This is a genomic window from Arthrobacter sp. Leaf141, assembly GCF_001424565.1.
Lineage (GTDB): Bacteria > Actinomycetota > Actinomycetes > Actinomycetales > Micrococcaceae > Arthrobacter.
Genome location: NZ_LMOL01000010.1, coordinates 57,899 through 101,851, shown reverse-complemented (window position 1 = coordinate 101,851; position 43,953 = coordinate 57,899). Strand labels below are relative to the sequence as shown.

39 protein-coding genes (1 of these 39 running past the window's edge) are annotated in these 43,953 nt (G+C 66.6%); 12 read left to right on the top strand and 27 right to left on the bottom strand.

Annotation, left to right across the window (positions count from 1 at the left end):
- Nucleotides 1-48: 48 nt before the first annotated feature.
- From ASF72_RS09410 to ASF72_RS09390, 5 genes are all read right to left on the bottom strand, one after another.
- A complete protein-coding gene (locus ASF72_RS09410) occupies nt 49-450 on the bottom strand; it encodes a cytochrome c oxidase subunit 4 (RefSeq protein ID WP_050684712.1) in 402 nt (133 codons plus the stop codon).
- A complete protein-coding gene (gene ctaD / locus ASF72_RS09405; protein WP_050684711.1) occupies nt 447-2,174 on the bottom strand; it encodes an aa3-type cytochrome oxidase subunit I in 1,728 nt (575 codons plus the stop codon). Before ctaD ends, ASF72_RS09410 begins: the two co-directional genes overlap by 4 nt.
- A 10-nt stretch (nt 2,175-2,184) precedes the next feature.
- The gene (gene ctaC, locus ASF72_RS09400; protein WP_050684710.1) at nt 2,185-3,057 is read right to left on the bottom strand and encodes an aa3-type cytochrome oxidase subunit II; all 873 of its coding nucleotides are present in this window, start codon (nt 3,055-3,057) and stop codon (nt 2,185-2,187) included.
- Nucleotides 3,058-3,243: 186 nt separating this feature from the next.
- Nucleotides 3,244-3,633, bottom strand: a complete 390-nt coding sequence (locus ASF72_RS09395; RefSeq protein WP_050684709.1) for a HesB/IscA family protein — start codon at nt 3,631-3,633, stop codon at nt 3,244-3,246.
- A 171-nt stretch (nt 3,634-3,804) separates the two neighbouring features.
- The gene (locus ASF72_RS09390) at nt 3,805-5,250 is read right to left on the bottom strand and encodes a dipeptidase (RefSeq protein ID WP_056598250.1); all 1,446 of its coding nucleotides are present in this window, start codon (nt 5,248-5,250) and stop codon (nt 3,805-3,807) included.
- Nucleotides 5,251-5,338: 88 nt separating this feature from the next.
- On the opposite strand from ASF72_RS09390, the gene ASF72_RS09385 reads away from it, so the two are divergent.
- Nucleotides 5,339-5,941, top strand: a complete 603-nt coding sequence (locus tag ASF72_RS09385; RefSeq protein ID WP_050684717.1) for a DUF3043 domain-containing protein — start codon at nt 5,339-5,341, stop codon at nt 5,939-5,941.
- Between the two features lie 105 nt (nt 5,942-6,046).
- Here ASF72_RS09385 and ASF72_RS09380 read toward each other — a convergent pair whose 3' ends face one another.
- Nucleotides 6,047-7,117 carry a quinone-dependent dihydroorotate dehydrogenase gene (locus ASF72_RS09380; RefSeq protein WP_050684707.1) on the bottom strand — a complete coding sequence of 357 codons (1,071 nt, stop codon included), beginning with the start codon at nt 7,115-7,117 and terminating at the stop codon, nt 6,047-6,049.
- A 60-nt stretch (nt 7,118-7,177) separates the two neighbouring features.
- On the opposite strand from ASF72_RS09380, the gene ASF72_RS09375 reads away from it, so the two are divergent.
- Nucleotides 7,178-8,146 carry an alpha/beta hydrolase gene (locus ASF72_RS09375; protein ID WP_056598246.1) on the top strand — a complete coding sequence of 323 codons (969 nt, stop codon included), beginning with the start codon at nt 7,178-7,180 and terminating at the stop codon, nt 8,144-8,146.
- A gap of 20 nt (nt 8,147-8,166) precedes the next feature.
- Here the strand turns inward: ASF72_RS09375 and ASF72_RS09370 are convergent, their stop codons facing one another.
- From ASF72_RS09370 to leuA, 3 genes are all read right to left on the bottom strand, one after another.
- Nucleotides 8,167-8,997: an isoprenyl transferase gene (locus ASF72_RS09370; protein ID WP_050684705.1), complete on the bottom strand. Its 831-nt coding sequence runs from the start codon at nt 8,995-8,997 to the stop codon at nt 8,167-8,169.
- A 2-nt stretch (nt 8,998-8,999) separates the two neighbouring features.
- Nucleotides 9,000-9,752, bottom strand: coding sequence for a DNA repair protein RecO (gene recO, locus ASF72_RS09365; RefSeq protein ID WP_056598243.1), 753 nt, complete (start codon nt 9,750-9,752; stop codon nt 9,000-9,002).
- Between the two features lie 109 nt (nt 9,753-9,861).
- Nucleotides 9,862-11,601, bottom strand: a complete 1,740-nt coding sequence (gene leuA / locus ASF72_RS09360; protein ID WP_050684703.1) for a 2-isopropylmalate synthase — start codon at nt 11,599-11,601, stop codon at nt 9,862-9,864.
- A 247-nt stretch (nt 11,602-11,848) separates the two neighbouring features.
- On the opposite strand from leuA, the gene ASF72_RS09355 reads away from it, so the two are divergent.
- Nucleotides 11,849-13,801 (top strand): M13 family metallopeptidase, encoded by a 1,953-nt coding sequence (locus ASF72_RS09355; RefSeq protein WP_056598240.1) that lies wholly within the window; start codon nt 11,849-11,851, stop codon nt 13,799-13,801.
- Nucleotides 13,802-13,984: 183 nt separating this feature from the next.
- Nucleotides 13,985-14,185, top strand: coding sequence for a hypothetical protein (locus tag ASF72_RS09350; RefSeq protein WP_056598239.1), 201 nt, complete (start codon nt 13,985-13,987; stop codon nt 14,183-14,185).
- 84 nt (nt 14,186-14,269) lie between these two features.
- Here ASF72_RS09350 and ASF72_RS09345 read toward each other — a convergent pair whose 3' ends face one another.
- From ASF72_RS09345 to ASF72_RS09325, 5 genes are all read right to left on the bottom strand, one after another.
- Nucleotides 14,270-15,850 carry an LCP family protein gene (locus ASF72_RS09345; protein ID WP_056598236.1) on the bottom strand — a complete coding sequence of 527 codons (1,581 nt, stop codon included), beginning with the start codon at nt 15,848-15,850 and terminating at the stop codon, nt 14,270-14,272.
- Nucleotides 15,851-15,947: 97 nt separating this feature from the next.
- Nucleotides 15,948-16,907: a GTPase Era gene (gene era / locus ASF72_RS09340; protein ID WP_056598233.1), complete on the bottom strand. Its 960-nt coding sequence runs from the start codon at nt 16,905-16,907 to the stop codon at nt 15,948-15,950.
- Entirely contained in the window at nt 16,891-18,222 is a 1,332-nt protein-coding gene (locus tag ASF72_RS09335) for a hemolysin family protein (protein ID WP_056598231.1), read from the bottom strand. Before ASF72_RS09335 ends, era begins: the two co-directional genes overlap by 17 nt.
- Nucleotides 18,219-18,692 carry an rRNA maturation RNase YbeY gene (ybeY, locus tag ASF72_RS09330; protein ID WP_050684697.1) on the bottom strand — a complete coding sequence of 158 codons (474 nt, stop codon included), beginning with the start codon at nt 18,690-18,692 and terminating at the stop codon, nt 18,219-18,221. Before ybeY ends, ASF72_RS09335 begins: the two co-directional genes overlap by 4 nt.
- The gene (locus ASF72_RS09325; protein ID WP_050684696.1) at nt 18,689-19,777 is read right to left on the bottom strand and encodes a PhoH family protein; all 1,089 of its coding nucleotides are present in this window, start codon (nt 19,775-19,777) and stop codon (nt 18,689-18,691) included. The genes ybeY and ASF72_RS09325 overlap by 4 nt, the downstream gene beginning before the upstream one ends.
- 362 nt (nt 19,778-20,139) lie before the next feature.
- Here ASF72_RS09325 and ASF72_RS09320 point away from each other — a divergent pair, with 362 nt between their 5' ends.
- Nucleotides 20,140-21,090, top strand: coding sequence for a GerMN domain-containing protein (locus ASF72_RS09320; protein ID WP_050684695.1), 951 nt, complete (start codon nt 20,140-20,142; stop codon nt 21,088-21,090).
- Here ASF72_RS09320 and ASF72_RS09315 read toward each other — a convergent pair.
- The 3 genes from ASF72_RS09315 to hrcA all read right to left on the bottom strand — a co-directional run bounded on the left by ASF72_RS09315 (nt 21,077) and on the right by hrcA (nt 24,094).
- A complete protein-coding gene (locus tag ASF72_RS09315; protein WP_056598230.1) occupies nt 21,077-21,856 on the bottom strand; it encodes a 16S rRNA (uracil(1498)-N(3))-methyltransferase in 780 nt (259 codons plus the stop codon). The genes ASF72_RS09320 and ASF72_RS09315 overlap by 14 nt on opposite strands.
- A gap of 2 nt (nt 21,857-21,858) precedes the next feature.
- Nucleotides 21,859-22,986 (bottom strand): molecular chaperone DnaJ, encoded by a 1,128-nt coding sequence (gene dnaJ, locus ASF72_RS09310; RefSeq protein WP_050684693.1) that lies wholly within the window; start codon nt 22,984-22,986, stop codon nt 21,859-21,861.
- Between the two features lie 94 nt (nt 22,987-23,080).
- Nucleotides 23,081-24,094, bottom strand: a complete 1,014-nt coding sequence (gene hrcA / locus ASF72_RS09305; RefSeq protein WP_056598229.1) for a heat-inducible transcriptional repressor HrcA — start codon at nt 24,092-24,094, stop codon at nt 23,081-23,083.
- Between the two features lie 174 nt (nt 24,095-24,268).
- On the opposite strand from hrcA, the gene ASF72_RS09300 reads away from it, so the two are divergent.
- From ASF72_RS09300 to ASF72_RS09290, 3 genes are all read left to right on the top strand, one after another.
- Nucleotides 24,269-25,117 (top strand): DUF3097 domain-containing protein, encoded by an 849-nt coding sequence (locus ASF72_RS09300; protein WP_056598228.1) that lies wholly within the window; start codon nt 24,269-24,271, stop codon nt 25,115-25,117.
- 116 nt (nt 25,118-25,233) lie between these two features.
- Complete coding sequence (locus ASF72_RS09295; protein WP_050684690.1) at nt 25,234-25,653, top strand: DUF4870 domain-containing protein; 420 nt, start codon at nt 25,234-25,236, stop codon at nt 25,651-25,653.
- Nucleotides 25,654-25,675: 22 nt separating this feature from the next.
- Nucleotides 25,676-26,188, top strand: coding sequence for a 2'-5' RNA ligase family protein (locus ASF72_RS09290; RefSeq protein ID WP_056598227.1), 513 nt, complete (start codon nt 25,676-25,678; stop codon nt 26,186-26,188).
- Nucleotides 26,189-26,216: 28 nt separating this feature from the next.
- Here the strand turns inward: ASF72_RS09290 and hemW are convergent, their stop codons facing one another.
- Nucleotides 26,217-27,446 (bottom strand): radical SAM family heme chaperone HemW, encoded by a 1,230-nt coding sequence (hemW, locus tag ASF72_RS09285; RefSeq protein WP_056598225.1) that lies wholly within the window; start codon nt 27,444-27,446, stop codon nt 26,217-26,219.
- Between the two features lie 25 nt (nt 27,447-27,471).
- Nucleotides 27,472-29,328, bottom strand: a complete 1,857-nt coding sequence (gene lepA, locus ASF72_RS09280; RefSeq protein ID WP_050684687.1) for a translation elongation factor 4 — start codon at nt 29,326-29,328, stop codon at nt 27,472-27,474.
- Nucleotides 29,329-29,503: 175 nt separating this feature from the next.
- On the opposite strand from lepA, the gene ASF72_RS09275 reads away from it, so the two are divergent.
- Both ASF72_RS09275 and rpsT read left to right on the top strand, forming a co-directional pair.
- Nucleotides 29,504-30,079: a type II toxin-antitoxin system PemK/MazF family toxin gene (locus ASF72_RS09275; RefSeq protein ID WP_056598222.1), complete on the top strand. Its 576-nt coding sequence runs from the start codon at nt 29,504-29,506 to the stop codon at nt 30,077-30,079.
- Nucleotides 30,080-30,247: 168 nt separating this feature from the next.
- Nucleotides 30,248-30,508: a 30S ribosomal protein S20 gene (rpsT, locus tag ASF72_RS09270; RefSeq protein WP_050684685.1), complete on the top strand. Its 261-nt coding sequence runs from the start codon at nt 30,248-30,250 to the stop codon at nt 30,506-30,508.
- 92 nt (nt 30,509-30,600) lie between these two features.
- On the opposite strand, the gene holA is transcribed toward rpsT, so the two are convergent.
- The 8 genes from holA to ASF72_RS09230 all read right to left on the bottom strand — a co-directional run bounded on the left by holA (nt 30,601) and on the right by ASF72_RS09230 (nt 42,820).
- A complete protein-coding gene (holA, locus tag ASF72_RS09265) occupies nt 30,601-31,617 on the bottom strand; it encodes a DNA polymerase III subunit delta (RefSeq protein ID WP_056598220.1) in 1,017 nt (338 codons plus the stop codon).
- Entirely contained in the window at nt 31,551-33,416 is a 1,866-nt protein-coding gene (locus ASF72_RS09260; RefSeq protein WP_235504687.1) for a ComEC/Rec2 family competence protein, read from the bottom strand. Before ASF72_RS09260 ends, holA begins: the two co-directional genes overlap by 67 nt.
- 144 nt (nt 33,417-33,560) lie before the next feature.
- Nucleotides 33,561-34,361: a ComEA family DNA-binding protein gene (locus tag ASF72_RS09255; protein WP_235504686.1), complete on the bottom strand. Its 801-nt coding sequence runs from the start codon at nt 34,359-34,361 to the stop codon at nt 33,561-33,563.
- Nucleotides 34,362-34,639: 278 nt separating this feature from the next.
- Nucleotides 34,640-35,662: a DegV family protein gene (locus tag ASF72_RS09250; protein WP_050684682.1), complete on the bottom strand. Its 1,023-nt coding sequence runs from the start codon at nt 35,660-35,662 to the stop codon at nt 34,640-34,642.
- A gap of 53 nt (nt 35,663-35,715) precedes the next feature.
- Nucleotides 35,716-38,241, bottom strand: coding sequence for a leucine--tRNA ligase (gene leuS, locus ASF72_RS09245; protein ID WP_056598218.1), 2,526 nt, complete (start codon nt 38,239-38,241; stop codon nt 35,716-35,718).
- Nucleotides 38,242-38,574: 333 nt separating this feature from the next.
- Nucleotides 38,575-40,089, bottom strand: a complete 1,515-nt coding sequence (gene glpK / locus ASF72_RS09240) for a glycerol kinase GlpK (RefSeq protein WP_056598206.1) — start codon at nt 40,087-40,089, stop codon at nt 38,575-38,577.
- Between the two features lie 77 nt (nt 40,090-40,166).
- Nucleotides 40,167-40,916 (bottom strand): MIP/aquaporin family protein, encoded by a 750-nt coding sequence (locus ASF72_RS09235; protein WP_056598203.1) that lies wholly within the window; start codon nt 40,914-40,916, stop codon nt 40,167-40,169.
- An 89-nt stretch (nt 40,917-41,005) separates the two neighbouring features.
- A complete protein-coding gene (locus ASF72_RS09230; RefSeq protein WP_050684678.1) occupies nt 41,006-42,820 on the bottom strand; it encodes a glycerol-3-phosphate dehydrogenase/oxidase in 1,815 nt (604 codons plus the stop codon).
- A 122-nt stretch (nt 42,821-42,942) separates the two neighbouring features.
- Here ASF72_RS09230 and ASF72_RS09225 point away from each other — a divergent pair, with 122 nt between their 5' ends.
- Together ASF72_RS09225 and ASF72_RS09220 are read left to right on the top strand one after the other, a co-directional pair.
- A complete protein-coding gene (locus tag ASF72_RS09225; protein ID WP_050684677.1) occupies nt 42,943-43,917 on the top strand; it encodes a sugar-binding transcriptional regulator in 975 nt (324 codons plus the stop codon).
- Between the two features lie 10 nt (nt 43,918-43,927).
- Nucleotides 43,928-43,953: the 5' portion of an aldo/keto reductase gene (locus ASF72_RS09220; RefSeq protein WP_050684676.1), read on the top strand. It continues 844 nt past the right edge of the window; the window shows 26 of its 870 coding nt (coding positions 1-26); the start codon lies at nt 43,928-43,930; the stop codon falls past the right edge of the window.

The window sequence follows — 43,953 nt, the reverse complement described above, 5'->3', positions numbered from 1 at the left end:
GGCCCCACCAAATTTGGTGGGGCCCGCCGTCGTACGTCTGTTATGCAGTTAGTGCGCGTGGTCGCCGCGGCTGTATTCGTAAACCCAGCCAACGAGTGCAACTACAGCAAGGCCGGCGGCGATGAATACGATCCACCAGCCAAGTGCCAGGCCAAGGAACCCGGTGGCGCAGGCGATGCCGAGGACCAGTGGCCACCAGCTCCAGGGGCTGAAGTGGCCCTGCTCGCCGGCGCCTTCGTGGATCTCAGCGTCGCTTCGGTCCTCGGGGCGCATGCCTACCCGCTTGCCGGTGAAGCCGAGGTAGCCGCCGATCATGCCGGACAGCCCACCCACGAGGAGGATTCCCAGGGTGCCGACCCATTCGTGCCAGTTGGTCAGGAAGCCGTAAACAATCGATACGGGAATGAAGAAGAAAACACCCGCACCAAAGATCCAAGATTCGATTTTCACTGTGCGGTGTCCTTCTGGTCGGCGTTACCCAGCGTTTTTGCAGCAGGCGCGGGTGAGTCAACGGTGTGGACCTGGCGGAGTTCCGGGTGGTGCAGGTCCAGTGCGGGGCGCTCGGAACGGATCCGGGGCAACGAGGTGAAGTTGTGGCGCGGCGGCGGGCAGGACGTGGCCCACTCCAGCGAAGCCCCGAAGCCCCAGGGATCATCCACGGTGACCCGCTCAGCGCTGCGCCAGGTGATGTACACGTTCCAGAAGAACGGGATCAGTGACGCGCCCAGGACGAACGAGGCGATGGTGGAGAACTGGTTCATCCAGGTGAAGTTGTCCTCCACCAGGTAGTCCGCGTAGCGGCGGGGCATGCCCTCGACGCCCAGCCAGTGCTGGATCAGGAAGGTGCCGTGGAAGCCAAGGAACAGGAGCCAGAAGTGGATCTTGCCCAGGCGTTCGTTGAGCATTTTGCCGGTCCACTTGGGCCACCAGAAGTAGAAGCCGGCGAACATGGCGAACACGACGGTGCCGAAGACCACGTAGTGGAAGTGCGCCACCACGAAATAGGAGTCCGAGACGTGGAAGTCCAGGGGCGGCGAAGCCAGGATGATGCCGGTCAGGCCACCGAAGAGGAACGTGATGAGGAAGCCGATGCTCCAGAGCATGGGCGTCTCGAAGGTAATGGAACCGCGCCACATGGTGCCGATCCAGTTGAAGAACTTCACACCCGTGGGTACCGCGATCAGCATGGTCATAAAGGCGAAGAACGGCAGCAGGACCGAGCCCGTGACGTACATGTGGTGGGCCCACACGGTGACGGAGAGGGCAGCAATGGCGATGGTGGCGTACACCAGGCCCTTGTAGCCGAAGATCGGCTTGCGGCTGAAGACCGGGAAGATCTCGGAGACGATGCCGAAGAACGGCAGCGCGATGATGTACACCTCGGGGTGGCCGAAGAACCAGAACAGGTGCTGCCAGAGGACGGCACCGCCGTTTTCGGGGTCGAAGATGTGTGCACCGAACCGGCGGTCGGCACCGAGGGCGAACAGGGCGGCAGCCAGTGGCGGGAAGGCCATGAGCACCAGGATGGCGGTGACCAGGGTGTTCCAGGTGAAGATGGGCATCCGCCACATGGTCATGCCCGGGGCGCGCATGCAGATGATGGTGGTGATGAAGTTGACCGCACCGAGGATGGTGCCGAAGCCTGACAGTGCCAGGCCGAACACCCACAGGTCGCCACCGATGCCGGGGCTGAACGTGGTGTTGGACAGCGGCGCGTAAGCGAACCAGCCGAACGAGGCAGCACCCTGCGGGGTGATGAAGCCGGACACCGCGATGGTGGAGCCGAACAGGAAGAACCAGAAGGCCAGTGCGTTCAGCCGCGGGAAGGCGACGTCGGGTGCACCGATCTGCAGCGGCATGATGACGTTTGCGAAGCCGGCAAAGAGCGGCGTTGCAAACATCAGCAGCATCACGGTGCCGTGCATGGTGAACAGCTGGTTGTACTGCTCTTTGGTCTGCAGGATCTGCATGCCGGGCTCGAAGAGCTCGGCGCGGATCAGCAAGGCCATAACGCCGCCGAAGCAGAAGAACACGAAGGACGCGATCAGGTACATGTACCCGATGGTCTTGTGGTCGGTGGAGGTGATCCAGTTGACGACGATGCGCCCCTTGGACTTCGGAACCACGGGAGCCGACAAGGCTTCGGTGGGTGCGGATTGAGTGTACGTAGCCACGTCGCTCCCCTTACTTAATTTCGTTCAGGTTCGGGTTGCGGTCGTATTCCGCACCCAGGAGGCCTGTGTTGCCTGCCGCCCGGAGCCCGTCCATGTGGGTCTGGAATTCGGCCTCCGAGACCACCTTGACGCGGAACAGCATTTCGGAGTGGTACTCGCCGCAAAGTTCGGCGCACTTACCGTCATAGGTTCCCTCCTTGGTGGGGGTGAACCGGATGTAGTTGGTCTTGCCAGGGATCATGTCGCGCTTCTGCAGGAAGGCGGGAACCCAGAAGGAGTGGATGACGTCGCGGGCGTTGAGCTCGAGGTCCACGGACTTGTTGACGGGCAGGTACAGCGTGGGAAGCAGTTCCTTGTCAATGGTGTTGCCGGTGAGGTGCGCCTGGACGCCGGCCTCGTGCAGGTCTTCTTCGATGACGCTGCCGGACTTGTAGTTGAAGTCCCAGGCCCACTGCTTGCCGCGGACATCAACAACGACGTCGGCGGGCTGGGAGCGGTCATCGATGGCCGCCTGGTCCCGGTCGGTGAAGTAGAAGAACACCAGCACCATGAACAGCGGGATGGTCAGGTAAAAGACTTCCAGCGGGAGGTTGAAGCTGGTCTGCCGGGGGAACCCTACGGTGCCCTTGCGTCGGCGGTAGGCCACCAGGCACCAGACGATCAGGCCCCACGTGATGATGCCCACAACCAGGGCTGCAATCCATGAGTTGACCCAGAGGTCCATGATGCGATCGGTGTTGCTGGTGGTGCCACGTTCAGTGGGCAGCCACCCTCTCTCTACCTCTGGCGAACATCCGGTCAAAACCAACGCGCCGGCAATTGCCAAGCCAGTGATCGATGAGATCGTTTTGCGTCGGCTGCCGGTTCGGTTCTGCGAACTCACAGACGGCCCTTCCTACTTGATGCTGTTGTCCGGCCAGCCTTAGGCTCCCCGGGCACACTAAAAGTTTTACTACTCGGTGTAGAGCTTACCGCTCCGCCGGGCGTTTCGCCCACATGTCGGCGCCGCGTCCCCCTGCCGTTTTCCACGGCAGAGGGCACGGCGCCGGCATCAGGTGAAAGAACCGGCTTAGTGGAACGAATCGCCGCAGGCGCATGAGCCGCCTGCGTTCGGATTGTCAATGGTGAAGCCCTGTTTGGCGATGGTGTCCTCGAAGTCGATGCTGGCACCGGAGAGGTAAGGGACGCTCATCTTGTCCACTACCACCTCGACACCGTCGTAATCGCGGACTGCGTCCCCGTCAAGGAGCCGCTCATCGAAGTAGAGCTGGTAAATCAGGCCGGAACAGCCACCGGGCTGCACGGCAACCCGGAGGCGCAGGTCGGTGCGGCCTTCCTGTTCGAGAAGGCTGCGTACCTTGCCTGCGGCGACGTCGGTCAGCTTGACCTCGTGGACGGCCAGTTCATCACTGGCTGCGCTGGTGGTTTCGGTGCTGTTCTCATTGGTTGCGGTGCTCATTGGCCTACCTTCTTAGGACGGTCCTGGCAGCGCCGCCTCAGCGGCGCCTGCCCCTACGGATTGGGTATGGGCTATAGCTACATGCTACGTCGGACAGACGTATAGCTCTAACTCCTTGCGTAACCGTGGAAGGGCTCTGCTTGTTCCCTGGAAACGCGGCTGGATGCCCGGCTACTGCAGCCCGTCACGGTTCAACCGCGCCAGCAGGAGGGACTCTGCCAGGATGGCGTTCCGGAAGTCGGCCAGGTGCAACGATTCGTTGGCGCTGTGCGCCCGTGAATCCGGGTCTTCCACACCCGTCACCAGGATCTGGACGTCCGGATAAAGTTCCGTGAGGTCGGCAATGAAGGGGATGGAGCCGCCAATTCCGGTTTCGACGGCGGGGACTCCCCAGGCTTCCCCCAGCGCCCACATGGCCAGGGACGCGGCGGCGGAGGACGTGTCGGTCTGGAAGGGGTTGCCGCTCTCCCCCGGGGTGAACACCACTTTCGCCCCGAACGGCGCGTTGGCCTCCACGTGGGCCTTGACAGCGGCCATCGCCTCGGCCGGGTCCTGGCCGGGAGCCAGCCGCAGGCTGAACTTTGCCCTGGCGCGCGGGATCAGGGTGTTGGAGGCGACGTCCACGGCCGGTGCGTCGAAACCGATGATCGACAGCGCGGGCTTGGTCCACAGGCGGGACGCGAGGCTGCCGGACCCGGCCAGCCGGACGCCGTCGAGCACCGAAGCGTCGGCACGGTAGTCGGCTTCCGCCATGTCCACCGTGGCGTTGTCCGTGGCGACCAGGCCCTTGATGGCCACGGAGCCGTCGTCGTTATGCAGGGTGGCGATCAGGCGGGACAGAAGGGTCGGCGCGTCCAGAACCGGTCCGCCGAACATGCCGGAGTGCACGGCGTGGTCCAGGACCTGGACCTCAACGACGCCATCCACGAGGCCACGGAGGCTGGTGGTCAGGGCCGGGATGCCCACTTTCCAGTTGCTGGAGTCCGCCACCACAATGACGTCGGCGCGGAGCAGTTCGCGGTGCGTCTCGAGGAACGCGCGGAACGTGGGTGAGCCGGCCTCCTCCTCCCCCTCAAAGAAGAAGGTCACGCCGAGGCCCAGTTCGTCGCCGAGGACTTCGGTGACCGCGGCGTAAGCGGCCACGTGCGCCATGATGCCGGCCTTGTCATCCGCGGCGCCCCTGCCGTAAAGGCGGCCGTCCTTTTCCACCGCAGTAAAGGGATCGGATTCCCAGAGCGCTTCGTCGCCGGGGGGCTGCACGTCGTGGTGGGCGTAGAGCAGGATGGTCGGCTTGCCGGGCGCAGCCGGGCGGCGGCCGACGACGGCGGGACCTCCGGGGGTGCCGTCCGGTTTGTTGCAGGCGAGGATCTGGACATCGGACACTCCGGCGGTGTGCAGGAGGGCGGCAACAGCCCCGGCGCTGGTTTCCAGCGGCGCCCTGTCGAAACTGGGCCACGCGATGCCCGGAATGGCCACGAGCTCCTTGAGGTGGGTGAGGGTCCGCCCGAACGCATTGCCGATCGAGGTACGGAGGTCTTCCGTCCAGGGGGTGCCGGCAGGGCCCGAAGGTGTGGGGCCGGGGGCGTTGTGCGGGGTGGCAGCAGGTGAAGAAGTCATGGCCAAAACATTACCCCCGTCACATCGGCCGCCAGGGCAGGCCCGGCCGCCAGCAGCCCGGCGGGCTCCCGCAAGGTATTCTGTTGTGGTGTTCGGACGTAAAAAGGAAGCGCCCTCGGCGCAGGAGACAGTAGACCAGCAGGCCGCGGAAGCGGCGGCGCAGCGCAACGGCGCCATCGGCAAAGGGGCACCGACTCCCACCCGCAGGGCGCAGGAAGCTGCGCGCAAGCGCCCGCTGGTGCCTGAGGACCGCAAGGCGTCCAAAGCCGCCGAGCGCCAGGTCATTGCCGATCAGCGGCAGAAGATGCGGCACGCACTGGACACGGGTGACGAGAAGTTCCTGCCCCTGCGCGACAAGGGCCCGCAGAAGAGGTTTGCCCGCGATTACGTGGATGCCCGCTTCAGCCTTGGCGAGTTCCTGATGTTCGGCGCGCTGGTCTTTGTGCTCGTTTCCTTGCTGGTGCCGGCCAGCAGCGAGCTGATGATCTACGTCCTGGGCGCGTTCTGGGTGATGTTCCTGGCCGTGTTTGTGGACGTGTACCTGATTTCCCGCAAGCTGAAGAAGCTGCTGGCCCAGAAGTTCGGCGAGGTGGAACGCGGCACCGTCTGGTACGGGTCCATGCGGTCCCTGCAGTTCCGCAAGCTGCGCCTGCCCAAGCCGCAGGTCCGGCGCGGCCAGTTCCCTTCCTGACCCACCGAACCCAGCAGCGCAAACCCGAAAGGTGGGCCCCGGCGGAAAAATCCGCCGGGGCCCACCTTTTGTCTTTTTAAGCCGGACCCGGGCTGGGGCCGGGAATCAGCGGCGGCGGTTCCTGGCCAGGTGCCGGTTGACGCCGGCAGCCCAGAAGGGCCCCTCGTAGAGGAACGCGGTGTAGCCCTGGACCAGGGTTGCGCCGGCATCGAGCCTGTCCTGGACGTCCTGGCCTGTTTCGACGCCGCCGACGGCGACCAGGGTCAGTGCATCACCGGTGGCAGCCTTGAGCCGGCGAAGGACTTCCAGGGAGCGCTGCTTGAGCGGAGCGCCAGACAGTCCGCCCGCCCCGCGGGCCTCCACCTGGTCCGCCGGGGTGCTGAGCCCGGACCGGGCGATCGTGGTGTTGGTGGCGATGATGCCGTCGAGCTTCAGGTCCAGCGCCAGCCGGGCGACGTCATCGATGTCCTCGTTGCTCAGGTCCGGGGCGATCTTCACCAGCAGCGGAACGTGCCGCCCGGCTGCCCTGTCTGCTTCGTCGCCCACAGCCGTCAGCAGCGGGCGCAGGGTTTCCACGTCCTGGAGGAGCCTGAGGCCGGGAGTGTTGGGAGAACTGACGTTGACCACCAGGTAGTCGGCTACCGGCGCCAACGTCCGGGCGCTGACCAGGTAGTCGTCCACGGCCTCCGCGAGTTCCACGGTTTTGGTCTTGCCGATGTTGACGCCGATGACCGGGCGCACCGAAGGATGCCGGCGCTGCAAAGCAGCCCGTGCCGCCTTGAGCCGGGGAGCCACGGCGGCGGCGCCGTCGTTGTTGAAGCCCATCCGGTTGATCACCGCGCGGTCCTGAACCAGGCGGAAGAGCCTGGGCTTCTCGTTGCCGGGCTGCGCCTGGCCGGTGATGGTTCCCACCTCGACGTGGCCGAAACCGAGTTCAGCCAGGGCCTCGATGCCGTGGCCTTCCTTATCAAACCCGGCAGCCAGGCCGAACGGGGACGGGAACGTCAGGCCGAACGCGGTGGTCTGGAGTGAAGCCGCGGGGGCCGTGAACTTCTGCAGGACCTTCCCGGCACCGGTGGTGTGCGCGAGCCTGATGGCTTTGAAGCCGATCGTGTGGGCGCGCTCGGCGTCCATCCAGGAAAATGCCAGCTTGAAGAATGTGGGATAAACGCGCATGCCTCTAGTTTTCCGTCTCCGGCGGCCCAGACCAAACGGGTGACGCAATAGCATGGGCCCATGGCATGGCAACAGGACTTCCTGGGACCGGAATTCACCTCCCGGCCCTTTTCCGCCGCCGGACCGGACGGCGTGGCACGCACCGCCACGCTCATCAGGTACCGGCCGGCCACGCCCGCTCCGGGTCGGAACCCGAAGGCTGCGGTGCTGTTCCTGCACGGCTGGAGCGACTACTTCTTTAATACGGACCTGGCCCGCTTCTGGGAATCGGCCGGGTACGCGTTTTACGCACTGGACATGCACAACCACGGCCGGAGCCTGCAACCGGGAAGCCCCGGCGGCTACGTCGCCGACCTGGCCGACTACGACCCCGAAATAAGCCGGGCGTGGGACCTGATCCGGGCGGACGGGGCGGCCGGGCCGTTGACCCTGATGGGCCACTCCACCGGCGGCCTGGTGGCATCATTGTGGGCCAGCCGGAATCCCGAAGCACTTTCCGGTCTTGTCCTCAACAGCCCCTGGCTGGAAATGCACGGCAGCCACCTGGTCCGGCGTGCCGCATCGGGCCTGGTGGGGCCGCTGGCCCGGCGCCGGCCGGAAACAGTCCTGCGGCTGCCGGAGCGTGGGTTCTACTGGCGGACCATCAGCAGCTCGGCCGAAGGCGAATGGGACCTTGACGACGCTTACCGGCCGCCCATGGCCTTCCCTGTGAGGGCCGGCTGGCTGAGCGCCATCCTTGCCGGGCAAGCCCGTGTGGCAAAGGGCCTGCGGCTTGATGTTCCGGTGCTGGTGCTGTTATCGCAGGGCAGCGCCAACGGGATGGTCTGGTCGGAGGAAATGCGGCGCACTGACGCTGTCCTGGATGTGCATGCCATCGGCGCCCGCGCTTTCGGCTTGGGCACCACGGTGACAGTGGAGAAGATTGGGGGCGCACTGCATGATGTCTTCCTGTCACCCGAGAAGGTCCGCGCGGACGCCTATGCGAGGCTGGCCCGCTGGCTCCGCGCCTATGGGACAGCCGGCATTTAAGCCGCTGCTGCTATCTGCTGCTATGGATGGCCGGCCGGCTTCGCGGCGTCCACCGCGCCGCCGTAGCGGCGGTCGCGCCGGGCGTATTCCTCGACGGCGGTCCACAGGGTGCGGCGGTCCACGTCCGGCCAGAGGGTGTCCATAAAAACAAACTCGGCATACGCGGATTGCCACAGCAGGAAGTTGGAGAGCCGCTGCTCCCCCGAGCTGCGCAGGAATAGGTCCACATCGGGGAGGTCCGGTTCGTCCAGGTATTTCTGGATGGTGCGCTCAGTGATGGCACCGGGCTTCAGCCGGCCGGCGGCAACCTCGGCGGCAATCGCGGACACGGCGTCCGTGATTTCGGCCCGGCCACCGTAATTAACACACATGTTCAACGTACAGGTGCTGTTGCCTGCGGTGAACTCCTCGGCATCCTCGAGTTCGCGGATCACGGAGCCCCACAGCCGGGGGCGGCGGCCGGACCAGCGCACCCTTACGCCCCACTCATCCAGCTGATTCCGCTGCCTGCGTAGCACGTCCTTGTTAAATCCCATCAGGAAACGCACTTCCTCCGGGGAACGGCGCCAGTTCTCTGTGGAGAACGCGTAGACACTGACGTATTCGATGCCCAGTTCAATGGCACCGGCCATAACGTCCAGCAGGGCGGGTTCGCCCGCCTTGTGCCCTTCTATCCGGGGCAGCCCGCGCTGGTTTGCCCAGCGCCCGTTGCCGTCCATAACAATGGCCACATGGCGGGGCACAAATTCGGCGGGGATCGCCGGGGCCACCGCCCCTGAGGGGTGCGGGTACGGGGCGATGACCGGTTGGGTCCGCCGGCGGGTGGTGGGGTGCTTTTTGCCCAGGGCCACTGTCAGGTACGCTCCACATGCTTGAGGGATTTCAGGACTCGTTCAAGGTGCCACTGCAGGTAGGCGGCCACCAGGCCGGCGGCTTCGCGGCGGTGCACGGCGGCGGAACCGTCCGCGGTGGGCCAGTCACCGGTGAGCAGGGCGCCCAGCAGGATCACGGTCTCCGCAGCCGGCGCGGGGGAACCGGGCGGCCTGCAGTCCGCGCAGACCATGCCGCCAAGCGGTGCCGAGAATGCCATGTGGGGTCCCGGCCTGCCGCAGCGTGCGCAGACGGTAAAGCTCGGCGCCCAGCCGCCGGTGGCCAGCGCCCGGAGCAGGTAGGAGTCCAGGATCAGGCCGGCGGCGTGGTCCTCCCGGCTCAGGGATGCCAGGGCGCCCACCAGGAGGTTGTACTGCGCAGTCCCGGCTTCGCCGTCCACATCAGTGAGTTTTTCGGCGGTCTCGGTCATGGCCGCCGCCACCGTATACCGGCCGTAGTCGGCGGCGATGTTCCCGCCGTAGGCCCCCTTGGCCACGGCCTGGGTGACGATGTCCAGGGTGCGGCCCGCGACCAGCTGAAGGTCTGCGACCATAAAGGGTTCCAGCCGCGCGCCGAAACGGCTGCTGGTGCGGCGGACGCCCTTGGCCACGGCACGGACCTGGCCGTGGTGTTTGGTAAGGAGAGTGATGATGCGGTCCGCTTCGCCCAGCTTGTGGGTACGGAGCACCACTGCTTCATCCCGGTACGCCCGGGAAGCGAAAGACTGTTGGGCCACACTCCATCTTCCCATCCCCCGCGTGCCCCGCGTGTACGGGGCGCGGGCACCCTGCGTTTAAGGGGGTGCGGCTGTGCCGCCGGACGGATCCGGCGGCACAGCTTCAGGATTAGGCCCGGGCGTCCCGCACGGCGCGGTTGACGGCGGAGATGACGGCCTTCAGCGAGGACATGCTGGTGTTGGCGTCGATGCCAACACCCCAGAGGACCCGCTCCCCCACGGCGGCTTCGACATACGCCGCGGCCATGGCGTTGCCGCCTTCGGAGAGCGCGTGCTCGCTGTAGTCCAGGACCCGGACGTCCACGCCGTCTTCCCGGAGGATGGACAGCAGCGCGGCGATGGGCCCGTTCCCGGTGCCCGTCCGGCTGACTTCCACGCCGTCAACGGTGAGTGAGGCGTGCAGGGTCATGCCGCCGTCGGCGTCCGTTTCCGTGCTGACCTTGCCCAGCGAGTACTGGCCCCACTGGCCGTCGGACTGCCCGGACGGCAGGTACTCGTCCTGGAAGACCTTCCAGAGCTGGGCGCCACTGACCTCGCCGCCAACGGTGTCGGTCTGGCGCTGGATGACGCCGGAGAACTCGATCTGGGCGCGCCGGGGCAGATCCAGGCTGTGCTCGTTCTTCAGCAGGTACGCCACGCCGCCTTTACCGGACTGGGAGTTCACGCGGATGACTGCCTCGTAGCTGCGGCCCAGGTCCTTGGGATCAACGGGCAGGTACGGAACCTGCCAGGAGTAGTCCGCCACGGCCTTGCCGGCAGCAGCGGCGTCACGTTCCAGGGCTTCGAAGCCCTTCTTGATGGCGTCCTGGTGCGAGCCGGAGAACGCCGTGAAGACCAGGTCGCCGCCGTACGGGGAACGCTCGGGGACGGGCAGTTGGTTGCAGTACTCCACGGTGCGGCGGACGTCATCGATGTTGGAAAAGTCGATCATGGGATCGATGCCCTGCACAAACAGGTTCAGGCCCAGGGTGACCAGGTCCACGTTGCCGGTCCGCTCGCCATTGCCGAACAGGCAGCCCTCGATCCGGTCCGCGCCGGCCATGTAGCCCAGCTCGGCGGCGGCCACGCCGGTTCCCCGGTCATTGTGCGGGTGCAGGGACAGGATGATGCCCTCGCGCGGATGCAGGTGGCGGCTCATCCACTCGATTGAATCCGCGTAAACGTTGGGCGTGGCCATTTCCACCGTGGCAGGCAGGTTAATGATGACCTGGCTGTCAGCGGAAGCCTCAAAGACGTCGGCGACGGCGTTGCACACCCGGACGGCGTACTCCAGCTCGGTGCCGGTGAAGGATTCCGGTGAGTATTCGTAAGTGATGTGCGTGTCCACGAGGGTTTCCTCGTACTTCTTGCACAGTCGCGCGCCCTGCAGCGCGATGTCCAGGATGCCGTCCTCGTCCTGGTTGAACACCACACGGCGCTGCAGCACGGAGGTGGAGTTGTAGAGGTGCACGATTGCCTGCTTGGCGCCGACCAGTGACTCGTAGGTCCGCTCGATCAGGTGTTCGCGGGCCTGCGTCAGGACCTGGATGGTCACATCCTCCGGGATGTGGTTGCCCTCGATCAGCTGGCGGACAAAGTCGAAGTCCGTCTGCGACGCGGACGGGAAACCGACTTCGATTTCCTTGTAGCCCATCCGGACCAGCAGATCGAACATCTTCATCTTGCGGGCAGGGCTCATGGGATCGATCAGGGCCTGGTTGCCATCTCGCAGGTCCACGGCGCACCAGCGCGGTGCTGCCGTGATGACCTTGTCCGGCCAGGTGCGGTCGGGCAGTTCAACGGTAATGAGGTCCTGGAACGGGGCGTAGCGGTGGGCCGGCATTCCTGAGGTTTTTTGTGCGTTATGCATTACGATCGGGCCTTTTCTGTGGTCTTTTCAAAAGGACGGCCGGACAACACAGACTCCGCGGCGAGGATGGGCCTTGCGCTAGACAGCGTCTGAGGCCTCGCCGCGGCAGCTAAGAAGGAGGAGCTCTGCACGCACCATTTGAGCGTAACACGGGTGCGTAAGATGAAAGAGCACCACCGTCCGTAACGTCCAGCATGCAGACGCCCGCCGGTGTCCGGCTGCGGCGCTTTCGTCAAAAGGAGTTTCAGTGCCCACATCGGGGATCGACCTTTCCACCATTGATCACACAGTCCGGCCGCAGGATGACCTGTACCAGCATGTGAACGGCACCTGGCTCAAGGCAACGGAAATCCCGGACGACCGTCCGCTGGAAGGCACCTTCACCGCATTGCGGGACGGTTCAGAGCTCGCCGTCCGCGCCATCATTGAGGAAGCGGCAGGTAAGGGCGCCGCCGCCAGTGGCATCGAGCGGAAGATCGGGGACCTCTACACCAGCTTCATGGATGAGGCCGCGGCAGAAGCCAAGGGCATCGGACCCATCCGCCAGCGGCTCGCCGATGTGTATGCCACGGACTCCGCAGCCGACCTGATCGCCCTGGCGGGGCGCCTGTTCCGCGCGGACGTCGGAGGCCTGTTCTACATTTATCCGGCACCCGACGCCGGCAACCCGGACCGCGTCCTGCTTTACACCGGCCAGGGCGGGCTGGGCCTGCCGGACGAATCGTATTACCGCGAGGAAAAATTCGCGCCCATGGTGGCCGCCTACACGGACCATGTGCAGGCCATGCTGGCACTGGCCGGAGTGGCGGACGCAGCAACTGCCGCGGGACGCGTGGTGCAACTGGAAACCCTCCTCGCTTCGCACCACTGGGACAACGTCACGCTGCGGGACCCGCAGAAAACATACAACCTGAAGACCGCCGGTGAATCCGCTGCCCTCTTCCCACACCTGGCCACCTGGTTTGACGCTGCAGGCATCGACGCCGCCAAACGGGAAGAGATTGTGGTCAGCACCCCTGACTTTTTTGTGGGCGCAGCGGCGCTGCTGGAATCCGAGCCGCTGCAGGCGTGGCAGGACTGGCTCGCGATGCGTGTGGTCAGCGCCGCCGCACCGTATCTCTCCAGTACTTTTGTGGACACAAACTTCGCCTTCTACGGCACCACCATCAGTGGGACGCCGCGCAACAAGGACCGCTGGAAGCGCGGCGTGGGTGTTGTGGAAGGTGCGCTCGGCGAAGCCGTGGGCCAGATCTATGTGGCCCGGCATTTCCCGGAAAGCCATAAGGCCAGGATGCAGACCCTCGTGGCCAACCTGATCGAGGCGTACCGCCGCAGCATTCAGGATGTGGGATGGATGGGCGCCGAGACCAAGGAAGAGGCCCTGCGGAAGCTTGAGGGCTTCCGGGCCAAGATCGGCTTCCCTGACGAGTGGATCGACTACTCCGCTGTGGAGATTGATCCGGCGGACCTGCTGGGCAACGTGGAGCGTGCGCACAACGCCGACGTCGACAGGCACCTGGACGAGGTGGGCAAGCCCGTGGACCGCACTAAATGGCTGATGACACCGCAGACGGTGAATGCGTACTACCACCCGATGATGAACGAAATCGTCTTCCCGGCCGCCATCCTCCAGTCGCCGTTCTTTACCGCCGACGCCGATGATGCCGTGAACTACGGCGGCATCGGGGCCGTTATCGGCCATGAGATCGGCCACGGCTTTGATGATCAGGGTTCGCAGTTTGACGGCGGCGGCGCGTTGCGGAACTGGTGGACGGACGCGGACCGGAAGGCGTTCGAAGCCCTCACCGCCAAACTCGTGGCCCAGTATGACGAGCTGTCCCCGACGGCTGCGCCGGGTCACAACGTCAACGGCCGGCTCACCCTGGGCGAAAACATCGGCGACCTCGCCGGCCTTGCCATCGCCTACAAGGCCTACCACATCAGCCTGGACGGCCAGGAGCCCGAAGAGCTGGACGGGTTGACCGGGCAGCAGCGTTTCTTTGCGTCCTGGGCTGCCGGTTGGCGGCAGGTCATCCGGACCGAGGAGGCCGTCCGGCGCCTGGCCACGGACCCGCACTCCCCCAACGAGTTCCGGACCAACGCCATCGCCAGGAACCTCGACGCCTTCCATGACGCGTTCACCGTCACCGAAGCCGACGGCATGTGGATGCCGCCGGCCGAGCGCGTCAACATCTGGTAGCTCTCCACGGAAGGTCCCGTCCCCCTTGGGACGGGACCTTACGCTTTTAAACCCGCTTGCATCTGCTTTGCCAGGCTCGGGCGTATCGCGGCAGCATCCCAATGCCCATCGCCGTTCTTCCTTATCATCACCGATCAAACAGACAAGGCTGCCGAGGCCCTCCATATCGCCATGGAACGGTGCATGCACATCGACTACCTTACGTCTCACGGACCGCTGGCGTATCTGGACACCAAAGGTGAACTCCCCCGGGCCATGGGAGAGACAATGCTTCGCGTTGTTGTGGATGAACTTGAGGCACAGGGAGTCACCGCCCTTGTGACGTCGCCGCCCTTGGGCGCCGACTTAATAGACGGCACCCCGGGGTGGGAGCCGGCCAGGTAGGGAGCATGCTCCGGAAGACGTATAGGTGATTTACGGGTGAACGGCACCGTCGGAGGCGTTCGCCCCCGGAAGCCGGGACCGCTGTCAGCGGACGATCAGCTCCGGGTTTGCCTGCTGGCACACGGCGTCACCGGCGGTCTGGCTGACGATGTCGTCCGGGAGGGCGGTGCCGGCACCGTAGGTAACGCCGGAGGGGAAGTCGCTGCCGAGGGCCACCTGCACGCCGTAGACGTTGGCTGACGGGACGAGCTGTGTGGCGGGGATGCCCAGCAGGGCCGCCGTATCAGCGGCCACGTCGGCGAAGTCCGCCCCGTAGTAAACCACGGTCTGGCCGGTCACTGCTGCGTCAAAGAAGGTCGACTGGGTGAATCCGCCGGCGACCAGGGCCTGCACAATTTCCTGCGCCCGGCCAGTGACGCCGGTGCCGTTGGCCACCGCGACGGGTTGCAGGGCCTTGTCGTACGGCGCCACGGCAGGGGCTGTTTCCGTCGGGGCCGTGCTGGGCTCCGCGGACGGGCTGGCCGACGGCGACGTGGGCGCGGTGGGATCCGTCAGGTCCACGTCCTTGCGCAATGCGGAGAAGAGTTGCGAAGCCGCGGGTTCAGCCACTTCGAGCCGGTTCGGATCAGACGCGGCAGGCCCCGTGGGGACCGCCACAAAGGCGACCTTTCCGACGTCGATGTCCTTGAGCCGGTTGCCGATAGTGAGCAGGGTGGGAACTGATCCCAGGCCCTGGTCGACCGTCAGGTTCTGGGTGACGACGTCGGCGATCTTCAGCATCCGCACGGGGTCCGTCAGGGTGCCTTCGTCCTTGATCTTCCGGGTGAGGGAGGAGAGGAAACCCTGCTGGGCCTTGATCCGGCCGAGGTCCCCGCCGTCGGCAAACGCGTGGCGGGTCCGGAGGAATGCAAGGGCCTGCTCGCCCTCTACGGAGGAGGTGCCCGCAGGCAGCCGCAGCCGGGAGTCCGGATCGTAGACGGCGTCGCTGATGCAGACATCGACGCCGCCCACGGCGTTGGAGAGTTCCTTCACCGCGTTGAAGTCGGCCATCATGAAGTGGTCCACTTCCATGCCGGTGAGTTTGTTGACGGTGTCCACTGCGCAGCCGATCCCGGCTTCAGCCATGGCTTCGTTGATCATCACGCCGCTGCGGGCCGGATACGTCTGTTTGGTGTCCTCGTCAGTGCATTCCGGGATGTCCACCAGGAGGTCGCGGGGGAAACTGATCACGCTGACGCGCTTATTGTCCTCGGAGATGTCCATCAGCATCATCACATCGGAGTTCCCGTATCCGGTGGACTGGTCCGCTGTCCCGTAGTCGGCGTTTTTCCCGTCGCGGGTATCCGAACCGAGGATCAGGATCTGCATCCTGCCCTTGGCGTCATCAACCTGGCCTTCGGTGCTGCCGCCGCCGGCGTTCAGGGGCGCCTTGGAGATGTTGTTCTGCAGCCGGAAGAACCAGAACCCGGCGAAGGCCAGGCCACCTACGAGCACAACCGCCAGGACGGCAGTGACCGCCTTCAGCCAGATGGGCATCCGGCGGATGGGTCCCAGGTGCCGGGCAGTGCCAGCGCCAGCGGCCGAAGCATCTGAGTGGCGGGACACAGGTCCAGCTCCGGCAGCACTGTCAGCGCCGTTGTCCTGCTTGTCGCGGCCTCGCCCCACGTGATGAACCTTCCTCTAAAAACAAAATCCGGCCCATTTTAGTGGCCCAGTCTGGGAAAACGCCGGACCGCCCCGCGGCGGCACCGGTCCTGCCGGCTCAGAAGCCCAGCTTGACCAGCTGCTTCGGGTCCCGCTGCCAGTCCTTGGCCACCTTCACGTGCAGGTCAAGATAGATGCGCGTGCCCAGCAGGGCTTCGATTCCCTTGCGGGCGTTTGTGCCCACTTCGCGGAGCCGGGCGCCGCCCTTGCCGATGATGATGGCCTTCTGCGAGGGACGCTCCACGTACAGGTTGACCCTGACGTCAAGGAACGGGCTGTCCTCGGAACGGCCTTCCCGGGGAACGATCTCCTCCACCACAACGGCCAGGGAGTGCGGCAGTTCGTCGCGGACACCCTCCAGCGCTGCCTCACGGATGAGTTCAGCCACCATAACGGCCTCGGGCTCGTCAGTCAGGTGCCCGTCCGGGTACAGCGGGGGCGAGGGCGGCATGTGGCCGATCAGTACGTCGGCCACGGTTTCCACCTGGAAGCCGTCAGTTGCCGACACCGGGACGATGTCCTTCCAGCCGTCCTCGCCGAGAACTTCACGTCCCAGGGCCGCCACGGCCAGGAGCTGCTCCGTGAGGGCCTGCCGGTCGACGGTGTCGGCCTTGGTCACGATCGCGATGATCGGTTTGTTGCCCAGGGCAGCGAGCTGCGCGGCAATGAATTTATCGCCGGGACCGATCTTCTCGTTGGCGGGCAGGCAGAACCCGATGGCGTCCACCTCGGACAGGGTGTCCGCGACGAGGTCGTTCAGCCGCTTCCCCAGCAGGGTCCGGGGCCGGTGGAGGCCCGGGGTGTCCACCAGGATCAGCTGGGCGTCCTCCCGGTGGACGATGCCGCGGATGGTGTGCCGTGTGGTCTGCGGTTTGGCGGAGGTGATGGCCACCTTCTTGCCTACCAGGGCGTTGGTCAGGGTGGACTTTCCGGCGTTGGGCCGGCCCACCAGGACGGAAAAACCGGCCCGGAAGCCGCCGAATTCCTCGTCGCCGCCGGCTTTAATTTTCTTGCTCACGTGGAACTCCCTGCTGGGTTGTTTCCGCCTCTTCGAGGAGGTCTTCAAGGTCAGTGTCTATCTTTGGTACCGGTGCCGCAATGATGTGGCTGACCCGGTTCCGCCGGCCCTCAAGCCGGTCTGCGCGTAAGGCGACGCCGTGGACTTCCACGGCGCTGCCCACGATGGGCACGCGGCCCAGTGCTTTGGCCAGCAAACCGCCGACGGTGTCCACTTCATCGTCATCGAGTTCGATGTCGAACAGTTCGCCAAGGTCATCAATGCTCATCCGGGCGCTGACCCGGTAGGAGCCGTCACCCAGTTCCACCGCTTCAGCGCTTTCAGTGTCGTACTCGTCAACGATCTCGCCGACGATTTCCTCGATCAGGTCTTCCAGCGTGACCAGCCCGGCAGTGCCGCCGTATTCGTCGATGACGATGGCCACGTGGGTGGATTCCTTCTGCAGTTCACTCAGCAGGTCGCTGACCGGCTTGGACTCGGGAACGTACCGTACCTCCCGGGTCAGCGAATCCACCAGCGGTGGTTCCTCACCCGGGGCGAGTTCGTGCAGGACGGCGGCCACGTCCTTGAGGTAGATGATGCCCAGGATGTCGTCGTTGTTTTCGCCGATCACCGGCATCCGGGAGTACCCGGAGCGCAGGAAGAGGGACATGGCGTGGCGGAGTGTGGATCCGGCGTCGACACTCAGGATGTCCGTGCGGGGAACCATAACGGCCCGCACCAACGTGTCGCCGAAGTCGAAGACCGATTGGATCATGGTGGCCTCCGTGTCCTCGATCATGTCGGATTCGCTGGCCCGGTCCACGAGTTCGCGGAATTCCTGTTCGCTGAAGAAGGCTTCGTCCCCGCCCGGGGCGCCGGGTGCTGCGGCGCTTCCCAGGGCCACCAGCCAACCGGGAATGGGTCCCAGGACCCAGGTGAGGAAGCGGATCATCGGGGCGGTGAACCTGACCACGGCGCCTGAGTGGAGCCGGCCCAGCTGGCGGGGCGAAACACCGACAATCACAAAGCCCACCAGGGCCATGATGCCCGTGGCTGCCAGGCCGGCCAGCCAGACGTTGTCGAGGACGCTGTACAGCAGCACCGCCACAGCGACGGCGGAGGCCATCTCGAACCAGATCCGCCAGAAGCGCAGGGCCCGGATGTGGGCCACGGGCTCGGCGAGGATTTTCCGCATGGCGTTGCTGCGGCTCCGCACCAGGGCTTCCTCGGCGTCGTGGCGCGGCAGGAAGTTGAAGGCCGCCTCGGCTGCCGTCAGCACGGCGGCGACGCCCAGGAACACCAGGGCCATCACCACCAGGAGCAGTGGCGTCACTGGGTGGTCTCGGCGGGTGCTTCTCTACCGGTGAAGCCGGTCAGGAGTTCACGCTGGAGGCCGAACATTTCCGTCTTTTCCTCAGGCTCCGCGTGATCGTAGCCCAGCAGGTGCAGGATGCCGTGGGTGGTCAGCAGCAGCATCTCGTCTGCAAGCCCGTGGCCGGCGTTCTTGGCCTGCACCGTGGCGACCTGCGGGCAGATGGCAATGTCTCCGAGCATCCCCTGTGGGGTGGGCCGGCCCGGGGTGCCGGGGGTCAACTCGTCCATGGGGACGGAAAGGACATCGGTTGAACCGGGCTCGTCCATCAGTTCAATGTGCAGCTTTTCCATGGCGGGCTCGTCCACCAGCAGGATGGAAAGCTCCGCCTGGGGGTGGATGTACAGCTGCTCAAAAATATAGCGGGACAGCGCCACCAAGCTGGCTTCGTCCACCTGGATGCCGGATTCGTTGTTCACTTCGATGCTCATGCGCTGTCCCCCCGCCGCTGGCTGCCGGCCGGTTGCTTGACCCGGCTGCGCTGGATGTCGTCCCAGTTGCTGTAGGCGTTGACGATGTCCCCCACCAGTTTGTGCCGGACCACGTCCGTGGCGTCCAGGACCGAGAAGTTGACGTCGTCGATGCCCTTAAGGATTTCTTCAACGATCCGCAGGCCAGAGCGGGTGCCGAAGGGCAGGTCCACCTGGGTGACGTCGCCCGTGACCACCATCTTGGAACCGAAGCCCAGGCGGGTCAGGAACATCTTCATCTGTTCGGGAGTGGTGTTTTGTGCCTCGTCCAGGATGATGAAGGCGTCATTGAGGGTCCTGCCGCGCATGTAGGCCAGCGGGGCAACCTCGATGGTCCCGGCCGCCATCAGGCGGGGAATGGATTCGGGATCCATCATGTCGTGCAGGGCGTCGTAGAGCGGCCGCAGGTAGGGGTCGATCTTGTCGCTGAGGGTGCCTGGCAGGAAGCCCAGCCGCTCCCCCGCCTCAACAGCCGGCCGGGTCAGGATGATCCGGCTGACTTCCTTCTGCTGCAGCGCCTGGACGGCTTTGGCCATGGCCAGGTACGTCTTGCCGGTACCGGCGGGGCCGATCCCGAAGATCACGGTGTTGGCATCAATGGCATCAACATAGTTCTTCTGGTTCAGCGTCTTGGGTCGGATGGTCCGGCCGCGGCTGGAGAGGATGTCGTGGGTGAGGACATCCACGGGGTTCTGCGTGGACTGGCTCCGGAGCAGGGCCGCCAGCTGCTGCAGCACGGCGGGGCTGATCACGCTGCCACGGGCCACCAGGCCACGGACCTCGTGCAGGAGCCGCATGATGCGGGGCACGTCGCGAACTGGTCCGCTGATGGAAAGCTCGTTGCCGCGGACGTGGAAATTGACGTCGGGGAACTGTTCCTCAATGAACCTCAGGGCCTCATCGTGGCTGCCGAGGGATTGGACCATTTGGTCGGAGTTGTCGAAAACAACAACTTCTGTCCGGATCCCGGGGAGTGAATGGGGGAATTCGGCCGCCATGCCCTCTCCTGTGGTGAGCCGGCGCTTTCCATTCGCTGATTCAGTCATGGTGCTGGCCCGCAGGCCCGTGGTCCCCTCAAGGTCGAAGTGCTTTCCGTCTGGCCGGGCGGGACTTCCGGTACGTGCTGGTCCCGGCCCAGTGATCCCTCCATCTTACGCCAGCACACACCGCCGCCCGCGATCAGGACCCTGGTAGCCACCGGCTGCCGGTGCGGCTGGTGGGTGCCGTGCTCCCCCGTTAGGTATCAACTTCATATCGTCCTCATATCGTTCCCGTTGCAGTTCCGGCATGACCCGGATCCGGAGCACTTCCCGGCTGCACCCTGTGTAATGCTGGAAACCCAGCTACTGCTGGACAGCGGGCCGCCCGGGGATCGGCCCTCCACACCAGGAAAGGACAGGCAACAACAGTGCCCGAAACCGCTGCGCCCTTCGGGGCCGGACAAAGTGCACGCCGCGCGCGGGCACTGGTTCTTGCGGGCCTTCTTGTTGTTCCCGCCCTGTCCGGCTGCATCGCCGATCCCGGCGCTTCGGAGTCCAGCACCCTGACAGCCAGCCCTTCGGTGACAGGCACACCCGACATTCCGGCCACCAGCTCCCCACTGGAAACAACCCAGTCCTCCAACAAGGCCCCCGTCTATTGGCTGGGCCGGACCAACAACAATGTCTTCCTTTACCGCGAGTTCCGCGACGTCCCGGACCAGGAAAACCCTGTCACACGCGCCCTGCGGGCCATGATGGACGAGAAACCCCTCGACGCGGATTTCTTTACGCCCTGGCAAAATCCTTCCAAGCTGGCCACGTCCATTTCGGGCAAGGATGTCATCACGGTGGATGTTTCGGAGGACGCCTTCAACAGCAACCTCGACGCCGACACCGCCAACCGGGCCATCCAGCAGCTCGTTTATACGGCCACAGCCGCCGGGGCCAGTTCGGGCCTGATCGACACCGGCCAGCAGATCCGGGTCCGGATCCTGGTGGACGGGCACACCGATTACATGGCGTTCGGGCATGTCCAGCTCGGCGCCCTGATGACCCGCGCCACCGGGCTGCTGGCTCCGGTCTGGATCATCGACCCGCAGGAAGGCACCGAGCTGCGGTCCGGCAGCGTCAAAATCGGCGGCCGCAGTTCGGTCTCGGGCGGCAAGCTCCGCTGGCAGATCCTGCGGTCCGAGAAGAACGGCACCAAGGAGCCCTTCCTGACCGGCGAGACCACCACGGCCCCCGAACCCGGGAGTGCCGGGCTGTTTACGCTTGCCCTGACGCTGCCGGCCGGGGACTACGAGGCAAAGGTGGCCCAGTTGGGTGCCGACGACCAGGTGGACCGCAACGAGGACACCCGCTCGTTCACTGTGCGGTAGCGTCCCAGCGGCCCAGCACATCGCTGGCGAGCACGACGGCGGCCGGTCCGGCCGTGGAGGAGCGCAGGACGTGGTGCCCCAGCAGGGCAGTCACGGCACCCTGATCGCACAGGCGCGTCACTTCGCGGGGGCTGATCCCGCCTTCGGGGCCGACGATCAGCAGCACCTCGCGCACTGCGGCCGTAGACTCCCCGGCCCACGCCGACAGGACGGAGCGGAGCGGCCGGACAGCGTTTTCGTGCAGGATGACGGCCAGGTCCGCGGCTTCCACAGCGCCGGCGAGGGCGGCAGTGTCGACGGCGGCCCGCACCTCAGGCACCCAGGCCCGGCGGGCCTGTTTGGCGGCGGCAGTCACCGTGGACTGCCACTTGGCGTGCGCCTTCGCGGCACGGTCACCCTTCCAGCGGACGATGGCCCGTTCGGACTGCCACGGGATGACTGCGTCGATTCCCAGTTCCGTGGCCGTCTCGATGGCGAGCTCGTCCCGGTCGCCTTTCGCCAGGGCCTGGACCAGGACAAGGCGGATGTCAGGCCGGTCCTCCCGGGCCACGGATATGCACTCAACTTCCAGTGCCGCGGACGAGGCAGCCACCACAACTCCGCTGAGCCTGGTGCCTGCACCGTCCACGATGTCCACGGGCTCACCGGGCGCCAGCCGTTTCACGGCCACGGCGTGCCGGGCTTCAGGGCCCTCCAGGACAAACCTGCCCTGGGGGTGCACCTGGTCCAGCGCGCCGGCGGTGGTGAAAAAGACGGGGTTGCTCACCGCTACAGGTTACCGAGCCGGTCCCGCAGCTTGGCGAACATACCGCCGCTGGCCGCGAGCTTGCCTTCGGTGATCTGCTCCCCGCGCAGCTTGGCCAGCTGCCGCAGCAGGTCCTCCTGGGCCTGGTCCAGCCTCGCGGGCGTCTCCACCTGGAGGTGCACCTTAAGGTCGCCGCGGCCGTACCCGCGCAGGTGCGTGACGCCGAGGCCGCGCAGGGTGATGATCTCCCCGGACTGGGTACCGGGCTTGACGTCGATGTCCTGGCTGCCGTCGAAGGTTTCCAGGCTGACGTCGGTTCCCAGCGCAGCCGCCGTCATGGGAATGTTCAGTGTGGCGTGCAGGTCGTCGCCGTCCCGGACGTAGGTGGCGTCGTTGTTGACGCGGATCTCCACGTACAGGTCGCCGGCAGGGCCACCCGCAGGGCCGGCTTCACCCTGGCCGGAAAGCTGGATCCGGGTGCCCGTGGCAACGCCTGCGGGGACCTTGATGGTCAGCGAACGGCGGCTGCGGATGCGTCCCTGCCCGCTGCACTCGTTGCAGGGGTCCTTGATGACCGTGCCGAAGCCTTCGCAGGTACCGCACGGCGCCGCCGTCATGACCTGGCCCAGGATGGACCGGACGGCCCGCTGGACCTGGCCGCTGCCACCGCAGATGTCGCAGCGTTCCGGCGAGGTGCCGGGCTGGCAGCAGGAGCCGTCGCAGGTGGGGCACGTGACGGCGGTATCCACCTCCAGCTTCCGGTTGACACCGAAAACGGCGTCCTTAAGTTCGATCCGAACGCTGATCAGGGCGTCCTGGCCGCGCCGGACGCGGGAGGCCGGGCCGGCCGAGCCGCCTGCGCCGAAAAAGGTGTCGAAGATGTCCTGGAACGCGAAGCCCTGGCCGGCATAGCTGCCGCCGCCAAAGCCGTTGTCAGTGCCGTTTTCGTTGCCGGTGGTGTCGTAGACCCGCCGTTTCTGCGGATCCGACAGGACCTCGTAGGCATGCGTGACGGCCTTGAAACGGTCGGACGCGTCGTCCCCGGGGTTGACGTCCGGGTGCAGGGTGCGGGCCAGTTTGCGGTAGGCCTTTTTGATCTCTTCGCCCGTAGCCTCCGGTGAGACTCCAAGGACGTCGTAGTGGCTGCTCAAAGTTCGTGTCTCTTCCTTGTTGTACTGCCGGCAGTTCAACTGCCGGTGTTGCTCTTGGTGCCCTGTCGACGCGCGGCCGGCCGGGCAGACCTGTTCAGGGACCCAGGATCCGGGACAGGTATCGGGCCACAGCCCTGACGGCGGCCATGGTGGTGGGGTAATCCATGCGGGTTGGTCCAAGGATGCCGATTTTCGCGGTGCTGTCCGGACCGTAGGCGGTGGCCACCACCGATGCCTCGGCCAGCCCGTCGTAGGGGTTTTCCCGGCCGATACTGACCGCAACACCGCGGGGGTCCTGCGCCATTTCGCTGAGCAGGCGGAGCATCACCACCTGCTCCTCCAGGGCTTCCAGGACGGGTCCGATGCTGAGCGGGAAATCCACATTGGAGCGGGCCAGGTTGGCGGTCCCCGCCATCACCATACGTTCCTCGCGGCTGTTCTGCCCCAGGATCTCCAGCCCGTTGGCCAAGGCCTGTGCGGCCTGGCGGTGGACAGGCGCCACGGCGGACACCACCGCGGGCAGCACCATGCTGAGCCGGCCCAGCGGCGTCCCTGCAAGGGTCGCCAGGAACCGGGTCCGCAGGCCGGCGAGGGCGTCGTCAGCAAGGTCGTGGCCAACGTCAATGACCCGCTGCTCCACCTTGCCGCTGTCGGCAATCAGCACAACCAGCACTTTCCGGGGAGCGAGCAGGACAAATTCGATGTGCCGGATCTGGGCCCGGCTCAGGTGCGGGTACTGGACCACTGCCACCTGGTTGGTCAGCTGGGAGAGCATCCGGACCGTGCGGTCCAGGACATCGTCCAGGTCATCGGAGCCTTCCAGCAGCGACTGGATGGCCCGCCGTTCCGGCGGCGACAACGGTTTGACCGCGGAAATCTGGTCCACAAACAGGCGGTAGCCCTTGTCCGTGGGGATCCGGCCGGCGCTGGTGTGCGGCGCCGTAATGAGGCCCTCGTCCTCCAGGGCCGCCATGTCGTTGCGGATCGTGGCGCTGGAGACGCCAAGATGGTGCCGCTCCACGAGGGCTTTGGAGCCCACGGGTTCGCGGGAATGGACGTAGTCCTCCACGATGGCCCGCAGGACTTCCAGCTTGCGTGGCTCGCTCATAGTCCACCTCCATCCGGGATTGGGGCCGCCGCGCCGCCTGGGCAACGCGGCCCGTCAGTTAGCACTCGGCATGCCTTAGTGCCAACAGTCTATTACGCCCCGCCCCGTTGTTAGCATTGGTACCGCTCCGGGCGAAATTCCGGGCCACGAACCAACTGCGAGGCGGAGTCAACCATGGATTACCAGAACTGGGGGCCGGCAGACATGTCCACCCCGGCCCGCACCACCCTGCCCGAGGTCCCGGTGGAGCGCGGAATGGTTTTGGAGGACGTCCAGTCCGGCTGGGTCGGTGCCGTAACCCGGGTGGAGAAGTCCGGCGGCATGCATGTGGTGGCCTTGGAGGACCGGCGGGGAAAGTCCCGGTCCTTCCGGTTGGGGTTCGGCTTCCTCCTGGAGGGCCGGCCCATCAAACTGGTTCCGCCTGCGCCGCGTGCCGCTCCCACCACTGCGGCGGGCCGGACCGCTTCCGGTTCCGTTCGGGTGGCCGGCCAGCGCGCCCAGGTGGCGAAGGCAAGCCGCATCTGGGTGGAGGGCAAGCACGACGCCGAGCTGGTGGAAAAAGTCTGGGGCGATGACCTCAGGGTGGAGGGCATCGTCGTCGAGCCTCTCCACGGCATCGATGACCTGGCCGGTGCGGTGGCGGCCTTCAACCCCGGTCCGGGCCGGCGGCTGGGCGTCCTGGTGGACCATCTGGTACCCAACTCGAAGGAATCGCGCATTGCCGATGCCGTAATGGCCTCCCCCGGCGCGGCCGGGAACGTCCTGATTGTGGGCCATCCGTATGTGGACGTGTGGCAGGCCATCCGGCCCTCCGTGCTGGGCATCGCGAAGTGGCCTGCCGTGCCGCGCGGGCAGGACTGGAAAACCGGGATCCTGGCCGCATTCGGCTGGCCGCACCAGACCAAGGAGGACGTGGGGCTGGGGTGGCAGAAACTCCTGGGTGCGGTGCATACCTATGCGGACCTCGAGGCCTCGCTTCTGGGCCGGGTGGAGGAAGTCATCGACTTCCTCACGGTTCCCTAAAGCAGTCTTCCGGCCAACACCCAGTATTCTGGGTAGACCAGCACCTGCCACTCCCGGCGGGGGCGGCCGGCGCCTCAGCGCCGAACGCACTATTGCATCTTCGAAGGAACACAACTGTGGCAGACAACGCACGCGGGCACGGGGACCCGCAGGGCCGCCAAAGCCGGTCCGAATACCACGGCGTCCCGGCCAACGCGCTGCCCCTGACGGCCAGCGAAGACCGGCAATGGGCCACGCTGGCGCACTTCGGCGGCATCCTGGGCTGCATCCCGTCGCTGCTCGTCTACCTCATTTTCCGTGATCGTGGACCATTCACGGCCCAGGAATCCAAGGAAGCCCTCAACTTCAGCCTGCCTCCCACCATCGCGGCAGTGGTGGCGAACATCCTGGTCTTCATCCCGGTGATCGGAAACATCTTCGCCGTCGCGGCGGCCCTCATCTGGATTGCCCTGACCTGCTACTCCGTGGCAGCAGGGATCCGCGTCAACCGCGGCCAGCCCTACCGCTACCAGTTCAACCTCCGCTGGATCAAGTAACACCGCCTGACGGCCGGGTCCCGTGCGAAGCATCGAGCTGACCTTCGACGGTCCCGCCGAGGCGTGCATCCTGGCGGACTGGGCCCGGCTGGCCGCGGCGGGCCTGCCCAGCCTGGGCTCCCATACCGCCCCCAGCAACAGGCCCCATATCACGCTCGCAGCGGGCAACAGCCTGGCTGTTGCGGCCGAAGCGGCCGGGCTCTGGGCGGGCCTTCCACTGGACGTCCGCCTGGGCGGGCTGGTCCTCTTCCCTGCTGGGAAAGGCAAGTACGTCCTGGCCCGGCTGGTGGTGGGATCAAGGGAACTGCTGGCGCTCCACGCCGGCCTGCACCGGCAGGCCAATGACGCCTTGCCCCTCACCCGCCCCGGCGCCTGGACCCCGCACGTCACGCTCGCCCGCCGGATTCCGGCAGAGCTGCTGGGCGCGGCAGTGGGGACCCTGGACGCCACCCTCGAGGCCCGGTGCACCGACGCGCGGCTGTGGGACAGCACCACCCGGACCGTTACGGCACTGAACAGTCCGCCAACGGCCTGAGCCGTTAACCGCGCCGGCTGCGGGTCAGTCAGTCCGGGAGGATCCGCCGCACCACGGCGTCCGCCAGCAGCCTGCCCTTGAGGGTGAGCACGAGTGTTCCGCGGAACGCTGCAGTGGGTTCAACCAGGGAATCGGCGATCAGGCCCGCCACCTGCCGGCGGCCGGCATCGCCCAATGAGTCAATCCGGAGGCCGCCGCTGAGCCTGGCCGCCAGCATGACCCGCTCCACGTTGCGCGTTTCCGCATCCAGCGTCTCCCGCCCGGCAGCGGGCGAGACGCCCTGGCCCAGCCGCCCCGCGTAGGCGGTGGGGTGCTTGACGTTCCACCAGCGGACCCCGCCAACATGCGAGTGGGCGCCCGGCCCGATGCCCCACCAGTCGTCCCCCCGCCAGTAGGCCAGGTTGTGGCGGCAGGCCTGCTCCGGAGTCCGTGCCCAGTTGCTGACCTCATACCAGCCAAGCCCGGCTGCGGTGATCAACTGGTCGGCGAGTTCGTACTTGGCCGCGTGGTCGTCGTCGTCAATTCCAGGCACTTGCCCGCGCCGGATCTGGGCTGCGAGCTTGGTGCCGTCCTCCACAATCAGGGCGTAGGCGCTGATGTGGTCCGGTTCGTACGAAAGGGCGGTCTCCAGGGAGAGGCGCCAGTCGTCCAACGATTCGCCGGGGGTGCCGTAGATGAGGTCGAGGCTGACCGCCAGGCCTGCCTCGCGGGCCCACCGGACCACCTGCGGAACCCGGGCCGGGCTGTGCGTGCGGTCCAGGACCTTCAGGACGTGCGGCACCGCCGACTGCATGCCGAAGGACACGCGCGTGAAACCGGCTGCCTTCAGCACGGCAAGGGATTCCGGTGTCACCGAATCGGGGTTGGCCTCGGTGGTGACCTCGGCACCGTCCTCAATCCCCCACGTGCTGATGGCGGCGCGGAGGATCAGCGCAAGGTCCTCCGCAGGGAGCAGCGTGGGAGTGCCGCCGCCGAAGAACACCGTGCTGAGCGGACGGTCCGGCAGCCCGGACGCGGTGAGTACCCGGGCAGCCAGGTCCACCTCGGACACGGCGGTGCCGGCATACGCGTCCTGGGAGGCGCCGCCGCCCAGTTCCGTTGCTGTGTAGGTGTTGAAGTCGCAGTACCCGCACCGCACGGCGCAGAACGGGATGTGGACGTACAGGCCAAAGGCCCGGTCCGCCGCGCCGGCCGCCGCCTGGGCAGGCAGCAGGCCGTCCGACGGCGCCGGGTCGCCCAGGGGAAGGACGCTGGGCATCAGCGGGTCCCCGGCTGCGCGGTGGTCACTTCTTTTTGGCCTTGTCCTTCGACTCATCGGTGGTGAGGGCGGCGATGAACGCTTCCTGCGGCACTTCCACGGTGCCCACCATCTTCATGCGCTTTTTGCCTTCTTTTTGCTTCTCCAGCAGTTTGCGCTTTCGGGTGATGTCACCGCCGTAGCACTTGGCCAGCACGTCCTTGCGGATGGCGCGGATGCTTTCGCGGGCGATGATGCGGGAGCCGATCGCGGCCTGGATGGGCACCTCGAACTGCTGGCGCGGGATCAGTTCGCGGAGCTTGCCGGTCATCATAACGCCATAGGCGTAGGCCTTGTCGCGGTGCGTGATGGCACTGAAGGCATCCACCTGCTCGCCCTGGAGCATGATGTCGACCTTGACCAGGTCGGCGGCCTGTTCGCCGTCTGCCTTCCAGTCGAGGGAACCGTAGCCGCGGGTCTTGGATTTGAGGATGTCGAAGAAGTCGAACACAATCTCGGCCAGCGGCAGGCGGTACCGGATTTCCACCCGGTCCTCGGAAAGGTAGTCCATGCCGCCCAGCACGCCACGGCGGCTCTGGCACAGTTCCATGATGGCGCCCACGAATTCATTGGGGGCCAGGATGGTGGCGGACACCATGGGTTCGCGGACCTCGGCAACCTTCCCTGTGGGGTATTCGCTGGGGTTGGTCACCTGGACAACCTTTTTGTCCTCCAGCGTCACCTCGTACTCAACGTTCGGTGCCGTGGAGATCAGGGCGAGGTTGTATTCCCGTTCCAGCCGTTCGCGGGTGATTTCCAGGTGGAGCAGGCCCAGGAAACCCACCCGGAAGCCGAAGCCCAGCGCCGCTGAGGTCTCCGGTTCGTAAACGAGGGCTGCGTCATTGAGCATGAGCTTTTCGAGGGCGTCGCGCAGCACCGGGTAATCGGCGCCGTCCAGCGGGTACAGGCCGGAGAACACCATGGGCTTGGCGTCCGCATAGCCGGGCAGCGATTCCGAGGCGGGCTTGGCCAGGTTGGTGACGGTGTCACCCACCTTGGACTGGCGCACGTCCTTCACGCCGGTGATCAGGTAGCCCACCTCACCGACGCCGAGCCCCTTGGACGGGGTGGGCTCCGGGGAGCTCACGCCGATTTCGAGGAGTTCGTGGGTGGCGCGGGTGGACATCATCTGGATGCGCTCGCGGGGGTGCAGCATGCCGTCAACCACACGGACGTAGGTGACCACGCCGCGGTAGGTGTCGTACACCGAGTCGAAGATCATGGCGCGGGCCGGGGCGTTGGGATCGCCCTGGGGAGCAGGCAGGTCGTGCACGATCTTGTCCAGGAGGGCCTCGACGCCGGCGCCGGTCTTGCCGGAGACCCGCAGGACGTCCTCGGGATCGCCGCCGATCAGGCTCGCCAGTTCAGCGGCGTACTTCTCGGGCTGCGCGGCCGGCAGGTCGATCTTGTTCAGGACCGGGATGATGGTGAGGTTGTTCTCCATGGCCAGGTACAGGTTGGCCAGGGTCTGGGCCTCGATGCCTTGTGCCGCGTCCACGAGCAGAACGGCGCCTTCGCAGGCCGCCAGCGACCGGGAAACCTCGTAGGTGAAGTCAACGTGGCCGGGGGTGTCGATCATGTTCAGGGCATAGCTGACGCCATCGCGTTCCCAGGGCATGCGGACGGCCTGGGACTTGATGGTGATGCCGCGCTCACGCTCGATGTCCATCCGGTCCAGGTACTGGGCCTTCATATCGCGCGACTGGACCACTCCGGTGTACTGCAGCATGCGGTCGGCGAGGGTGGATTTACCGTGGTCGATGTGCGCGATGATGCAGAAGTTCCGAATAATGGCCGGATCTGTCGCGGCGGGCACCGGGGCGGTGCGGGCCATGGGAGACACGCAGGGTCCTTACTGTTGGCTTCACGTGGCGGGGCCGGAGGGCACACAAACGTGCCCGGGCCGGAGGACCGCCCATCTTCAACCTCCAGTGTCCCACGTCCGGGGCGCCGTGCACGCATTCCTGCCGCCACGGTGCGCATTCCCCGGGCCCGGCGCCCGGCGCTAGTGTTGCGGAATGGCTATCAATCTTCGAACCGTGGTGAACGCCGTCCGCACGGGCCTCCGGATCCTGCAGAAGGCCGGCGCGGTCCCACCGTCCGGCACGCGCCGGCAACCCCCCGTTCCCCCGATACGGCGCCCTGCCCCGCGTGCGGGGACTGCACAGTCCGGACCGCAGCAGTCCGGCGCCGCCGGCTACCCGGGCGACTTCCGCGGCCGCAGCACCGTCCAGTATTCCCCCGCGCCCGACGGAGATCCGGATCCGGGCGAGGTGGTGTGGGCGTGGGTTCCGTATGAGGAGGACTACAGCCGGGGGAAGGACCGCCCCGTCCTGCTGGTGGGTAACAGCGGCGCATACCTCCTGGGCCTGATGCTCACCAGCAAGGACCACGTTCCTGCATCCCGCTCCGACGGGGTTTACATCGACTTGGGAGCCGGGCCATGGGACAGACAGGGCAGGCCCAGCGAAGCACTCCTGGAGAGGGTCCTGCAGATCCGGCCGGACGCGATCCGCCGGGAGGGCGCCGTTCTGGACCGTGCCCGCTTCGAGATGGTGGCCGCCGGGCTGCGGAAGCGACACGGCTGGACCTGACCGTCAAATGGCCAGCCCGGCAGCTGACCTGCTATTCTTTATAGCTGTGTGTCCGTGCAGGTCGACGGCCACAGATGGTTGGCCGCCATAGGTATCCCCACGCCGCTCAGTCAATGGCCAATCTGAAAGCCCTCTAGACCATTTCCGCATTAAAAAGAGAGTTCACACGTGGCGAATATCAAGTCCCAGAAGAAGCGCATCCTCACCAACGAGAAGGCACGCCTGCGCAACAACGCAGTCAAGTCCGAGCTGAAGACGGCCATCCGCGCCGTCAACACCGCCGTTGATTCCACCGACAAGGATGCAGCTGCTGCTGCCCTGGCCACTGCCAGCCGCAAGCTGGACAAGGCTGTCAGCAAGGGTGTTCTGCACAAGAACAACGCAGCGAACCGCAAGTCGGCGATCTCCAAGAAGGTCAACGCACTGTAAGGTTTCCAGTTCACTGAACTGATGGTTGTGGCCGGTACCGTGAGGTGCCGGCCACACATCTTTAACGTGCTGGGCCGTTCCTCGCTGAAGGGTCAGCGGCCCTGGACCGACATGGCGATAACCGTCACGGCGTGCTCCACGGCATAAACGGGATCCCTGGACAGTCCCTTCACCTGGGCGTCGGCCTCAGCTGTGGCCTGGATGGACCGGACCAGGCCGTCCGGGGTCCAGCGCCGGACATCCCGCTGGGCCTGTTCCACCAGCCAGGGCTGCATGCCCAGTTCGGCGGCGATCTGGGCCGACGAGCCTGACGCCCCGGCCACGCGTGCCACGGTCCGCAGCTTTGCAGCAAGCGCGGCAACCAACGGGACGGGATCCGCGCCGGTGGCGAGGGCGTGCCGAAGGGTGGACAGCGCGAGTGGTCCGTTCCCGGCCATGGCGGCGTCGGCCACCTTGAAGGCGGTGGCCTCGATGCGTCCGCCGTAGTAGCGGTCCACAAGCTCCGAGGTCACGGTGGTGCCGGCGTCCGCAATCAGCTGGCTGCAGGCCGCGGCAAGCTCGGAAAGGCTGGCCCCCACTGCGTTGACCAGCGCCTGGACTGCTTCCTGCTCTATCCGGCGGCCGCCCGCCTTGAACTCCGAGACAACAAAAGCGGCTTTTTCAGCGTCCTTCTTCAGGGGCTGGCAGTCCACCACGGGCCAGCCACCCTTCCGGATGGCGTCCAGCAGCTTTTTGCCGCGCGCTCCCCCACCGTGCCTGAGCACCAGGACCGCGTCCTCCTCCGGCCTGCCAAGATAGGCCAGGGCATCGGTCAGGAACGCTTCATTCATGGACTCAACGGCTTCGACCTCGATGAGCTTGCTCTCGCCGAAGAGCGAGGGGCTGACCTGCATCAGCAGGGTGCCTGGTTCATAGGCTGCAGCGTTGATGCGGCTCACTTCCACATCCGGGGCAGCCACGCGGACCTGCGCCCGGACCCTGTCCATGGCACGGATCCCCAGGTACTCCTCAGGCCCGCCTACCAGCACGATCGCGGCAGGGCTTACGTCCCGCCACGAGGCCATGTTGGCTGCCGGTGAGCTGGGTGCCCGTTTTTGCGCAGCGGCCATCGGGGGTTCCTTCCGGAGAGTTTTGTGGAGTTTCCAACCCTGCCATGTCCTGGCCGTCCGGCCAAGCGGCGGCGCCCGGGGAAGCGGGCCGGGCCAGTCCGTCCCCACGTTTCCAGTTGTGCCAGCAGCCGTTCGGTGTGCCGGTGGCAGGCCAGGACCATACGCGCCGTCCTGCGCGGCCGGACTGAGGCCCACACAGCTCCGAAGGTCAGGGCGGAGAGCAGGGCCATGGACAGCACGCCGGGGATCCCCTCGGCCCACGGCACCGTGGCCGCAGGCAGCGCGGCCGCGAGGCGTGCAATGGCGGCCACGCCTGCGCTGAACAAGCCGGCACCGGCAATAAGGGGAACAGCCCACCACTCCGCCACCGCCAGCATCGGAACCGCCGCAGTCCCCAGCAGCGTCACCGGCGCCACCAGTGGGGCGGCCAGCACGTTGGCCAGGAGCGAGTACGTCGAAAATCCGGGCTGCAGCAGGACCGTGACCGGACCGCACAGGAGTTGGGCGGACAGCGGCACCGCAACAGCAGCGGCCATCCAGCGCGGAACTGCCGCGGGCGTCCATTCAATGAGCCGCCTGCCCAGCACGATGATGCCCAATGTTGCCAGGACGGACAGGAGGAACCCGAAACTGCCGCCCAGCCCCGGATCAACCAGTAGCAGCCCGATCACGGCCAGGCACAGGAAGCTCAGGCCGCGACCGGACCGCCCACAGGCCAGCGCTGCCACGGCAACGCCGCCCATCACGGCCGCGCGGAGGACGCTTGCCTCCGGGCCCACCAGCACCACAAACAATCCAAGGCCACCAAGCGCGACGCCGGCCGCCGGCACCCGCGGCAGCCGGAACCTTCGGGCCGCCACCAGCAGTCCGCCCAGGACCAGGCTGCAATTCGCCCCGGATACTGCGGTCAGGTGGGTCATGCCCACCGATTTCATGGCAACCACGAGGTCTTCGTCCAGAGCACTGGTATCGCCGGTGACCAGGCCCGGCAGCAGCCCGCTGGCATCCGGGCCCAGGAACCGGCAGGCAGCCACAAAGCGGGCCCGCAGGTCCGCGGCCGCTGCGTTCAGCCCGGCCCCGTCGGACATGGTGGCGGGTGCTGCGGAAGCAGCAAGGATGCCGGTTTCCAGACTTCCCGGACCCGGCGCGCGGAGTTTGCCTGCGGCCCGTAGCTGCTGGCCCGGTACGGCGGCTCCCCAGGCCCCGCCGCCCATCACCAGCAGTTGCGCCCTGGTGCGCACGAGGACACCGCCGGTGCTGATCTCCACCGTCCAGACGGGCACCGCCCATCGCTGGGGTCCGGAAGAATGGCCCGCCAGGTTGAGGGCTTTGGGCGTTGCCGCCACTTCCACCAACGCCACCACCGACTTTCCGGCAGCGACCGCGTCAGCCAGCGGACCGTCAGTGCGTTGGCCCGCAGCCACCGCCGCGTGGGCGGCAACGGTGGCGGCCAGGGCCAGCGCGACGGCGGCGGTGGCGGGGAACGAACGGCCGCCACGCCCCACCGGGCGCACGGTGCGCCGACCGTAACGGTGGCCGGCCAGGAGCGCAGCCGAGGCTGCGAGCAGCAGGCAACACGCGAAACCGAGGGCCAGCGGCGGCAGCCAGAGCCCCGCGACTGCTGCGCCCCAAGCGGCCAGTGCGGGGAGCACCAGCCGGAGATCGGTCCGCCTCCGGGTGCCGGGGCCGGCAGGCTTTGCCTTGCCGTCATCCAGCGACGCCGCCGCTGCTGCCGGCAGTACCCGCCGGCGGAGGTCCAGGAAGGCGTCGTAACGGCGCTGGCGTGCCGAGGTGGACACGGCACCGGGCCTCCCGACCTGGCTACCGTCCGGCGCGGGCCGCGGTCCCTGGACCGCCGAGTCCACATACCGGCTCCACGGGCTTTTACGGCCGGACCGGCCAGTGCCGGTCACGGGCACCCCCGATGGATCCGCGGCCGCATGTCAGACCGTGACCAAAGGCAGAAGCGCCTCGAGCAGCTTGGGTCCTACACCGTCCACGGCATCGAGTTCCGCCGTGGTCCTGAACGGCCCGTGCTCCTTGCGCCACAGCACGATCCGCTGCGCCAGTACAGGACCCACCTTGGGCAGTGTCGCCAGCGTTTCGGCGTTCGCCGTGTTCAGGTTGACCTTCAGGACGGGCGGGGCCGGGCCGTCGGGTAGGCCGCTGTCCCCGCCGGCGCCGCCACCGGCGGCCGGCAACGGCTCCCCCGCCACCGGCACCAGGATTTTCTGCCCGTCCACCAGGACCAGCGCCAGGTTGAGCAGGTCCAGATCCGCGCCGGGCACGCTTCCGCCTGCCGCGGTGACTGCGTCCTGGACCCGGCTGCCGGCGGGCAACCGGACAACTCCCGGCCGGCCAACGGCCCCGGCCACGTGCACCACAACGTCCACAGCTGCCGCGGCGCCGGGCACTGACGGTTCCGGACCGGCGTCCGGCGTGTTTTCCCGGTCCGGATCCCCGCCGTCTGCGGCAGGGCTGGGTCCTGCCGCCGACTCCGCTCCCAGCGGAAGGATCCCGGGCTGCCCGGCAGCCGCAAGCCACCAAAACCAGGCACCGGCTAGGAGCGAAAGGACTCCGAGCAGCACAGCCAGGCGCAGGCCAAGCCGCCACCGGAGCCTCGCGCCCCGCAGGCCGCCGGCCGAGGGCACTTCCGCGTTTTCTTTCCCACCGGCAGAACCGGCGTTCCGGTATTCGAACGGGTCCCCTGCCACATCGGCCAGCAGCCCCGGAGACTTTCCCACGGTCGCTTCCAGCCGGGCCGGCGCGTGGCGCGCCGGCGGGCGCGCTGCACGAGATTCCCGGCCTGACATGGTTCCACGCTAGGAAGCCGGCCCGCCCGGCAACAGGGGGCCGTGATCCTATGTGGACACTGCGGCAGGAAAGGGTCCGGCCGTAACCGGCTTACGAACGATACTGCCTGGAATCAGCCACCGGGATATTCTCCTGCAGGCAAGGTAAATCACGCAGTACCAAAAGCAATACCAAGGGCATTTGGGTCATCCCGGCTCTGCCCCTTCGTTCAAAGCGACAGTGGTAACCCCGCTCCAGTGGGCCAGGATCCACCGGATTGATCGCCAGGTGCGTCATGCGCCACAATAACGGCAAGAACGCCCAACCCCGCATGCGCGGCAAGCACAGCAGGCAGTGAGCTGATCTGCGCCGGGGCGCACTGCGGCAAGGCCACGGCAAGCCGCTCAGCCAGTGCCTCGGCTTCGGCGGGATTGCCGAAGTGGTGCAGCGCCAGCCGTGGCACCGGCAGTGGGTGCGCCGCAACTTCGGCCGCGACCAGTTCCTCCAGCCGGGCCACGGCCCTTGCAGCCGAGCGGACCTTCTCCAGCGGCACGATCTTCCCGCCGTCCACGGCCAGGAGCGGTTTGATGGCCAGCATGGTCCCCACCAGGGACGCCGCGGCGCCGATGCGGCCGCCCCGGCGCAGTTGCTCAAGGCTGGGGACATAGAAGCGGACAGACGTCCGGCCGGCCTGGTCGGCTGCTGCTGCCGCTACCGCGGCAGCCTCCGCCCCCGCAGACGCGGCGTGGACAGCGGCCTGGACGGCGATGCCCTGCGCCATGCCCACCGTCCGGGAGTCCACTACCTCCACGGGGATCTGCACCCTGGTGGCCGCAAGCCGGGCCGCATCAGCGGTGCCGGACAGGTCACCTGAGAGATGGATCGAGACCACCGACTCGAATCCGAGCCGCTCGGCCGTGCGGTACGCCTGTTCGAATTGTCCGGGTGAAGGCCGGGACGTTTTGACGGCTTTTCCGGCGGCCAGGGCAAGGGCGATGGTTTCGAGGATGTCGTCTTCACCCTCGCCATAGATATCAGCGCCAACCATGACCGGCATGGGAATGACCGTGAGGGCGCCGTCCGGGGCGTTGGTGGCCGCCCAGTCCACCGGCAACGCGGCTGCAGAGTCAGTGACGACGGCGGTCCGCACCCGCGGCGCCCCGGGGGCGACCGGTGCGGGCCGGGGCGCCGGGCGAAGTCCCGCCAGGCGCGCCCGGAACCAGGGCCACGCAACCGGATTGCTCTCGGGCAAGGGGGCCTCCTGGTCTGGTGGCCGGCCGCCCGGGAAGGGCGGCCGGTTCCCGGTCAGGCCGGGACGATGTTGACCAGTTTAGGGGCCCGGACGATTACGGTGCGGATGCCGCGGCCGTCGAGGGCACGCTGGACGTTGTCCGATGCCAGCGCCAGTTCACGCAGCTCGTCTTCGGAGACGTCCGGGGACACCTCGAGGCGGTCACGGACCTTCCCCTGGACCTGGACGACTGCCGTGACCGTGTCCTGGACCAAGAGGGCCGGATCATGTTCGGGCCAGCCGGCGTTCGCGACCGAGGCGGGGTGCCCCAGGACGTTCCACATGTCCTCGGCCGTGTAAGGGGCGAAGAGGCTGAGGATCACAGCAACGGCCTCGGTGGCTTCCCGGACGGCCGGGTCAGCGCCGCCGGCGCCGGAGTCGATGGCCTTGCGGGTGGCATTGACCAGTTCCATCAGCTTGGCCACCACCACGTTGAACTTGTTGGCGTCCAGCAGTTCCGCAGCGTCCGCGATGGTCCTGTGGGTCACGGAGCGCAGGGCCCGGTCACCTGATGCGGCATCGGTGCCCGCTCCGCTGGTGACGTCCTGGGCCAGGCGCCAGGCCCGGGCCAGGAACTTGGCGGACCCGGACGGGGAAACATCGGCCCAGTCCACGTCGTCCTCGGGCGGGGAGGCGAACACCATGGTCAGGCGGACGGCGTCAACACCGTACTTGTCCAGCTGCTCGCCGAGGTCCACACCGTTGCCCAGGGACTTGCTCATGGCTTTGCCGCCGTTAAGCACCTGCCCCTGGTTCAGGAGCGCACTGAACGGCTCGTTGGCTTCGATCAGGCCGAGGTCGTTGATGACCTTGGTGAAGAACCGGGCGTACAGCAGGTGCAGGATGGCGTGCTCAACGCCGCCCACGTACTGCCCCACCGGCATCCAGTCGTTGATCTTCGCCGGATCAAACGGGCCCTCGGTGAAGTCCGGGGACACAAACCGGAGGAAGTACCAGGACGAGTCCACAAACGTATCCATGGTGTCCGTATCGCGCTTTGCCGGGCCGTGGCAGGAGGGGCAGTCAACGTTGACCCACGCTTCGGCGGCGGCCAGCGGGGAGGTGCCCTTTGGGGACAGATCCTCGCCGCGCAGGTCAGCGGGCAGGGTTACGGGCAGTTGGTCGTCCGGGACCGGGACTTCGCCGCAGGACGGGCAGTGGATGATGGGGATGGGGGTGCCCCAGAACCGCTGCCGGCTCAGCAGCCAGTCGCGCAGCCTGAAGTTCACGAACTTCTCACCGGTACCCTGGCGCTCCAGCATGGCGATCGCGGCGGGGATCGCCTCAGCCTTGGGCAGGCCGTCCAGTTCGCCGGAGTTGACCAGGGTGCCCTCCCCTGCCGTTGCGGTACCGGACACGGAGGGGTCCTCCTCGCCGGTATCCAGGACGGTCCGCACGGGCAGATCGAAGGTCCGGGCAAAGTCGAGGTCGCGCTGGTCGTGGGCGGGGACGGCCATGATGGCACCGGTGCCGTAGTCCGCCAGGACATAGTCGGCGGCCCAGACGGGCAGCTTCTCGCCGTTGAGCGGGTTGATGGCGTAGCGGCCGGTGAAGACGCCGGTTTTGTCCCGTTCCGTGGACTGGCGTTCGATGTCGGAGAGTGCTTTGACCTGTTCGCGGTAGGCGTCCAGGGCGTCGGCGTGTCCTGCGGTGACGAGTTCGACGGCGATCGGCGCGTCAGCGGCCACCACAAAGAACGTTGCCCCGTACAGGGTGTCCGGGCGCGTGGTGAAGACCGTGACGTCCTTGGCGGGCTTTTCGCCGTCGGCCTCGATCACGAACGTGACGTGGGCTCCTTCGGAGCGGCCGATCCAGTTTTTCTGCATGGCCAGGACCCGCTCGGGCCAGTGGCCGCGGAGCTGCTCCATGTCATCGAGCAGCCGGTCGGCATAGTCGGTGATCTTGAAGTACCACTGGTTCAGGGACTTTTTGGTGACGATGGTGCCGCAGCGTTCGCAGGCCCCGTTGACCACCTGTTCGTTGGCCAGCACCGTCTGGTCCTTGGGGCACCAGTTGACCGGGGAATCCTTGCGGTAGGCCAGTCCACGCTGGTAGAAGCGCTTGAACAGCCACTGGGTCCAGCGGTAGTAGCCGGGGTCCGAGGTGTGCAGGCGGCGGGACCAGTCAGCGGAAATCGCGTACCGCTTGAAGGACGCGGCCTGGGTGTCGATGTTGGCGTAGGTCCACTCGCTGGGGTGGGCGTTGCGCTTGATGGCGGCGTTTTCCGCGGGCAGGCCGAAGGAGTCCCAGCCGATGGGGTGCAGCACGTCGAAGCCCTGCTGGCGGAGGTAGCGGGCCACGACATCGCCCATGGCGAACGCTTCGGCGTGGCCCATGTGCAGGTCGCCGGACGGGTACGGGAACATGTCCAGCACGTAGCGGCGTTCCTTCGAGCCGTCATCCACAGGAGTGAAGACCTGGAGGTCGTCCCACACCTTGGGCCATCTGGCCTCCATGGCGGTAAAGCTGTAGGCGCCTTCTTCGGGCGCCTCCGCTGCTGATGCTGCTGTTCCGGTCTTGGTCTCCGGCTGAACGCCCACTGCTGCCCTCTTCTGTTCTGTCACGGCATCTGTACTGCCATAACGGCCTGATCCTCCTGCTGCCGGCCCGGAAAGTACCCCGGACACACAAAAGCCCCTCTCCATGGAGGGGCTGCCGCTCAGCTATCCGATGTTTCGGACACCCGGCGGCTGACTAAGCAAGAGGATCGCACGCATGAATCCACTTTAGCGCACCTAATTAGCTCCGGCCGCATGAACATCAGCCGCTTCAGCGAAGATACGAAAAGAGGGGCCGGTGACTCCCCGCCATGGTGTGGTGGGCACCGCGAAGCGGGCGGGCGGGAGTCACCGGCCCCTCTCTCTAAGCCGGAGCTACTTCACGTCTTCGTCGACCCAGTCCATGGACTTGGTGACGGCTTTCTTCCAGAGCCGCAGCTGGCGGTCCTGCTCGGCCTGGTCCAGCTGGGGTTCCCACCGCTTGTCTTCGGACCAGTTGGCAGACAGCTCGCCGAGGTCCTTCCAGAAGTTCACGGCGAGGCCCGCAGCGTACGCGGCGCCCAGGGCGGTGGTTTCCACGACCTTGGGCCGAATGACGGGAACGCCGAGGATGTCCGCCTGGAACTGCATCAGGGCATCGTTGGCGACCATGCCGCCGTCGACCTTCAGTTCGGTCAGCGGCACGCCGGAGTCGGCGTTGACTGCGTCGAGGACCTCGCGGGTCTGGAACGCCGTGGATTCCAGCGCGGCCCGGGCGATGTGGTTTTTGTTGACGTACCGGGTGAGCCCCACAATGGCGCCACGGGCATCGGAGCGCCAGTAGGGGGCGAAGAGGCCGGAGAAGGCCGGGACGATGTACACGCCGCCGTTGTCCTCGACGGCGGCGGCAAGCGTTTCCACCTCCGGTGCGCTGCTGATCAGGCCGAGATTGTCGCGCAGCCACTGGATCAGGGAACCGGTGACGGCGATGGAGCCTTCCAGGGCGTAGTGCGGCGCAGCGTCGCCAAGCTTGTAGCCGACCGTGGTGAGCAGGCCGTTTTTGGAGTGGACGATTTCCTCACCGGTGTTGAAGATGAGGAAGCAGCCGGTGCCGTAGGTGTTTTTGGCTTCGCCGGTCTGGAACGCTGCCTGCCCGAACGTGGCGGCCTGCTGGTCGCCCAGGATACCGGCGACGGGCGTTTCGCGGAGCAGCTGGGAGCCGTGGACCTGGCCGTAGACCTCGGAGGAGGAGCGGATCTCGGGCATCATGCTGAGCGGGACGCCGAAGATGCCGAGGATTTCCTCGTCCCACTGAAGGGTTTCGAGGTCCATAAACAGGGTGCGGGAGGCGTTGGTGACGTCCGTGACGTGGACGCCGCCGTCAACGCCGCCGGTGAGGTTCCACAGGACCCAGGCATCGGTGTTGCCGAACACCAGGTCGCCGGCCTCGGCCTTTTCGCGGGCGCCGGCCACGTTGTCCAGGATCCACTTGATTTTGGTGCCGGAGAAGTAGGTGGCCAGGGGCAGGCCGACTTTTGGCTTGAACCGGTCCCCGCCGCCGTCCTTGGACAGTTCATCGACGATGTCCTGCGTGCGGGTGTCCTGCCATACGATGGCGTTGTACACGGGCTCGCCGGTGGTTTTGTCCCACACGACGGCGGTTTCGCGCTGGTTGGTGATCCCGACGGCGGCTATGTCGTGGCGGGTCAGGTTCGCCTTGGACAGGGCGGAGGCAATGACCTCCCGGGTGTTGTTCCAGATTTCGGCAGCGTTGTGTTCCACCCACCCGGCCTGCGGGAAGATCTGCTCGTGTTCCATCTGGCCGGAGGAGACGATCGCCCCGCTGTGGTCAAAAATGATGGCGCGCGTGCTGGTGGTGCCCTGGTCGATGGCGATTACGTACTGGTTCATGGTGACGTCCTTGTCTTGTCAGTGAGTGACGGTTCATGGCTGGTGGAGCGGTTGGGCTGAAGCGCCCGTGGGTCAGGTCAGGCAGCGGCGATAAAAATGATCGGCACAATCTTGGCCACGAGGCCGGCCAGGGCCCCGCCCGCCAGGGGGCCTGCCACCGGGATCCAGGCGTAGCTCCAGTCGCTGGAACCCTTGCCTTTGATGGGGAGCAGGGCGTGGGCGATGCGGGGACCGAGGTCACGGGCCGGGTTGATGGCGTAGCCGGTGGGGCCGCCGAGGGAGATGCCGATGCCGACGACGAGCAGCGCCACGGCGAGGGGGCCAAGGCCTGAGGGGGTCCCGCCGAAGGCGAGGATAACGAAGACCAGGACGAAGGTGGCGATGATTTCCGTGGCCAGGTTCCACGGGGTGGCCCGGATCGCGGGGCCCGTGGAAAACACACCAAGCTTGGCTGCGGGCTCGGGTTCGGCGTCGAAGTGCTGCTTATAGGCGAGCCAGCAGACCACGGCGCCGATGAAGGCACCCAGCAGTTCGGCGCCCAGGTAGGTCACCGTGGAGGCTAACGAAATGGGAACGTCCGGGGCGTAGGTGGCGCCGCCGTTGGTGAGCTTGCCCAGGGTGACGGCCGGGTTCAGGTGCGCGCCGGACTTGGCGGCGACAAACACACCGGCGAAGACTGCAATTCCCCATCCCCAGGTGACCATCAGGAACCCGCCGTTATTTCCTTTCGTCCCCCGAAGGGCGACGTTTGCGACGACGCCACAACCCAGGAGGGTGACCATCGCCGTTCCGAAGAGCTCGGAAAGGAACACAATTCCAAGAGACATCTTTGACTCCTATTATCTCTGTTGTTGGCCCCTGCGGGTTGGGGGCCGTTGGGCCGGGGCGGTTTGCCGCCCCGGCGGTCAGTCCGGCCTCAGGCGACCAGGCTGTGGATTTCCACGCGGTGGAACCGCTGCAGCACCTCTTGGGCGTGCCGCACTTCGGCGGCCCTGGCGGCGGCATCCCAGTGCAGCGGGGCGCCCAGGACATCGGCCATTTCATTGAGCAGTTCGCCGGTCACCAGGCCCCGGAAGGCCAGGGAGGTGCGGCGGACCAGGATGTCCACGAGGTGGCCCACCTGCTCGTTGGCGGCCATGAACTCCAGTTCCCGGACACTCAGTTCGCGGGTGGAGTGCAGGGCACGGTCCGGCGCGGCGTCAAGGAACTCCATGACGGCTTCGGCGCGGGTACCGTAGCGGGTCAGGAGCCCCGCCGTGCGGTCAGCGTCCCGGTCTGCTGTCATGTGCGCCTTGATCCAGGCCTGAACCCCGGCCTCGTCGGCCGGGAAGCCGGCGCCGCCGCCGATGGCCAGTTGCGCCGTCGACACCTTGCGCTGCTCGCCCAGTTCGGCCAGGACATCGTTGGTGAGGTGCTCGGCCAGGGCCCGGAACGTGGTCCATTTGCCGCCCACCAGGCTGAGGACGGGCGCCGCCTGCGGGGCGCCGGCACCGGGGCCGCGGCGTTCAATCCGGTAATCGCGGGAGACGAAGCCGGGCTGGGTTGCATCGTGCCGGGGCAGCGGGCGGACGCCGGAGAAGGTGTAGACAATCTGCTCCCGCGAGACGGGGATGTCCGGGAAGACGTGGCCCACCAGTTCGAAGAAGTAGTCGATCTCCTCGTCGGTGCAGACGGCGTCCTGTGCCATGTCCGCGTCCACGTCGGTGGTGCCCACCAGGACGCGGTCGCCCATGGGGTAGATCAGGACGATCCGGCCGTCGGTGTGCTCGAAGAAGATTTCCCGGCCCTGGCAGGCGTCCAGCAGGGCGGGATGGTCCAGCACAATGTGCGAGCCCTTGGTGCCGCCCATAAAGGTCGACGCCGATCCCATGGCCCCGTTGGTCTGATCCACCCAGGCGCCGGTGGTGTTAACGATGACGTCGGCGGTGAAGTCGAACTCCTCCCCCGTCAGTTCGTCGCGGAGCCGGACCGTGCTGCCGCGGCCGGTGCCGGCGTTGGGCTGCTCCGTCGTTGATACCAGGGACAGGTAGTTGCTGGCCCGGGCGGTGTCGCCCTGGGCCGCGGCGGAGCCGGACTGGCCAGCTTTTTCGCCGTCCTGGAGGACGTCGAGGGTGAGCCGTTCGGGGTTGTGCACCGAGGCATCGAAGTAGGTGGCCGCGTACTTGACGTCCTGCCGCAGGCGGGGCAGCTCGGCCAGGGCACGCTTCCGGCCGCGGAACTGGTGCCGGGGAACGGTGCCGCCGTCGCGGGAGAAGGAATCGTAGAGGCTCAGGCCCACTTTGATGAGGAACGCGCCGCGTTCCTTGGGCTTGCCCTGCTTGTGGGTCAGGAAGCGGGCCGGTGCGGACAGGATGCCGGAGAACGTGCTGAAGATGGGGATGGTGGTCTGCAGCGGCTTCACGTAGTGGGGGGCAATGCGGAGCAGCCGGTTGCGTTCCACCACCGACTCCTGGACCAGCCGGAACTCACCGTTTTCCAGGTAGCGGATGCCGCCGTGGATCATGTGCGAGGAGGCTCCGCTGGCGCCCTGGCAGTAGTCGCCGCGTTCCACGAGCGCAACGTCCACGCCCTGCAGCGCCAGGTCGCGGAACGTTCCCACACCGTTGATGCCGCCGCCCACCACCAGCACCTTGGCGTGCGGCCGCCGGCGGAGGTTGTGCACTGAGGTGCGTTCAGCGCCCGGCTGCGGTGCCGCGGCTGCTGGTTCTGCGGGTGTTTCCTTCGGTCCCAAAACGACTCCCTTGGGCTTGGTGCGGTGCGGCCGCCCGGAGGTGTGCCGCCTTTACAACTATTCTTTTGAATAATGGAAAATGGCGTCAAGCTCTATGCACAAACGTGCAGAACGGACCTGCAATGGACCCCTCCCGGCATTCCGACGCGCTTCGGGCTGCGCAGATGTATTACCTCCAGGACCTCACAATGGATGCCATCGCCCGCGAGCTCAGGACGTCCCGCTCCACCGTTTCCCGGCTGCTTTCCTCTGCCCGGGACTCAGGCCTGGTGCAGATCCAGATCCGCAATCCCCTGGACACCGGACCCGAGCTGGAAGGCATGATCCGCCGCCATTACAACGTGGACGTGCACGTGGTTCCGGTCCTGGAAACGCTCAACGAGGCCGAAACCCTTGACCGGGTGGCGATGCAGGCGGCCCGGACCATCGGGCCCATCGTGGACTCGAACGCCATCATCGGCGTGGCCTGGGGCTCCACCCTGAGCGCCGTCAGCAGGCACCTCACCCGGAAGATCACGCACGACAGCGTGATCGTCCAGCTGAACGGCGCGGGCAACATGCACACCACGGGAATCACGTACGCCAGCGACATCATGCGCCGCTTCGGCAGTGCCTACGGTGCACGGGTGGAGCAGTTCCCGGTGCCCGCGTTCTTCGACCACGCCGGAACCAAAACGGCCATGTGGAATGAGCGCAGCGTGCAGCGGATCCTCGAACTGCAGGCCAAGATGAGCATCGCCATTTTCGGTGTCGGTTCCGTGGACGCCGACTACCCCAGCCACGTCTACGCCGGCGGTTACCTGGACGAAAGCGACCTGAATATCCTGGCCACCTCGGACGTGGTGGGCGACGTTGCAACGGTGTTTTTCCGCGGCGACGGCTCCTCGGACGGCATTGTGCTCAACGAGCGTTCCACCGGCCCCTCCCTGGCGCAGCTCAGGCAGGTCCGGCGGAGGATCTGCGTGGTCTCCGGGGAATCGAAGATCAACGGCCTCCGGGGCGCGCTCACAGCAGGCCTGGCCACGGACCTCATCCTGGACGAGGCCACTGCGCGGCGGCTGGTGGACTTTGAGGGGCTCGCGGCGGCAAGTGGGTAGAGTCGTGGACATGAGAACCTCACCCCGGCTTGGCCT

Coding starts and splice junctions, on each gene's coding strand:
- ASF72_RS09375 (WP_056598246.1), top strand. CDS start 7,178: ATGGCATGGCAACAGGACTTCCTGGGACCGGAATTCACCTCCCGGCCC.
- ASF72_RS09380 (WP_050684707.1), bottom strand. CDS start 7,117: ATGCGCGTTTATCCCACATTCTTCAAGCTGGCATTTTCCTGGATGGAC.
- ASF72_RS09390 (WP_056598250.1), bottom strand. CDS start 5,250: ATGACTTCTTCACCTGCTGCCACCCCGCACAACGCCCCCGGCCCCACA.
- ASF72_RS09350 (WP_056598239.1), top strand. CDS start 13,985: ATGCACATCGACTACCTTACGTCTCACGGACCGCTGGCGTATCTGGAC.
- ASF72_RS09325 (WP_050684696.1), bottom strand. CDS start 19,777: ATGACTGAATCAGCGAATGGAAAGCGCCGGCTCACCACAGGAGAGGGC.
- ASF72_RS09300 (WP_056598228.1), top strand. CDS start 24,269: ATGGATTACCAGAACTGGGGGCCGGCAGACATGTCCACCCCGGCCCGC.
- holA (WP_056598220.1), bottom strand. CDS start 31,617: ATGGCCGCTGCGCAAAAACGGGCACCCAGCTCACCGGCAGCCAACATG.
- ASF72_RS09395 (WP_050684709.1), bottom strand. CDS start 3,633: ATGAGCACCGCAACCAATGAGAACAGCACCGAAACCACCAGCGCAGCC.
- ASF72_RS09235 (WP_056598203.1), bottom strand. CDS start 40,916: ATGTCTCTTGGAATTGTGTTCCTTTCCGAGCTCTTCGGAACGGCGATG.
- hrcA (WP_056598229.1), bottom strand. CDS start 24,094: ATGAGCGAGCCACGCAAGCTGGAAGTCCTGCGGGCCATCGTGGAGGAC.
- ASF72_RS09225 (WP_050684677.1), top strand. CDS start 42,943: ATGGACCCCTCCCGGCATTCCGACGCGCTTCGGGCTGCGCAGATGTAT.
- ASF72_RS09275 (WP_056598222.1), top strand. CDS start 29,504: ATGGCTATCAATCTTCGAACCGTGGTGAACGCCGTCCGCACGGGCCTC.
- glpK (WP_056598206.1), bottom strand. CDS start 40,089: ATGAACCAGTACGTAATCGCCATCGACCAGGGCACCACCAGCACGCGC.
- leuA (WP_050684703.1), bottom strand. CDS start 11,601: ATGCATAACGCACAAAAAACCTCAGGAATGCCGGCCCACCGCTACGCC.
- hemW (WP_056598225.1), bottom strand. CDS start 27,446: ATGCCCAGCGTCCTTCCCCTGGGCGACCCGGCGCCGTCGGACGGCCTG.
- ybeY (WP_050684697.1), bottom strand. CDS start 18,692: ATGAGCATCGAAGTGAACAACGAATCCGGCATCCAGGTGGACGAAGCC.